Origin of the sequence: Pseudomonas oryzihabitans NBRC 102199 (assembly GCF_000730625.1) — a bacterium.
Classification (GTDB): Bacteria; Pseudomonadota; Gammaproteobacteria; order Pseudomonadales; family Pseudomonadaceae; genus Chryseomonas; species Chryseomonas oryzihabitans.
Genome location: NZ_BBIT01000014.1, coordinates 278939 through 335045, shown reverse-complemented (window position 1 = coordinate 335045; position 56107 = coordinate 278939). Strand labels below are relative to the sequence as shown.

Genomic DNA, 56107 nt, shown 5'->3' with positions numbered 1-56107 from the left:
GAGATCGCCCTCGGGGTGGTCGCCGTCACGCTGGTGGCGGCCTTCTCGGGTCTGGATCCCTTCAGCTGACAGCCGGGGCGAACGCTGTCGCCCCGGCCACGCCTCAGAAATAGACGTTCATGCCCAGGTAGATTTCCTTGCTGCTGTCGAGCTGGCTCGAACCCAGCTTGCTGCCGTCCTGATCGATTTCCGGCTTGGCATTGCTACGCAGGTAGCGATAGCCGGCTTCCAGGGAGGTGCGGTCGTTGACCTGCTGCAGGATGCCGGCCTGGACCCCGGCCACATAACCGAGGTCGCTGTCATGGCCGAAGCTGGAACCATCCTGGGTGACCCGGGCGACGCCCAGGGTGCCGCCGCCAAACAATTTGGTGCTGTCGCCCAGGGGATAGAAGGCATCGTAGCTGCCGGTCAGGTCCTGCTGCTTGAGTCTCAGGCCATCACTGCTGCCGCTGGCCTGGTCGAGGGTGGCGTAGTAGCGACCGGCATCGTTCTGCTGACCGAGGCGCAGCCCCCAGGTGTTGCTGCCATCGATGGCACCATCGGTATCGGGGCCGTTCAGGTTGCGGTCGAGGGCGTGGCTGTTGCTGAAGTTGTCGTAGCTCTTGCCATAGGTGAGGCCGGCGAAATTCTGGGGATCGGCGGCAAAGACCTGATGACTGGCCAGGGCCAGCAGGCCGAAGAGGACGACACGGGATTTCAGAGCGTTCATAGTGAAAGGCTCCTCACGCGATGCGAATACAGCCCGACCGGCTGCGCGGCCATCTTCGGCGGCGGCGGATTAGCGCAGGATTAAGGGGACTGAATCGGAGCTGAACGCTGAGGCAGGACACGAGCGGAGCAGCGGACCGCCCGTTGCAGGCGGCCCGGCTGGGAGGGATCAACGCTGACGGTGGTACTCGGTCACGCGCTGCACTTCTTCCTTGGAGCCCAGGAACACCGCCACCCGCTGGTGCAGGCCGTCCGGCTGGACGTCGAGGATGCGCTGGTGACCGTTGGTGGCGGCGCCACCGGCCTGCTCGACCAGCATGGACATGGGATTGGCCTCGTACATCAGGCGCAGCTTGCCGGGCTTTTCCGGCTCGCGGGCGTCGCGCGGGTACATGAAGATGCCGCCGCGGGTAAGGATGCGATGGACGTCGGCCACCATGGAGGCGATCCAGCGCATGTTGTAGTTCTTGCCCAGGGGACCTTCCTTGCCAGCCAGCAGCTCGTCCACATAACGCTTGACCGGGGCTTCCCAGTGGCGCTGGTTGGACATGTTGATGGCGAATTCGGCAGTGGTCTCGGGGATGGTGATGTCTTCGTGGGTCAGCACGAAGCTGCCCAGTTCGCGATCCAGGGTGAAGCCCTTGACGCCGTCGCCCAGGGTCAGCACCAGCATGGTCTGGGGACCGTAGATGGCGTAACCGGCAGCCACCTGCTCGGTGCCCTTCTGCATGAAGGCTTCTTCGGTCACGTCACCGGTGGTGCTGCTGACGAAGTCCTTGCGCAGGATGGAGAAGATGGTGCCGACGGAGACGTTGACGTCGATGTTGGACGAGCCGTCCAGGGGGTCGAACATCAACAGGTAGGCGCCCTTGGGATAGTGACCCGGAATCTGGTGTACCTGGTCCATTTCCTCGGAGGCCATACCGGCCAGGGTGCCGCCCCATTCGTTGGCTTCCAGCAGGATCTCGTTGGACAGGACGTCCAGCTTCTTCTGCACCTCGCCCTGGACGTTCTCGGTGCCCATGCTGCCAAGCACGCCACCCAGCGCCCCCTTGGACACCTCGTAGCTGATGCGCTTGCACGCCCGTGCCACGACTTCGATGAGGAAGCGCAGGTCGGCCGGGGTCTTGTGGCTGCGGGTCTGCTCGATGAGGTAACGACTGAGGGATATCCGGGACATCGCGGTGCTCCTTGTAATGATGGGCGCGAGTGTAGCGCCAAAGCTCAAGCTCCGTCTCAAGCAGAGCGGACCGTCAGGCCAGGTCTGCCAGCCAGTGCCGATTACGGACGCTGTCGCCGGGGCGACGAGGCGCCGGGCACCGGCGGCCGGCAGGGAACGCGCGTCTAGGGCGCGTTCGGGGTCTCCACGGCCAGCAGTACGCCTCGGCCAACACGGAGATTTTCGGCGCTGGGATAGACTGCCGAGTCGGGTTCCAGTTCAGGCTGACGGCTGTCCAGCTGTATCACCCAGTGATGTCCGTCACGTGACGGCGGCAGGCGCAGGTCGATTTCCTCCCGCCGCGGCTGGAAGGCCAGCCAGATCCGTGCGGCCTGGGGCTGATCCGCTCCGTCGAGGGGCTCCAGGGTGAGGACGAGCGGCAGGCTGCCCCCGGCCTGCCAGCGGCCGTCGTCCATCGGCGCACCGTCGGCGTCGAGCCATTCGATTCTGACCCAGCCACGGGGATCGGGGCGCCCGAGCAGCCGTTGCGCCTGCAGGGCCGGTAACTCCTGGCGCAGCGCCATGAGCCGACCGACGAAGGCGCTCTGCCGTTGCCCGGCCGGGCTGGCGGCCTGCTGCCAGTCCAGCCAGGACAGTTCATTGTCCTGCACATAGGCATTGTTGTTGCCCTGCTGGGTGCGGCCGAATTCGTCACCGGCGGTGAGCATGGGTTCGCCCCCGGCCAGGATCAGGGTCGCCAGCAGGGCGCGCTGGTCGGCGGCGCGGGCTTCCAGGACGGCGGGGTCGTCGCTCGGTCCTTCGACGCCATTGTTCCAGCTCTTGTTGTCGGTGGTGCCGTCGCGATTGCCTTCGCCATTGGCCTCGTTGTGCTTTTCGGCGTAGCTGACCAGGTCGGCCAGGGTGAAGCCGTCGTGGGCGGTGACGAAGTTGACGCTGGTGCGCAAGGAGCGATCACCCGCACCGAAGAGATCGGCGCTGCCGGCCAGACGGGTCGCCAGGGCGCCTCTCAGGCCGTCGTCGCCGCGCCAGAAGCGGCGCACGTCGTCGCGGAAGGCGTCGTTCCATTCCTGCCAGGGCGCGCGGAAGGCGCCGACCTGATGGCCGCCGGGGCCGATGTCCCAGGGTTCCGCCACCAGTCGCACCTGACGCAGTAGCGGATCCTGGGCCAGGGCCTGCAGCAGCGGCGCGTCGCGATCGAAGCCGCTTTCCAGGCGACCCAGCGCAGGCGCCAGGTCGAAGCGGAAGCCATCGACGCCGGCGGCGGTGACCCAGTGGCGCAGGCTGTCCAGGGTCAGGCGCAACGCCGGCGGGCTGTAGAGCGCCAGGCAGTTGCCGCAGCCCATGTCGTTGATATAGCGCGCCGGATCGTCCGGCTGCAGCCGGTAGTAGCCGGCGTTGTCCAGGCCGCGCAGATTGAAGGTGGGGCCGAGTTCGTCGCCTTCGCCGGTGTGGTTGAAGACCACGTCGAGCAGCACCTCGAAGCCGGCCGCCTGCAGGGTGGCCACCGTCTCGCGCAATTCGGCGAGGGCCTCGCGCCCGGCCAGGCGCGGATCGACCGCCGCCATGACCACCGGGTTGTAGCCCCAGTAGTTGGCCAGCCCCAGGGCGGGCAGATGGCGATCGTCGGCCCAGGCGGCGATGGGCAGCAGCTCCAGGGTAGTGACGCCAAGGCGCTGCCAGTGCTCGATCAGCGCCGGATGGCGCAGCGCCGCCAGGGTGCCGCGCTGGCGGGCGGGCACCTGCGGATGCAGCTGGGTCTGGCCGCGTACGTGCAATTCGTAGATCAGCCCCGCGTCGCGGCGCTTGGGCGCTGGCGTCAGGCTCTCGACCGGCGGCAGGACGATGGCCTTGGGGACATGGGCACCGCTGTCGCGCGCGTCCGGACGATTGGGATCTTCGGGATGGAAACCATAGGTGCTGGGATGCAGCTGGAAGGGCCGGTCCACCGCCAGGGCCCAGGGGTCCACCAGCAGTTTGTTGGCGTTGAATCTGAGGCGGTCCTGGGGACGGTAGGCACCCTGGGCGCGCAAACCGTATCTCAGACCCGCTTTGGCACCGGCCAGGAAACCATGCCAGACGCCGCCTTCGTGTTCGCGAAAGGCCAGACGCTGGGTCTCGGCTTCCCCCTTGGCATCGTAGAGGCAGAGTTCGACGGCTTCAGCCGCCGGCGACCAGACGGCGAAGTTGATGCCGCCCTCGACGAGGGTGGCACCGTAATGGGCAGGATTGCCCGCTTCGAGGCGGGTAGAGGTGCGGGGCATGGGGACTCCGGTGACGGGCTTGCGGGGCGGATGCTGCAAGGATGTAGACGGTGTGGAAGCCGCGGGTTCTCAATCGGGGGATAGCTGATCGTGGCCAGGGCCGGCCGCCGTAGGCTGGGTTGAGCGTAGCGAAGCCCAGCAAATCCTGCCTGGGCGCCGGCTCCGTTGTGGCCTTTATCGCGGCCATGGGCCGCTCCTACAGGATCGTGCCTTACCCGTAGGAGCGGCCGCAGCGGCGGACCGCCATGGCCGCGAAGCGTGCTCGACTACAGCGCCTTCCAGATTTCCGTGGCGTATTCGCGGATGGTGCGGTCGGAGGAGAACCAGCCCATGCTGGAGGTGTTGATCACCGCCGATTGCCACCACTTGTCCGGCTGCTGCCAGCGGGTCTCGACCTGGCGCTGGGCCTCCCAGTAGGCGTCGAAGTCGGCGCAGACGAGGAAGCGGTCGTGCCAGGTCAGGACGTCGAGCAGGCTGTTGTAGCGGGCCGGATCCTCGGGCGAGAACTGACCGGCGCGCAGACCCGCCAGCACCTGGGCCAGGCGTGGCGAATTCTCGATGATGTCCGAGGAGATGCCGCCGCTGCGCTGGCGCTCTTCCACCTCGGCCGCCTTGAGGCCAAAGATGAACATGTGCTCTTCCCCGATCAGTTCGCACATCTCCACGTTGGCGCCGTCCAGGGTGCCGATGGTGAGGGCGCCGTTGAGGCCGAACTTCATGTTGCTGGTGCCCGAGGCTTCCATGCCGGCGGTGGAGATCTGCTCGGAAAGATCCGCCGCCGGAATGATGACCTCGGCCAGGCTGACGTTGTAGTTGGGCAGGAAGACCACCTTGAGCAGATCACGGGTCAGGGGGTCGTTGTTGACCACCTTGGCCACGTCGTTGGCCAGCTTGATGATGAGCTTGGCCTGGTGATAGCTGGCGGCGGCCTTGCCGGCGAAGATCTTGACCCGCGGCGTCCAGTCGCCGTTGGGGTTGTCGCGGATGGCCTGGTACAGCGCGATGGTCTGCAGCAGATTCATCAGCTGCCGCTTGTACTCGTGGATGCGCTTGATCTGGACATCGAACAGCGCATTGGGATCGAGGTCGATCTCCAGCCGCTGCTTCACCAGGCTGGTGAAGGTGTCCTTGTTGCGCTGGCGCTGCAGGGCGAAGCGCTCGCGGAAATTGCTGTCGTTAGCATAGGGCTTGAGCTGCGGCAGGGTCTTTTCCGGATCGTGCAGCACGCCCTGGCCGAGGGTATCCACCAGCAGGTCGGTGAGCGCCGGATTGGCCTGGTGCAACCAGCGGCGGAAGGTGATGCCGTTGGTCTTGTTGTTGATGCGATCCGGATAGAGCCGGTGCAGCGAGCGGAAGACCGTCTTGCGCATCAGGTCGGTGTGCAGACCGGACACGCCATTGATGCTGTGCGAGCCAAGAAAGGCGAGATTGCCCATGCGCACGCGGCGCCCCTGGCTTTCGTCGATCAGGGAAACATAGGAAATCATGCCGCCATCGGTCTCGCCGCGGGCGCGCAGGGAGTCGAGGAACTGGGCGTTGATCAGGTAGATGATCTGCATGTGCCGCGGCAGCAGGCGTTCCATCAGCTGTACCGGCCAGGTCTCCAGGGCCTCGGGCAAGAGGGTGTGGTTGGTGTAGCTGAGGGTGCCGACGGTGGTGCTCCAGGCGGCGTCCCAGGGAATGCCGTGGACGTCCACCAGCAGCCGCATCAGCTCGGCCACGGCGATGGCCGGGTGGGTGTCGTTGAGCTGGATGGACACGTGCTCGGGCAGGCTGAGCAGGTCGCTGTGCTGCTTGAGATGACGACGGGTCAGGTCGGCCAGGGAGGCGGCGACGAAGAAGTATTCCTGGCGCAGGCGCAATTCCTGGCCGGCTTCGCTGCTGTCGGCCGGATAGAGTACCCGCGAGATGCTCTCGGCGCGGGCCTCGTTGGCCACGGCGCCGACGTGATCGCCGGCGTTGAAGGTTTCCAGGTGGAGGATCTCCAGCGGTCGCGCACGCCAGAGTCTCAGGGTGTTGGCGCCCTCCCCGCCCCAGCCGATCACCGGGGTGTCATAGGCCACCGCGCGGATGCGCTCGCCGGGCGTCCACACCTGGCGCCGCGGATCGCCTTCGCCGTAGGGGGCGACATGCCCGCCGAAGCCGATCTCGTACACCACCTCGGCGCGTTCGAATTCCCAAGGATTGCCGAAATCCAGCCAGTTTTCCGGCTGCTCCAGCTGGAAGCCGTCGGCGATCACCTGGCGGAACAGCCCGTGCTCGTAACGGATGCCATAGCCGTGGCTGGCAATGCCCAGGGTGGCCATGCTTTCCATGAAGCAGGCGGCCAGCCGGCCGAGGCCGCCGTTGCCCAGGGCGGCGTCCGGCTCCAGCCCGCGGATGCGTTCCAGGTCGACGCCGAGGTCGGCCAGGGCGCGACGGGTCTCTTCGAGGATGCCGAGGTTGGACAGGCTGTCGATCAGCAGGCGACCGATGAGGAATTCCAGGGAAAGGTAATAGACCCGTTTCTGGCCGGTGCGATAGGCGTCGCGGGTGCGACTCATCCAGCGATCAACGATGTAGTCCCGGGCGGCCAGGGCGGTGGCCTGGAACCAGTCGTGGTCGAGGGCGTTGTCGGGGTCCTTGCCGACGGCGTAGGTGAGCTTGGAGAGGATGTTGGTACGGAGCGCGGAAACTTCGTTGGGCGAGATGAAGCGGGGTCTCGTCATCAGGATTGACCTCTGCAAGCGCTTAGGAATCAGATCGCGAAGTGGCCGCGGATAATGCGGCGCGTGCCGTTCGCCTTACTTTTAGGCGAAACGACGGGGACGTCCAAGCTTTTTTCGCCACATCAGACGGTTAGCCGTTACCCCTACCCCCTCTAGCCCGAGGTTTTCATCATGCGCAAGACCCTGCTCATCACCGGCGCGAGTCGTGGCATCGGCCGCGCCACGGCCCTTGGCGCCGCCCGCCGCGGCTGGAACGTCGCCTTCAACTATCGCCAGGACGAGGCCGCGGCCCGGGCCACTCTGGCCGAGATCGAGGCGCTGGGCGTGGAAGGCCTGGCGCTGCGCGGCGACGTGGCCGACGAAGCCCAGGTGCTGGCGCTGTTCGAGCGCACGGTGGAGCGCTTCGGCGGCCTGGACGCCTTCGTCAACAATGCCGGGATCGTCGATCAGTCGCAGCCACTGGTGGACATGAGCGCCGAGCGATTGCGACGGATGTTCGAGGTCAACGTCTATGGCGCCTTTCTCTGTGCCCGCGAGGCGGCTCGCCATCTGTCGCGGGAGCGCGGCGGCCGCGGTGGTGCCATCGTCAATGTCTCTTCCATCGCGGCGCGCCTGGGCTCGCCCAACGAATACGTCGACTATGCCGCCAGCAAGGCGGCGCTGGACACCCTGACCCTGGGCCTCGCCAAGGAACTCGGCCCGCACGGGGTGCGGGTCAATGCGGTGAGACCCGGCGTGACCCTTACCGACATCCACGCCAGCGGCGGCCAGCCGGGCCGCGCCGAGCGCCTGGGCGTGACCACTCCGCTGGGGCGTGCAGGCGAGGCCGAGGAGATCGCCGCCGGCATCCTCTGGCTGCTGTCGGACGAAGCCTCCTACACCACCGGCGCCCTGCTGGATATCGGCGGCGGGCGCTAGGGCCTAGGCTCTGTACGAAAAGTCGCCAAGCGACGGTCAGGCGAGGCGAAAAACGCTGGAGGAAGCGGAGTTTACGAGTGGTAAATGAGCATTCCGAAGCGTTTTTCAACGAAGCATCACCGAGCGCAGGCATTTTTCGTACAGGGCCTAGTCGCGGCGGGGCGTCAGGGCGTTCAGCACCTGCTGCGACAGCGCATGGTAGAGCGGCACCGGCATCAGCCAGCCGGAGACGGCGGCGGCCAGCAGGCAGGCCGCCAGCACCGGCAGCGCCATGTCCGGGCTGTGGGCCAGCTCCAGGGTGATGACGGTGGCGGTCAGCGGGGTGCGGGTGACCCCGGCGAGGTACGCGGCCAAGCCCAGCAAGGCGCATTGCGGCAGACTGACGCCCGGCAGCCAGTCGACCAGCCAGGGGCCCAGGGCCGCCCCCACCGCCAGCGACGGCGAGAACAGGCCGCCCGGTACCCCGGCCAGGTAGGAGACGACGTTGGCGAGGAATTTCCACAGCAGGAAGTCGCCGCCGGTCATGGGTTCGCCAGCCAGGATGGCATGGGTCTCGGCATAGCCGGTGCCGAACACGTGCTGGCCGGAGAACAGCCCCAAAGCCGCCAGCACCAGGCCACAGCCGGCGGCGAAAGCCACCGGGCGGCGCCCGCGCAGGGCATTCAGGCGCCCCAGCCAGCCCCGGTCGGTGGGCAGCACCAGGCGGCCGTAGCAACCGCCGAGCAGTCCGCCGATGACGCCGATGACAGCGACGCCGACCCAGCCCAGGCCCCAGGTCAGGTGCAGGTCCAGGGCGCCGAGATAGCTGTAGGGGCCGACGATGCCCAGGGTGACGATGCCGCCGAGCAGCACGGCGGTCAGCACCAGGCCGCTGAAGCGCTGCTCGAAGGTATGGGTGAGTTCCTCGATGGCGAAGACCACCCCGCCCAGGGGCGTGTTGAAGGCAGCGGCGATCCCGGCAGCGCCCCCGGCGAGGATGAGTCCGGACAGGGTGCGGCGGCCATGCAGGCCGAGGCGCTTGCCGAAGCCGTAGAGCAAGGCGGCGCCGACATGCACGGTGGGTCCTTCCCGCCCTACCGAGCCACCCACCAGCAGGGCGCCGGCCGTGAGCAGCAGCTTGGCCAGGGCGATGGGGGGCGCCAGCAGCCGGGCGCGCAGGTCCGCCTCAGGTCGTTCGAGGGTGACGATGACCTGGGGGATGCCGCTGCCACGGGCATCGCGCAGCGCGCCCTGGGTCAGCCAGACCAGTCCGGCGAAGCCCAGGGGCGTCACCAGCCAGGGCCAGAGGGCGCTGTGCTGCAGCAGCTGCTGAAAGAGGCCGAAGGAGGCATCGGCCAGCCAGGCGAAGCCCAGACCGGCCAGGCCCACCAGCACCGCGCCGACCCAGAAGGCGACGCGCTGGCGCCACTCGCGCAGCCGACGGCGCCGGCGATGGCGCAGCAGATGCAGCCGACGCCGGGCGGCGACTTCGGGATCGGTATCGGGATAGACGGGATCGGACATGGAGAAGAGGCCACCAAGAGGCGAGAGCCTCCCAGTGTAACCTCTTGTTACAGCGGTATCGCCAGGGCCCGGATCAGGCCGCGGGGACCAGCTCGGTGGCGGCTTCGTTGCGCTTGAGCACCGCGTAGATGACCCCGGTCACCAGACTGCCGGCGGCGATGGCCGCCAGGTACAGCCAGGCGTGGCTGATGGCGTTGGGGATCAGCAGCACGAAGAGGCCGCCGTGGGGCGCCATCAGCTTGCAGTTGAACAGCATCACCAGGGCGCCGGTGAGGGCACCGCCGATCACGCTGGCCGGGATCACCCGCAGCGGATCCTTGGCGGCGAAGGGAATCGCGCCTTCGGAGATGAAGCACAGCCCCAGTACCGAAGCCGCCTTGCCCGCCTCGCGCTCGCTCTGGGCGAACTTGCGCCGGGCCAGCAGGGTGGCGATGCCCATGCCGATGGGCGGCACCATGCCGGCGGCCATGGTGGCGGCCATCGGCCCGTAGGTCTTGGACGCCAGCAGGCCGACGGTGAAGGCATAGGCGGCCTTGTTGATCGGGCCGCCGAAGTCGATGCACATCATGGCGCCGAGGATCAGGCCGAGCAGCACGGCGTTGCTGGTGCCCAGGTTGTTGAGGAAGTCGGTGAGTCGACTCAGGGCGCCGGCCACCGGGGTGCCGACCAGATAGATCATCACCAGGCCGACGATGAGGCTGGCGAACAGCGGGATGATCAGGATCGGCTTGAGCGCCTCGACACTGGCCGGCAGCTTGACGTGCTGGGCGATGGCCTTGGCCACGTAGCCGGCCAGGAAGCCGGCGATGATACCGCCGATGAAGCCGCTGCCCAGACTGGCCGCCAGCCAGCCGCCGATCATGCCGGGGGCGAGACCCGGACGGTCGGCGATGGAGTAGGCGATGTAGCCGGCCAGCACCGGGACCATCAGCTTGAAGGCCGATTCACCACCGATCTGCATCAGCGCCGCGGCCAGGGTGCCCTGCTCCTTGAAGGCCTCGATGCCGAAGACGAAGGACAGGGCGATCAGCAGACCGCCCGCCACCACCATCGGCAGCATGTAGGACACCCCGGTGAGCAGGTGCTTGTAGACGCCCGCGCCTTCCTTCTTGGCTGGCTTGGCGCCCTCGCCCGCCGCTGGCGCGGCGCTGCCGGCCAGGGTCTCGCCCTCGGCCAGGGCTTTCTTGATCGTCGCCTCGGGTTGCTTGAGGGCGACCCCGGTGCCGCAGCGATAGACGCGCTTGCCGGCGAAGCGCTCGACATTGACCTCGATGTCGGTGGCCAGCAGCACCACGTCGGCATCGCGGATGGCCTCGGCCGGCAGCGGATTGCGCGCCCCTACCGAGCCCTGGGTCTCCAGGTGCAGGCGATAGCCGAGCTTCTTGGCCGCATTCTGCAGCGCCTCGGCGGCCATGAAGGTGTGGGCGACCCCGGTCGGGCAGGCGGTGATGGCCACCAGCCGCGGGGTTTCGCTGGCACTGGCAGGAGCGCTGGGGGCAGCGCCACCCGCCGCCGGGGCCTGTTCCAGCACCTTGGCTTCGCTGGCCGCGCGCTGCAGGAAGGCGTCGACATCGCGCAGGGCTTCGGCCGGGGCGGCGCGGTAGACGCGCTTGCCGACGAAGCGCGACAGGTCGACCGCGCCGGTGTGGACCACCACGACCAGTTCGGCACGCGCCACCTGGTCGTCGGTCAGCAGGGTGGCCTCGGGGCCGTCGTGGATCTCGACGCTGGTGGTCCAGCCGCGGCGCTGGGCGGCGGCGTCCAGCAGGCGCGCACTGAGCACGCTGGTGACCATGCCGGTCGGGCAGGTCGTGACGATGGCGATGTTCATGGGTTTACCCCTGATTGTTGTTCTAGCGGAAAGTCGGGAAGGACACGCACCTGCACCTGGTCTTCGAAGACGGCGAGTTGCGCGGGATCGTTGATGCCGAAGCCGATCTGGCTCACGGCCAGGGCCGCGATGGCGGTGGCCGTGGTCAGGGTGCGCTCCGGCGCCTGGCCGGTGAGCAGGCCGTGCAGCATGCCGGCCAGCAGGGAATCCCCCGCGCCGACGGTGCTGGCCACGGTGACCTTGGGCGGCTGCGCCTCCAGGGTCTGGGCGCCATACCAGCGCACCCCATCGGCGCCCTGGGAGATCACCAGGTGCTCGATGCCCAGGGCCCGCAGCTGTTCGACCAGCAGCGCCTGCTCGGTCGCGGTCTCGGCCGGTGCGCCGCAGGCTTCGGCCAGTTCTTCGGTATTGGGCTTGATCAGCCAGGGACCGGCGGCCAGGGCGGCGCGCAGGGCGGCGCCACTGGTGTCCAGCGCCACCGGCAGGCCCAGCGACTTGAGGCGGCCGACCAGCGCGGCCAGCCACTCGGGGCTTACCCCTCGCGGCAGGCTGCCGGCCACCACCACGGCGTCATGGCCGGGCGCCAGGCGATCCAGGGTCTCGAGCAATTCCTGCTGGGCGGCGGCGGACACCTCCGGGCCAGGCCCGTTGATGTCGGTGATGCGGCCCGCGGCCTCGGCCAGCTTGAGGTTGCTGCGGGTCTCGCCGGCGACCCGGACGAAGGCGTCGGTAAAGCCGCGGCGGGCGAACAGGGCTTCGAAGGCGGCCGCGTTGTCGGCCCCGAGAAAGCCGCTCACCGTCAGTTCATGGCCGAGATCGGCCAGCACCTGGGCGACGTTGATGCCCTTGCCGGCGGCATGGACGATCACCGCCTCGCTGCGATTCACCGCGCCGGGCTTGAGCTCCGGCAACTGGACGGTGAGGTCCAGCGCCGGGTTGAGGGTCAGGGTGAGGATTCGGCTCATCGCAGGGCCTCCACGCTCTGCCGCACCTCGGCAGCGGTACCCAGCTCCAGGGCGCGCGCGGCGCAGGACTGCACCTGGCGCAACTCCAGCTCGCGCACCCGGGCCTTGACCAGGGGCACGCTGCGCGCCGAAACCGACAGCTCGTCCACGCCCAGGCCGACCAGCACCGGCACCGCCAGGGGATCGGCGGCCAGCTCGCCGCAGACGCCGACCCACTTGCCGTGGGCATGGGCGGCACGCACCGTCATGTCGATCAGGCGCAGCACGCTGGGGTGCAGGCCGTCGGCCTCGCCCGACAGCAGCGGATGCCCGCGGTCGATGGCCAGGGTGTATTGCGTCAGGTCATTGGTACCGACGCTGAAGAAGTCCACTTCCGGCGCCAGCACCGGGGACAGCAGCGCGGCCGAGGGGACCTCGATCATGATGCCGACCTGCAGATCGGTGGTGGGGATCTCCTGGCGCAGGCGCGCGAGGATGTCCCGTGCCTGACGCCACTCCTCGACCCGGCCGATCATGGGGAACATGATCCGCAGCGGCCGGCCATCGGCGGCCTTGAGCAGGGCGCGCAGCTGGGTTTCCAGCAGCTCCGGACGGCGCAGGGTCAGGCGGATGCCACGGATGCCGAGGAAGGGATTCTCTTCCGCCGGCAGCGGCAGATAGGGCAACGGCTTGTCGCCGCCGACGTCCAAGGTCCGCACCACCAGCGGCTTGCCGGCCAGGCCATCAAGGGCACGGCGGTATTCCTGCTCCTGGGCGGCCTCGTCGGGCGCGCTGTCATGGCTCATGAACACCAGTTCGGTGCGCAGCAGGCCGACGGCTTCGGCGCCCTGCTCCACCGCGGCGGCGGCCTGGGCGGTATCACCCAGGTTCACGGCGATCTCGACATGGTGGCCATCGCGGGTGGTGGCGCTTTCGAAACGCCGGGCCTCGGCAGCGCGGCGGCGCTCGGCCTGGACCTCGCGCTCACGCTGCACGGCCTCGATGCGGCTGGCGTCCGGGGCGATTTCCAGGGTGCCCTTGTCGCCATCCAGCAGCAGCACGCTGCGCGGCGCCAGGTCCAGCACCCGGCGACCGGCGCCGACGATGGCCGGGATGCCCAGGGCGCGGGCGACGATGGCGCTGTGGGAGCTGGCGCCACCACGGGCGGTCAGGATGCCGCAGACGCGCTCGCGGTCCAGCCGCGCCACATCGCCCGGGCCGACCTCGTCCATCACCAGCACATAGGGTTCCTCGGGTTCGCGGGCGGATTCGACGCCGCACAGCTGGGCCAGTACCCGACGACCGACGTCGCGCAGGTCGGCGGCGCGCTCGGCGAGCAGCTTGTCGTGCAGGGCTTCCTGCTGGCTGGCCGCCTCCTCGATCTGGGCGTCCCAGGCCGCGGCGGCGCTGGCGTTGGCCTTGAGCCGGGTGGCGATGCCCTGCTGCAGATCCGGGTCTTCCAGCATCTCCAGGTGGGTCAGGAAGATCTCGCGCAGGGCGCTGGCCTCGCTGCGCGCGATGAGCGCCTCGATGTCGGCGCGTACCGCGGCCAGGGCCGCGTCCAGGCGCTGGCGCTCGGCGGCGGCGCCTTCACCGGTGGCGGGATAGTCGAAGTGCTGGGGCGCCACCACATGGGCCGGGCCCACGGCCAGGCCGGGGGCGGCGGCCACGGCCTGGGCGCGATCGCCCGGGGCCAGCGGCAGTTGCTCGGACGGGTCCACCAGGCTGATGGCGGTGACCCGGGCGGCACCGGCCGGAGCCGGGGCGCTGGCGGTGACCGGTTCCACCTCTTCGCCGAGACCGGCCTGTACGGCGCCGATCAGATCGTTCAGTGCGGCCTCGGCCGGGGTGCCGGGCTCGACCAGGAATTCCAGGGTCTGGCCGCGCCGGGCGCCCAGCGCCAGCAGCCGCGACAGACTCTTGGCCGAGACCGGGGCGCCGTGGTCGACGCGCACGCGGATCTCGCCGTCATAGGCCTTGGCCAGCCGCGCCAGCTCCTTGGCCGGACGGGCGTGCAGGCCATGGGCATTGGCCAGCACCACCTGGGCACTGGGCCAGTCCGGGGCGACTTCGCCGCCCAGGGCTTCTAGCACGGCGCGGCGGGAGGTGGCCTGGGCCAGCTCCTGGCCACGGCCGGCGACGAGCAGATCGCAGAGGCGTTCGAGCAGGGCGCGATGGCCCTCGCCCAGGCTGGCCAGGCAGAACAGGCCACGTACCGGCTGCTCCTGCACCTGCAGGGTCTGCAGTGGGGTGACGAAGGCCAGGCCGGGACGTTTCACCGCGGTCTCGCTGTTCAGCCACCAGAGGCCGTCGCCCAGGGGCAGCGGCTGGCTGGCCTGCAGGGCACCGGCGAAACCGGCCCCCACGCATTCCATGTGCTTGAGCATACGCGCACCCTGCCAGGCCAGGTCTTCCAGGTCCTCGGCATCGATGGCCAGCTGCACCAGTTCTTCGTCCAGCGCCAGGGCCTGGGGCGCCCCCTGCAGCAGGTCGAGGATCTGCTGGGATTCGCGGGCGTCGCGCAGCGCCTGTTGCAGATCGCTCTCGCCCAGGGCGCGGGTCAGCAGCTGCAGGATGCGCAGGTGTTCGTCGGATTTGGCGGCGATGGCGATGGCCAGGTAGGTCAGCTGACCGTCGCCCCAGTCCACGCCATGCGGGAATTGCATCATCCGCACGCCGGTGACGAACACCTGGTCGCGGGTCTGCGGCGTACCATGGGGAATGGCGATACCCTGGCCGAGGTAGGTGGAGCCCTGGGCCTCGCGGGCCTTGAGCCCGTCGAGATAACCCGGGGCGACCAGGCCATCGGTCACCAGGGACTCGGCGAGCATGGCCAGGGCGGTCGCCTTGTCCGGCGCCTGCTGGGCCATGCGGATATGCTGGGCATTGAGTTCGAACATGGAAGGATACCTCCGGCGCCGCGCGCCTGATCCTGGCGCCGTGCCTTTCTTGTAATAGATGCTTGCCGGCTCGCTCAGCCCTGCAACCGCGTCGGGAGAGGCGTGACAGGGCCCTTGGCAGATTCGTGCCAGCCCTCGGACAACAGAAAGCTGAAACGTTTCACCCAATGGGACTGGAACGTTACTCGATAATCGCCGATCCTTGAAGCACAACACACAATAAAGACCGTCTCGCCAGCGCCGTACAGCGCCAGGCCATTCAGGTCCCACGAGGAACAGGCGTGAAACTCAGCGACATCGCCCAATTGGCCGGCGTATCCCTCACCACCGCCAGCTACGTCATCAACGGCAAGGCGGCGCAAAGGCGCATCAGCGCGGCCACCGTGGCGCGGGTCATGGCCGTGGTCGAAGCCCACGGCTACCAGCCCGACCAGCGCGCCGCCGGCCTGCGCCGCGGGGCCACCCACACCCTGGGCTTCCTGCTGCCGGATCTGGAAAACCCCAGCTACGCACGTCTGGCCAAGCAGCTGGAACGCCGGGCACGGGCGCGTGGCTATCAGTTGCTGATCGCCTGCACCGACGACAATCCCGACAGCGAACGCCAGCTCATCGCGCTGTTTCGCGCCCGCCGCTGCGACGGCCTGTTCACCGCCAGCAGCCTGGCCGAGGACGACGCCCCCTACCGCCAGCTGCAGGAACACAACATCCCGATCATCGCCATCGATCGCCAGCTCGATCCGGCCCAATTCTGCTCGGTGGTCAGCGACGACCACACCGCCGGCCGGCAACTGGCCGCCACGCTGCTGACGCCGGACACCCACAGCATCGCCCTGATCGGCGCCCGCCCCGACCTCGCCATCAGCCGCGCCCGCGCCGCCGGCTTCGCCGCCGCCCTCGCCGATCACCCGGCGCGCCACTGGGAGCGGCATGCGCCCCACTACAGCCGGGAAGGCGGTCGCGCCCAGGCACTGGCCATGATCGAGGAACTCGGCCACTGGCCCGAGGCGCTGCTGACCACCTCCTACGTCCTGTTGCAGGGCGTGCTGGACGTGCTGCGCGATCATCCGCTGGCCGAGGGCGATACCCTGCGCCTGGCCACCTTTGGCGATACCCAGTTGCTGGACTATCTGCCGTTCAAGGTCAACGCCATCTCCCAGCAGCACGAGGTCATCACCGAGCGCGCCCTGGAACTGATGCTGGACGCACTGGAAAACGACCACTATCTGCCCGGTGTCCAAGCCATCCCGAGGGTTCTCAAACGCCGCCTGTCATGAGCCTGCTGATCGACACCCACAATCACCTGGACTATCCGGACTTCGACGCCGCGCGACCGGCGCTACTGGCCGAGTGCGCGCGCCTCGGGGTGGTCCGCCAGGTGCTGATCGGCGTCGAGCGCAGCCAATGGCCGCAACTCTGGCGGGTCGCCACGGCCAATGCCGGCCTCCATGCGGCGCCCGGCCTGCATCCCCTGTACCTGCAGCGTCATCAGGAAGCCGATATCGAAGCGCTCCGGGCCTTCTGCCTGGAGCGCCGGAGCGATCCCCGCCTCTGCGCCCTGGGCGAGATCGGCCTGGACTATTTCGTCGAGGCGCCGGACAAGGCGCGCCAGGCCTGGTTCTTCGAACAGCAGGTGCGCCTGGCCATGGAGCTGGAGTTGCCGGTGCTGCTGCACGTGCGCCGCGCCCATGCCGATGTAGCCAGGATCCTGAAGCGTCTCAAGCCACCCCGGGCCGGCATCGCCCATGCCTTTTCCGGCAGCTTCGAGGAAGCCCGCGAATACCTGCGCCTGGGTTTCAAGATCGGCCTGGGCGGCGCACCCACCTGGCCGCAGGCGAAGAGACTGCAGCGGGTACTGCCACAGTTGCCGCTGGAGGGCATCGTGCTGGAGACCGATGCGCCCGACATGCCGCCCGCCATGCATCCGGACGTGCGCAACAGCCCCACCCATCTGCCGGCCATCTGCGCGGCCCTGGCGCCGCTCTGGCAGGTCTCGCCCGAGACCTTGGCCACCGTCACCACCCGCAATGCCTGCGCGGTGTTCGGCTGGGACGCCGCCGGCCTCGCCTAGTTCTCCTCGACCGCCAATTCGCCTTGCAGCCGCGCCCAGTCGAAGGCCGGACCGGGATCGGTCTTGCGCCCCGGGGCGATGTCGCTGTGGCCCTGGATACGTTCCGCGGTGATCGCCGGATAGGCGCGCTGCAGCGCCCGCGTCAGCCGCCCCAGGGCGCGGTACTGGGCGTCGGTGTAGGCCAGGTCGTCCGTGCCTTCCAGCTCGATACCCAGGGAGAAGTCGTTGCAGTTCTCGCGGCCGTCGAAGGACGAGACGCCGGCATGCCAGGCGCGCTGGGCGCAGGAGACGAACTGGGTCACCGTCCCGTCGCGCTCGATGAGAAAGTGCGCCGCCACCTTCAGCTCGGCGATCTCCGCGAAGAAGGGATGGGCCGAATGATCCAGGCAATTCTGGAAGAAGGCCTGGACGCAGCCGGTGCCGAATTGCCCGGGCGGCAAGCTGATGTTGTGGATCACCAGCAGGGACACTTCCGTCCCTGCCGGACGTTCGTTGTGGTTGGGCGAAGGACACAGCCGCGCCTCGCGATACCAGCCATCGACGAACACCCCGTCCATCAGCGGGCCTTGGCCTTGAGCGCGTCGCGCAGCGCGCTGGCGTCGCTGAATTCCCGCTGACCGACGAAACGGCCATGGTCGAGGGTCACCCACAGCACCTTGTCGGCCGCGCCGGGAAAGCGCGGCACGATGCGCGATTCGCGGTCGAGCAGGACCCGGTAGCCATACTTGCGCATGGCCGGCACGGCGAACATCCGGGTGATGGCCGCCGGCATGCTGCTGATGTCGGCGATGTAGGCCACCCGGGTGCCGTCGATATAGCCTGCCGGCTGATCGCGCATGGCTTCCTTGACCAGCCCCGAGCCGCTCATGCTGCGCGCCAGCAGCAGGACCTGCAGCTGGTCGTCGAAGGTATAGGGCTGGTCACGCTGATCGAGCAGGGTGAAGGGCGCCACCCGCTCACCCGGTTCGAGCGCCAGAGCGGTCAGGGGCAGCAGCAGACACGACAGCAACAACGCCAGAACTCCAGCGCGCATGGCATCCTCTCTTGAACGGTCTATCGAGGCCGCTATCCTGCCCTACCGCTCGGATTGGCACCACCATCGCGTCGAGGAGCCCCATGATCCCTCTCAAAGAACTGCTGGCCCAGGTTCCCCAGTCGGGCGAGGTGCGCTGGATCGGCGTGCGACCCAGTGCGCGCGCACCCATGGTCGAAATCGACGCGGTGGAGGCCCGGCGTGACGCCGGCCTGACCGGCGATCACGCCCGGCCCACCCCGCGCAACCAGCGCCAGGTCACCCTGATCCAGTGGGAACACCTGCCGGTGGTGGCCGCGCTGATCGGCAAGGCCGTCGCACCCGCCGACCTGCGCCGCAATCTGGTCATCGCCGGGATCAATCTGTTCAGCCTGAAGAACCGGCGCTTTCGCATCGGCCAGGCGGTGCTGGAGACCACCGGCTGGTGCCAGCCCTGCGCGCGCCTGGAGGAGCGCCTCGGACCAGGGACCTTCCAGGCCATGCGCGGCCACGGCGGCCTCACGGCCCGGGTCCTGGAAAGCGGCATCATCCGCCTGGGCGATCGGCTGGAGGTCCTGGATTGACCCCAGTTTCCCTAGGGTCGAATGGCCGGGCCAGCCCGGTTAAACTAGCGCTACCTCTCGTCGCCGCAGACGTCCCTGCCAGAGCAGATGCAGGCCGCTTCCCTTGAATTTGACGACTTTTCGCCCATCTTCCTTGCTAGATGTCTCGATTCGCGCGCTTCGACGACCCCAGATTTTCACCAGCCCGGGACTGCGCCCGCACGCGGCGACGCGCCCGGTCCGGCTCACGCTTTCCTTCTCTATGAGTGCTCTCCATGACCCATCGCATCGTTATCGTCGGCGGCGGCGCCGGCGGCCTGGAACTGGCTACCCGCCTGGGCCGTAGCCTGGGCAAGCGCGACCAGGCGCAGATCGTGCTGATCGACGCCAATGCCACCCACCTGTGGAAACCGCTGCTGCACGAGGTGGCCGCCGGCTCGCTCAACTCCACCGAAGACGAACTGAGCTATGTCGCCCAGGCCAAGTGGAATCACTTCGAATTCCAGCTCGGACGCATGACCGGCCTGGATCGCGAGCGCCGCAAGGTGCAACTGGCCGCCATCGAGGACGACGGCGCCGTCCTGGTCCCGGAACGGGAGATCGGCTATGACTCCCTGGTACTGGCCATCGGCAGCACCACCAACGATTTCGGCACGCCGGGCGCCGCGGAAAACTGCATCTTCCTCGACACCCGGGCCCAGGCCGAGCGCTTCCACCGCAAGCTGCTGACCCACTACCTGCGCGCCCATGTCAGCGAACAGCCGGGTGAATTCATCGAGGTGGCCATCGTCGGCGCCGGTGCCACCGGCGTGGAACTGGCGGCCGAACTGCGCAACGCCGCCGAAGAGCTGCAGGCCTACGGCATGGATCGCATCCGCCCCGAAGACCTGCGCATCACCCTGGTCGAAGCCGGTCCGCGCATCCTCCCGGCCCTGCCCGAGCGGATCGCCGGCCAGGCGCATCGCACCCTGGAAAAACTCGGCGTGCGGGTGCTGACCGGTTCGGCGGTCAAGGAAGTCCGCGCCGACGGCCTGCAGACCGCGGGTGAATTCGTCCCGGCCAGCCTCAAGGTCTGGGCCGCCGGCATCCGCGCACCGGCCTTTCTCAAGGACCTGGCGGGTCTCGAGACCAACCGCATCAACCAGCTGGTGGTCAACTCGACGCTGCAGACCACCCGCGACCCGAATGTCTTCGCCCTGGGCGACTGCGCGGCCTGCCCGCTGACCCCCGGCGATACCCGTACCGTGCCGCCGCGTGCCCAGTCCGCCCACCAGCAGGCCTCCCTGCTGGTGAAGACCTTCAAGGCACGCCTGGAAGGCAAGCCGCTACCCGACTACGTCTACAAGGACTACGGCTCGCTGATCTCGCTGTCGCGCTTCAGCGCGGTCGGCAATCTCATGGGCGGCGCCCTGGGCAGTCTGACCCTGGAAGGCTGGCTGGCGCGGACCTTCTATGTCTCGCTCTACCGGATGCACCAGGTGGCCCTCTATGGCCCGCTGCGCGCCCTGGCGCTGTTTGCCGGCGATCACCTGAGACGCAAGACCGAGCCGCGCCTCAAACTGCACTAGGCCCCTGGCCCAGGCATGAAAAAAGCCGTCCCGAGGGACGGCTTTTTTGTGTCGCAGCGATCTCAGGAAGGCGACTGGCCCCGCAGGTTGCCGATCACCGAGGTCATGGCCCGGTCGAACAGCAAGGCATCGTCCAGCAGCCGTACCCGGTCTTCCTGGTAATCCAGCGCCAGCTCCTCACGGGTGCGATCCAGCACCTTCATGCCGGTCCGATTGACGAACACCAGGCGGCCCATGGGCCGGATGACCGCGGCCAGCTTGCAGCGCAGCTTTTGCTCGACGTCCTGGATCTCCAGCCAGGCGCCTACCGAAAGGGCATCCACCCACTCCAGGGAGTCGCTGGTCAGCCCGGTGATCCGTTCGCCTGCGCGTGGCAGCTCGAAGGGTTCCTCGGCGGGAGGCGAGGCAGGTGCCACGCTCGCGGTGTCCGCTGCCGCATCCGCCAGCTCGGGACGGGTCTGCTGAAAGGTCTGGACGTGCAGGGATTCCAGTTCGGTGAAGAATTCGGAGGTGGAGAAGGGATCGAAGGCCGCGCTGGCCAGGCCTTCCCGCAACGCCTTGAGCAAGCCGGGCACCATCTCCAGCAGACGCTGGCGGGACGCCACGTCGTGGTGCGGCTGGATGCTCCAGATCAGATCGTCCATGGTCTTGAGGGCTGCGCGCCATTCGCTGGAGTCGTAGCCCTGCTTCAGGCAGGTCAGCAGCAGCACCTGGCTCCAGGCCTCGCGCAGGACACGCTGTACTGCGGCCGGCAGAGAGTGTTCCTGCAGACGCTGACTCAGGACGTGCTCGACCTGCAAGCGGGCGATCTCGGCGCGCGCCCGGCCTTCCTCGGCATCGCGGGTGCGCTGCTCGAGCAATTCGCTGCGCCGCTGTTCGTCGCTGACATAGGCCATGAAGTCGGCCAGCAGCTCGGCGAAGATCTCTGGATCGTCGACGAAGTCGGACAGCAGGCGCTGCACGATCTGCTCGATCTTCTGATACAGGCCGTCGCGCTGCAGATCGCTCTGCTCGCCCCAGCCCAGGGAGGCGGCGGCGATCTCGTTGAGCAGCCGCCGGGCCGGATGGCTGCCACGGCTGAAAAAGGTCTTGTCGAGGACCGCGACCTTGAGCATGGGAATCTGCAGGCGAGCGATCAGCGCCTTGAGCGAATCCGGCAGGGTAAGGTCGTCGAGAATGAATTCGAACAGCATCGCCACCAGGTTGATGACGTCTTCGTCGACCTGCCCCACCACGCGCTTTCGACCCGAGCGCTCGCTGATGCGGCCCAGGGCCACCCCCAGTTGCGCCTTGAGGTCATAGCCCTCCAGGGACTGGCCGGAAATCTGCTGCTGCAGGTGCGACAGCAGCCGCATGAGGTCGTAGCTGGTGATGGCCTGGCCATCACCGGTCGCGGCACCCTCATCGACCGCCATGCCGCCACCCAGGGTGGCGCTGCCCGGCGTGCGCAGCTGGGCCAGGAGGCCCTGCAGGGTACCAAAGAGCTCCTGACCGTCGTCTTCGCTGTTGACGTGGGCCGGGGTGCGCCCGCTGTAGCCCTTGGCCGAGCGGCTCGGCACCTGCTGGGGGATGGCCTTGAGTTGGGGCAGTACGCCGGCGTCGACCAGCTGCCGATTGGATTCCGCGTACAGCTGACCCAGACCATTGAGCACGAAACGCTCGAACAGCTTGTAGATGATCAGCTTGACCTTGATGTCGGTGTCGAGATCGCGACAGGCTTCGACGAAGGCCTCGCACAGCCGGCGCGGGCCCAGCGGATGGGTCGAGTCGTCCAGCTTGCTCGACAGCTGGGTATTGAATCTGATGGTCAGGTGGCTGATGGCCATGGCGTTGTTGCTGAGCGCCTTGGCCACCATGGTGTCCACGGCGACGCTCTCTTCCAGCGCATCGTTCTGCACCAGGCTGAGGTCTTCATAGGAGACGCTGTCCAGGCGCATCTCCGGCTTGCTGCCGACCAGGTTGTTCAGCGCGGCGAAACGCTCGAAATACTGCTGAAGAAAGCTGCGCTCGATACTCTTGCGGCGCAGACGCAGGTCGCGCATCGCTTCGAAATAGAGGCTCTGTTCCTGGTTGCTGCCGGCGCGATCGGCCATTTCAAACAGCGCATCGTCGGCGTTGTCGAACAGCTGCTGCAAGGAGGCATTGAGTCGCTGAGCGGCGCGATCCCTGACCGGTAAAAGCACTGCAGGCAATCGGGAAGAGGACTCCCCGAGCGCCTTGAAATGAACTACGTTTACGTCGTTCTGCACCACCGCCTCCCACAACCGTTCTTGCGTTCGGCTGAATCGCGTTCCACTACAGGAGCATTGAACAACGTTGGCCGCCCTGGCCGCGAGGTGAAACGTTGTCGATGTGCCATTATTTGCTCTGCTAAGGCATCGACCAATCGGCATCTGCACAGTACATGACAGGGTTCACAAGGCACCTGTCTGTCAGCGCCTGCCCTTAGAATAACTCAACGTTGTCTATCTCAGATCGTCAACCTCCCCTAAAGTTGCCCGCGCGTCCGCCGCTACCCCTACCGGAGTCCGTTCATGTCCAGCGCCACCTCTGCCGATCTCGCCCAGGTCATCACCGAAAACGTCGCCGCTGCACTGCGCGAAGACGTCGGCAGTGGTGATCTCACGGCGGGTCTGATCCCCGCTCACCAGCAGGCCCGGGCGCGGATCATCACCCGCGAGGCCGCGGTAGTGGCGGGCACGGCCTGGGTCGACGAGGTGTTCCGGGTGCTGGATCCCGCAGTCGAGGTCCGCTGGCAGGTGGCCGACGGCGAGCGGGTCGCGCCCGACCAGGTGCTGTTCGAACTCCAGGGTCCCGCGCGCGCCCTGCTCACCGGCGAGCGCAGCGCCCTGAATTTCCTGCAGTTGCTGTCCGGCACCGCCACCCGCTGCCGCCACTATGCCGATCTGGTGCAGGACACCGCCGTCCGCTTGCTGGACACCCGCAAGACCCTGCCCGGCCTGCGCCGCGCCCAGAAATACGCGGTCACCTGCGGCGGCTGCTACAACCACCGCATCGGCCTGTTCGACGCCTTCCTGATCAAGGAAAACCACATTGCCGCCTGTGGCGGTATCGCCCAGGCCGTGGCCACCGCCCGGCAACTGGCGCCGGGGCGTCCGGTGGAGGTCGAGGTGGAAAATTTGCAGGAGCTGGAACAGGCCCTGAGCGCCGGCGCGGACATCGTCATGCTGGACGAGCTGAGCCTGGCCGACATGCGTACGGCGGTGGCCCTGACCGCCGGCCGGGCCAAGCTGGAAGCCTCGGGTGGCGTCAACCAGGACACCCTGCTCGGCATCGCCCAGACCGGTGTCGACTACATCTCCATCGGCACCCTGACCAAGGACGTCAAGGCCATCGACCTGTCCATGCGCGTCCTGGATCGAGTGGGATAGGCAAAGGACCTCGCGGCGGCTAGACTCCGCAGCCGCGCCCTTTGCGCAACGGCTTCGAGCGGTCCTGACGACCGCTCGCCTCTCGCGACACTCGAACAAGATCGAACCCGTGACCAAAGATCAACTTCGCGCTGAACTGGAACGCCAGGCCCAGCGCTATCAGGATGTCTACGGTGGCGAAATCGTCACCTACGCCGCTCAACCCAAGCCCGACCGCAAGCCCTGGAAGAAACGGCCGACCGTGCAGGACGAGGTGTTCGCCTCCGAGGTACGCAAGATCGCCGATCTCAAGGCCAAGACCAGCGCCGAGGCCACCGCTCAAGACGCCTGAGTCGAGTCCGTATCCCTGCTGTCCGGGGCGTCCTCTGCGACGTCCTCGTGCTCTTGCCGTGCCTGCAGTTGCTGCCAGAGCGCGGCAGCGGCACTGAAGTCGGCGCCGCCCTCTTCCATCATGGCCTGCAGGTCATAGCGCGCCAGGCAGCCCTCGCCCAGGCGCGGTGGCGGCGCCGCGGTACCGGGCGCCGCCGCTGGCCGTTCGTGGTCAGTCGAAGATGACGGTCTTGTTGCCATGAACCATGACCCGCTCTTGCAGGTGGTATCTCAGGCCGCGCGACAGCACCATCTTCTCGACGTCCTTGCCCAGGCGCACCATGTCTTCGACGTTGTCCCGGTGGCTGACGCGTTCCACGTCCTGCTCAATGATTGGCCCGGCATCCAGCTCTTCGGTCACGTAGTGGCAGGTGGCGCCGATCAGCTTGACGCCGCGCTGTGCCGCCTGGTGATAGGGCTTGGCCCCGACAAAGGACGGCAGGAAGCTGTGGTGGATGTTGATCACCTGGTGGGCATAGCGCGCGCAGAGATCCGGCGGCAGGATCTGCATGTAGCGCGCCAGGACCACGGTATCGGCCTGGTGCAGATCGATCAGCCGCGAGACCTCGTCGAAGGCCGGCTGCTTGTTGGCGGGATCGACCGGCACATGGAAGAAGGGAATGCCGTGCCATTCGACCATGCTGCGCAGGGTGTCGTGGTTGGAGATGACGCAGGGGATCTCGCAATCCAGCTCGCCGCTGTGCCAGCGGTGCAACAGGTCGGCCAGGCAGTGGGATTCGCGACTGGCCATGAGCACCACGCGCTTGCGCTGGGCCGAATCGGTGATCCGCCATTGCATGGAGAATTCCCGTGCGATGGGTGCGAAGGCCTGACTGAAGCCGGCCAGATCGAAGGGCAGTGAATCGGCGCGGATCTCATGGCGCATGAAGAACCAGCCACTCTCCGTATCCGAATGGTGACTCGCTTCGGTAATCCAGCCGTTATAGGTCGCCAGGAAGTTGCTGACCTTGGCCACGATACCTACCCCGTCCGGACAGGCGATCACCAGACGAAACGTTTGCATAGCACAACCTCGAACGAAAAGGGGCTGCATTCTAGGCGCAGTCGCCGGCAGCGTCGAGCGGCGCAGGGCGCCATAGCGCGCGACTGTAGAGCCAGGGTAAAGACTTTGCAAAGGACAAGTAAGAACCGATAAGTTCCGCCAATGCCCTGTCGAAAGTTACGCGTATTCGACAACTTCGCTGTTGCGACGAAACGAGCTGCAACTATCGACCTGTCAGGCGGACAGTTTACTTATCCCGATAGCCAATCTATGATCGATGCAGACTTTCATCTCTGCATCACTCAGAACAAAGGCCGTTTATGTCGCTCATCAATGAATACCGCCAGACCGAAGAAGCCATCAAGGAACTGCAGGAGCGCCTGAAGTCGCTGCAAGAGGACGACAAACTGCAGCGCGAACTGGAATTCGAAAAGAAACTCCGCGCGTTGATGGGTGAGTATCAGAAGTCCCTGCGCGACATCATCGGCATTCTCGATACCGAAGCCAAGCCTGCCCGCCAGGCGCGCACTCCCAAGGCCAGCAGTGGCAGTACGCCCAAGCGCGCGCGCAAAGTTAAGCAATACAAGAATCCGCACAATGGTGAAGTGATCGAAACCAAGGGTGGCAATCACAAGACGCTGAAAGAGTGGAAAGCAAAATGGGGTTCGGACGACGTCGAATCCTGGGCAACGCTGCTGGATTGATCAAAAGAACGCCGGCCGGCCGGCGTTCTTTTTTGCCCGCCTGGCAGACGTTTACCGCAGCCTGCCAGGCGCGGACCCAGGTTAGGCCTGGTGACCGCTCGCCGTTATCGATACCCCGCACCACAGCGCCCGAAGCGCTTTCATCTCCGGCGCGGTACTTCCCTATCACTTGTCCCTTGCTTCAACCGCGGTCGGATAGCGTCCGTCCGAATTTGCTGCTTGCCACTCTTTTTTTGGTTAACAAACGTCTCGGATCGGTATCCGGTTTTTGCGACTTCAGGCAACCGCCCGATCCAATCGCTGCATCACCGCTCGAACATGAGCGGACCAGGCCTCGAGAATCGGCACCTGATCAACCGGGACTTCTCGCCGCAATTGTTCGGTCAGGGTGAGGAACTGCGTGCAGGTCATATGACCTTGTTGCTCTTCACCCAGCAGACGCTGCCGACAGAATTGTCGCCAACGAGCCTCTTCTTCCGCCGTCAGCAACTCAGGAAAGTTGCGCGCTCGATAGCGAAAGAACAGCTCTGGATGTCGCTCATCCCGAAAGGGCCAGGCGCGGCTGCCAAGTTGCTCCGCCGGACATTGATGAACTTGGTCGCAGAGTTGCCGTTCTTCGGCGGCAATGAAGCCGTCGTACAGTCTTGCTTCGGCCTCCTGTTCCTGGGCGGCCAATCCGGATGCCTCGGCATAGAGGGCCTGCACCTTGGGTTGCCAGGTCGCACGCTGGTCGAGCAGTTGGCGGACGCGGCGCCAGACGGCCGCCAGATCGAATTGCAGCCGTTCCATGTCCGCCGGACGCAAGACGCTGAAGGGCGCCAGAATCGGACACTTGTTGATCTGTACCAGCTTGAGCGGCACCGGCAGGTCACCCTCGGCCAGCGCATCCCGCCGGGTATAGAGGCGTTCGCGCAGGGTCTCGACGTCCAGGTCCAGCAGCGGCTCCGGCGCCAGGCCGAGGTCGCAGACGATCAACGCATTGCGATTGACCGGATGCCAGGCCAGCGGCAGGACAGGGGCGAGAAAGTGCCGCTCGGCGCTGAAGCGTCCCGAGACATGCAGCAGGGGTTCGAGCAGACGAATGCGCGCCAGCGCCGCCTTCTTCTGGCGCTGCGTCCAGAGATAGTCATAGAGCCTTGGCTGCCGCTGCCTGACCAGGCGCGCCAGGGCCAGGGTCGCGCGGACATCCGCCAGGGCGTCATGGGCCTGGGCGTGTTCGATGCCATTGGCGACGGTCAGGCGATCCAGGCGCAGGGAAACGCGCTGCTCGTCCTGCGGCCAGTCCAGGCTTTCCGGGCGAAAGGCATAGAGCGCCCGGACCAGGCCAAGCACATCCCAGCGACTGTTGCCCTGCTGCCACTCGCGGGCATAGGGGTCGTGAAAGTTGCGGTACAGGCTGTGCCGTACCATTTCGTCGTCGAATCTGAGGTTGTTGTAGCCGACGCTGCAGGTATTGGGACGCCGCAACTCCTCATGCAGACGCTGGACGAAGTCCCGCTCGCGCAGCCCCAGGCGCTGCAGGGTGGCGGGCAGGATACCGGTGACCAGGCAGGCTGCCGGATGGGGCAGGACGTCCTCGCTCAGCTGGCAATGCAGATTGAGCGGCGCTTCGATTTCGTTGAGGTCCAGATCGGTACGCACCCCGGCCACCTGCAGCGGACGATCCCGCCGTGGATCGATGCCCGTGGTCTCGAAGTCGTACCAGAAGATACTTTGCGTCACACCGCCCTCCCCTAGAATCGGCGCAGTCTAGCATCGTCGCGCGCCTTGCTCCCTGGCGCCCGCACCCGCTAGGCTCTGGCGTCCGTCTTCCGCGTATCCTCCCTTCCCATGCGTTCAGTCGATCGGCTCTCCGTTCGCTCCAGGTGCCGAGGTATCGGCGTACGCCTGGGCGCCGCCGTCTGGGCACTGACCCTGTCGCTGGCCTGCCTCGCGCAGCAGGAGCCGCTGTCCTGCCCTCTGCCGCCACAGACCGACAGTGGCCCGGCCAGCCTGCGCCTGACCCATCAGGGACTCGACAGCCGGACCGCACGCCAACTCGCCACCCAACTCGCCGCGACCACCCGCAGCACCGATCCCCAGGCGCTGGCGGCGGCTTATCTGCAGCACTTCGGCAGCCGGGTGCAGCGCGGCCAACCCGAGCAGCTCGCCGAACTACCGCCCCAGGACGTCAGGTTCTGGCTGGCCGGCAACCCGCCCCTGGCGGAGGCTCAGGCCCAGGCGCTGCTGGACTGGGTCGAGGCGGGCGGCCGGCTGGTGGCCGTCGCCGATGACAGCACCCTGGCGCTCAGCGCGACCCTGGGCGTGCGTCCCATGGCGACCCGCGAACTGGGCGGCGCCGCCCCGCCGATCATGGCGCTGCCGCTGTGGCCCAACCTGACCCAACTCTATCTCGCCGAGGACGATGCTCCCGCCTATCTTGGCTTCGACGACAGTCGCCATCTGTTCGATGTCGGCGATCAGGCGGTGGCCTGGGCCAGCAGCGCCAGCGCCACCCATATGCTGATGCTGCCCTGGGGCGATGGCAGCGTGACCCTGCTGTCGGACAGCGATCTCTGGAGCAACGCCCATCTCGCCCAGTACGACAATGCCTGGCTGCTGTGGTACCTCACCCAGGGCGCGCCGGTGACCCTGATCGCCCCGGCGCCACCGCTCCCCCTGTGGCTGGACGCCTTGCAACGCTATGGCCTGGCCCTTGGGCTGCTGACGCTGGCGGCAGGAATCTGGCTGAGACGTCGTCGGCAGAATCCGGCGCCACGGCGTGATGCCCAACGCTGGCCCGAATTGATCGCCACCCTGCAGCGCGATATCCAGCGCGAGGTGCACCGCCGCCGCCCCGAACTCGCCGACCAGGGCGTGGCCGAGCGCTGGCAATATCTTGCGCGTCTGAGCGGCTTGAGCACCCGCGCGGTGGGCGAGGCGATGCGCCCAAGCCCGGCGCGCCTCTCCGCTCGCGACTTCACCCGCCGCATCGTCCAGCTGCGCCTGTTGCACCTGGCCGTGCGTCCCCCGCTCCCGAGGACTTCCGATGACCGACAGTTCCCCTCCTGACGCCACTCCGGTGGACGCTGGCGATACCGGCGTCAAGGCCCGCGCCCTGACCCGCCTGCAGGCCCTGCGGCAGGCCCTGCTCAAGGTGCTGCCACAGCAGGACGCCGCCGTGGACGGACTGCTCGCCACCCTGCTGGCCGGCGGTCACCTGTTGCTGGAAGGTCCCACCGGCTCCGGCAAGACGCTGCTGACCCGCGCCCTGGCGGCCAGCCTTGATGCCGGTTTCGCCCGGCTGCACTGCCATCCGGCCCTGACCCCTGCCGAGGTGGCCGGCGAAATCGTCACGGACCTCGGCAGCGACAGTGCCCGTCTGCGCCGGGGTCCGCTGTTCAATTCCCTGGTCCTGCTCGAAGACCTGCATCGGGCGCCGCCGGTGGTCCTCCAGCTGCTGGACGACGCCCTGCAGGGCCGCCAGCTGAGTCTGGGCGGTCGCCAGGTGCCCCTGCCGGCGCCCTTCATGGTGATCGCCACCCGCCCACTGGGCAGCGAGCTGCCACTGGCGCTGCGGGATCGCTTCCTGGTGCAACTGCGTCTGGAGTGGCCGGCAGAAGGCCAGGAACTGGCCGCCCTGCGCCAGGCCGTGCAGCAGGGCCAGGGCGACCCCTTGGAAGCGGCGGCGCTGCGCCCCCTGCTGCAGGCGCGGGATCTGCCGGCGCTGCAGCGACTGGTGGCCGGCCTGCCGGTTGCGGAGCCGGTCTTGGAGCATGCCGTGCGCCTGATCCGTCTCACCCGGGAATGGCCGGCCTTCGAACAGGGCGCCGGACCGCGCGCCGGTCAGGCCCTGCTGCGCCTGGCCCAGGCACAGGCCTTTCTGCGCGGTGGCGACAGCGTGACGCCCGAGGATGTGCGCACCCTGCTGCCCGCCGTGCTGCGGCCGCGGCTGCGGCTGACGCCAGAACGCGAATTCGAGGGTGACAGCCTGGACGGCCAGATCCTCAAGCTGCTGGGACAGTGTCCGGCACCGCGCCCATGATCCAGCGCTGCCTGCCCCTGGCACTGGTCGCCCTGGCGCTGCTCAGCCTGATCCTGGGCGGACTGGCGCCCCTGCGCTGGCAGGGCCTGCCGGCGGCGGGTGCCCTGCTGCTGCTGGGACTGAGCGTTATGGGGCGGCTGAACGCCCGCCGGCGCCGGCGAGCGAGTGGTGAGCATCCGCCGCTCGCCGCACCGGCCTCCAGGGCACGCCTGCGCGCGGATACCCCCCTGCACCTGCTGATCGCCAGCCCGGCCGAGCAGGGACGAGGACAGGCCGAGCGGTCAGGCGACCACCAGCAGATGCTGGGTTTCGGGCAGGCCCTGGCGGCCAGCGGCAATGAGCTGTGGCTCTATGGTCTCGATCCCGAGCTGCGCCTGCTGGCGGCAGGCACGGCTGCTTGCCGCCTGACGCCAGCCGAACTGCCGGTGCGGCTGCCAGGTGCGACGAGCGATCTCAGGGCAGCGCTGGCACGGCTCTGCCGTCAGGCGCGCCCGGGCAGTGTGCTGGTGGTGGCGGCACCGCTGGATGAAGAGCTGGCGGTCTGGCTCGGCCGTCTGGACCTGGTCCGACGCGGCCTGCAGCTCTGGCTGGTCGACACCGCACGGCAGCAGGTGGCGGAACCCGACGACATCCGCAGCTGGCGCGATGCGCGCCGCTATGCCGACGCCTGGCAGGCCCGGATCCAGGGCGAGCGGCTGGCCGCGCGGCTGGAGCGAAGGCCCGTCCGCCGGCTGGCGGCCAGCGCCACGGCGGATCTGCAGACCCGCCTGCTGCAGCTATGGAATGCCGGTGACCCGGATCAGGCCGCCGACTGAGAGAGGCGGCCGAAGGTGAAGTAGTGCTGCAGCACGTCGATCAATTCGGCGAATTCGGCCGGCGGCTCGGCGACGCTGAAGCCCGAATCGTAGTTGCCCGGGGTCACGTCTTCATGACTCCACTGGCAGCGGGCGTCGAAGTCGACGAAATGCAGCTGACCGTCCTGCCCCGGAATCTTCAGCCGAAGTTCGAAGCGCGCATTCACCAGCATGGGCAGCTGGCTGATCATCAGCAGCCCCTCGCGGGAAATGTTGCCGATGTAGCCCATGGGCTTGTCGGTAAAGCGGTTGAACACCTTCAAATAGTAGGGCAGCTGGTGGCGCTCGATACGACGATTCTGAGTCATGGTGCGATTCATCCTGCACACGGTAAAGCCAGTTTACCGACAACGTCCTGGAAAGCTCAGCGCTGCGGTAGTTTTCGCACCGGTTGGGGCGTCGCAACGGCCGTTCCGCCATCTAGCCCCAATTGGCGCAGGGTGTCCAGTCGGGCCTGGGCCCGATAGGCGTATTCGCTGGCCGGAAACCGGACCTGGATGAAACGATAGGTCTGGACCGCGTCGGCGTACAGTTGCTGCTGCTCCAGACACTGGCCGCGCAGCATGGAAAATTCCGGTTGCAGCCAGGGCCGTGCCCGACCCTTGCGTTCAGCCTGGGAGATCTGCAGCAAGGCATTGTTGCAGTCGCCTTCGCTATAGGATTTATAGGCGGCATCCAGATAGGAATTCATCGAGACGCTGGTACAGCCGGTGAGACCGAGCAGCAGGAACAGGCAGAGATAAGGGCGCATGGAAAGTCCTCCTGCTCGCTAGATCGGCGCCGGGGCCCGCTTCTTGAGGGCAAACGACCATTGGTGTGACCAAGCTGCGAAAAGCCGTCATGTGCTGGCCACGCGACAGCGCTACAATGAGGTGCGCTCCGTGTTCTACGTCGACTCGGCGCTGAGGCGCCGACTCATGGTTGCAATCCGCTAAAGGAAAGACTGCATGATTTATCGCCGTACCAAGATCGTCGCCACCCTGGGCCCGGCCAGCAATTCTCCGGACGTCCTCGAGCAGCTCATCATCGCCGGCATCGACGTCGCCCGCCTGAACTTCTCGCATGGAACGCCCGACGAGCACCGGGCTCGTGGTCAGCTGGTACGGGATCTCGCCGCCAAGCACGGTCGCCATGTCGCCCTGCTCGGCGATCTCCAGGGTCCGAAGATCCGCATCGCCAAGTTCGTCAACAAGCGCATCGAACTCAAGGTCGGCGATCCCTTCCGCCTGTCCATCGCTCATCCGCGCACCGAAGGCACCGAAGAAGTGGTCGGCATCGACTACCCGGGCCTGGTCACCGACTGCCGCGTGGGTGACGAACTGCTGCTGGACGATGGCCGCGTGGTCCTGCGCGTGGAAGGCATGACCGCCACCGAACTGCATTGCACCACCCTGATCGGCGGCCCGCTTTCGGACCACAAGGGCATCAACCGTCGCGGCGGTGGCCTCACCGCTCCGGCGCTGACCGACAAGGACCGCGAAGACATCAAGCTGGCCGCCTCCATGGAGGTCGACTATCTGGCCGTGTCCTTCCCGCGTGATGCCGAAGACATGCACGAAGCCCGTCGCCTGATGGAAGCCGCCGGTGGCAAGTCCTGGCTGGTGGCCAAGATCGAGCGCGCCGAAGCCGTGGCGGACGACGAAGCCCTGGACGGCCTGATCCATGCCAGCGACGCCGTGATGGTGGCCCGGGGCGACCTGGGCGTGGAAATCGGCGACGCCGAGCTGGTGGGCATCCAGAAGCGCATCATTTCCCACGCCCGGCGCCTCAACAAGGCGGTGATCACCGCGACCCAGATGATGGAGTCGATGATCAGCAGCCCCATGCCGACCCGCGCGGAAGTCTCCGACGTGGCCAACGCCGTGCTGGACAACACCGACGCCGTGATGCTCTCCGCCGAGAGCGCCGCCGGCCAGTATCCAGTGGAAGCGGTCAAGGCCATGGCGCGCGTCTGCGTCGGTGCCGAGAAGCAGCCCACCAGCAAGCTGTCCAGCCACCGCCTGGGTCATACCTTCACCCGTTGGGACGAGAGCATCGCCCTGGCCTCCATCTACGTGGCCAACCACTTCCCCGGCGTGAAGGCCATCATCAGCCTGACCGACACCGGCTACACCCCGCTGATCATGTCGCGCCTGCGTTCCTCGGTGCCGATCTTCTCCTTCGCGTCCAGCCGTGCCACCCAGGCCCGCACCGCGCTGTTCCGCAACGTGCACACCATCCCCTTCGACCCGACCACCATGCCGGCGAACAAGGTGAGCCAGGCCGCGGTGGACGAACTGCTCAAGCGCGGTATCGTCGAGCACGGCGACTGGGTCATCCTGACCAAGGGCGACAGCTACACCAAGCGTGACGGCACCAACACCATGAAGATGTACCGCGTGGGCGACCTGCTGGTCTGACCCCGCCGCCGGTCTCCGACCGGTGCTGAAGACATAGCCCCGCACAGGTCCCTGTGCGGGGCTTTTTTCTGGACGGATCGGGGCCAGGCAGCCCTAGCGACCGCCGGCGGCCAAGTAGGCCAGGTGCAGGGCCGCAGCTCCCAGGACACCCAGGCTGCAACTGATGAGGATGCCGCGCTGCAGCGCGCGCAAGCGCCCTTCTCGCCGTGCTTCCAGGCGACTGGCATCGATCAGGGCTACGCTGGTCAACGGCTGTTCACGCATCGTCTCGCTCCCTACCCATTTAAATGCACTATATTCTCATTCTCACATAGGTCAAGGGAGTCCGGCGGGCGCCTGGCGGACTGTGGCAGAATAGCCGGTTTGGTACGAACAGCCTGGGTGAACGATGGCGTTACGTTTCGAACGGCTCAAGTGGCAGGACTGGAAAGGCGCCTTCACGGAGCGCAACTACGAGCGCGGCCGGCGGCTGGCGCTCGACGGCCTGGTGCAGCTGCGCTCGGCCGCCAAGGGTCAGCTCTATGCCGAGTGCCACAGCCCGGCCGGACCGGCCTATCGGCAGGCGATCAGCCTGCGCGCGGGCGAGACCGCCTGGCGGGTCGACGCCCGCTGCACCTGCCCGGTCGGCCGCAACTGCAAGCATGCCGCCGCCGCCCTCATCGAACTCGAGCGGCTGCAACGCAGCGAGGCCGCCCTGCCGGCCACGCCGGTCGCCCATCCGGAGCTGCCTCGCCCGGTCCTGACCCTTGGCAGCCATACCCAGATCGATTACGACCGCCACATCGGCAAGATGAGACCCACGGTACGCCATCGCGCCGCCCTGGCCTTCGCCTATGGCTCGCGGCGCCTGTTCGGCGCGCCGCCGCGCACCCCGGAAGCCGACTATCCCGCGCGCCAGCTGCCGGCCGAACAACGCTGGCGGCAGACGCTGCTCGACCACGGTCTGCGCCTGGCGACCCGGCGCAGCGCCGCGCTGCCCGACGACAGTGGCGAGATGTTCGAGCTGCCGGACGACCCCGCCTGGCTCAGATTCGTACAGCAGGTCATCCCCGGTCTGCGCGAAGCCGGCTGGCAGATCGAGGCCCATCCCGAATTCACCTTCGACCTGACACCGGTGGAAGGCTGGTACGGTCACCTCGAAGAGGTGCAGGACGCGACCGCCGCGAGCGGCCAGTTCGACGTCGAACTGGGCATCCGCCTGGGCCAGCGCCGCGTCAGCCTGATCCCGCTGCTGATCGACGCCATACGGCGCGAGCCCTCCCAGTACGAACCGGCGATGCTGGCCAAGCGCGCCGACGACGAACCCGTGCTCTTGCGTATCGAGCCGCCGCGCCTGGCCGGCCAGCAGGGCCGGGTGCAACGGGTCGCCGTGCCTCTGGGGCGGCTCAAGCCGATCCTGCAGATCCTCGGTGAACTCTATGCCACCGATCGCCTCACCCAGGATCGTGCGCTGCGCCTGCCGCGCCTGGACGCCGCGCGCCTGGCCGAGCTGGACGAACGCCTGCCGCTGGAGTGGGAAGGCGGCGAGCGCCTACGCAACTTTGCCGAACGCCTGCGCAGCTATGCCGCCGAGCCGGTGGTCCTGCCGGACACCCTGCACGCCGAATTGCGGCCCTATCAGCGCGACGGCGTGGCCTGGCTGCAGGCGCTGCGGGAACTGGACGTGGGCGGCATCCTGGCCGACGACATGGGCCTGGGCAAGACGCTGCAGACCCTGGCGCACATCCTCGTCGAGCAGGCGGCCGGTCGCCTGACCGCGCCGGCGCTGATCGTCATGCCCACCAGCCTGATCCCTAACTGGCAGGACGAGATCGCCCGCTTCGCTCCCGGCCTGCGCGTGCTGACCCTGCAGGGCAGCGCCCGCAGCAGTCGCTTCGAGCGGATTCCGGAACACGATGTGGTGCTCACCACCTATGCCCTGCTGCCCCGTGACGCCGAGCGCCTGGCCGGCTACGACTTCCACCTGCAGGTGCTCGACGAAGCCCAGTCGATCAAGAATGCCGCCACCAAGGCCGCCCAGGCGGCGCGCCACCTGCGCGCCCGCCATCGCCTCTGCCTGACCGGCACGCCGCTGGAAAATCACCTGGGCGAACTCTGGTCGCAATTCCACTTCCTGATGCCCGGCTGGCTGGGCGACGAGAAAGGCTTCAAGCAGGCCTATCGCATCCCCGTGGAGCGCGAAGGCGATGTGCAGCGCCTGGCGGCGCTCAAGGCACGGGTCCGCCCCTTCATGCTGCGCCGCACCAAGCAGCGGGTCGCCAGCGAATTGCCGCCCAAGACCGAGATCGTCCAGCTGGTCGAACTCAGCGCGGCGCAACGCGAACGCTACGAAGACCTGCGCCTGCTGCTGGACGAGCGCGTCCGCGCCGAGATCGCCCGTCAGGGCATCGGTCGCAGCCAGCTGCTGATCCTGGATGCCCTGCTGCGTCTGCGCCAGGTCTGCTGCGACCTGCGCCTGGTACCCAACGAAGACGCCAGCGTGGCCAAGCCCTCGGCGAAACTGGCGGCGCTGAACGAGCGCCTCGACGCCCTGCTCCCTGGCGGCAGCCGGGTCCTGGTGTTCTCCCAGTTCACCAGCATGCTCGATCTCATCGCCGCCGATCTCGATCAGCGTGGTATCCCGTACGTCACCCTGACCGGCGAAACCCGGGATCGGCGCACCCCGGTGCAGCGTTTCCAGAACGGCGAGGTGCCGGTGTTCCTGCTCAGCCTCAAGGCCGGCGGCAGCGGTCTCAACCTGACGGCGGCCGACACCGTGATCCACTTCGATCCCTGGTGGAATCCGGCCGCCGAGCAGCAGGCCAGCGATCGCGCCTATCGCATCGGCCAGGATCGCCCGGTGTTCGTCTACAAGCTGATCGCCCGCGGCACCCTGGAAGAACGCATCCAGCAGCTGCAGCAGGAAAAGGCGCGCCTGAGCGCCGGCATTCTCAGCGAGAACAGCGGCGACTGGCGCCTGACCGAAAGCGACCTGGCCCAGTTGCTGGCGCCGCTGGACCGCTAGGCACCCGCCAGCGGGTCATCCCGGCAGCGCCTGGCCTGGCCAGCTGCGCTGCCGGGAACGCAGCGGATAGCGGTGCCGCGGGCTACTTGTCGCCCGCGCCCTCGCCCACCACATCACCCGCCGCATCCAGCGCCCTGCTGGAAGGAAACCTGTTCGAGGCGACGCGGACCGCCAGCACCGCAAGCGATAGCAGGAAGATCCCGCCGCAGAGATACAGCAGCCCGACATCCGGCGGCCGATGATGAGAGACGTCACCGATCAGGTAGCGGGTCAGGGCGGTGATGGCGATATAAAGCAGGAAGCGGATCGGCAGGTGGTTGGTCTTGAAGTAGATGCCGACCATGGCACCCAGCTCCAGGTAGATGAAGAGCAGCAGGATGTCATCGATGCTCGCCTGGCCCTTGTCGAGCATGCCGAGGAAGGCCAGCACCGAGGCCCAGGCCGTGGCCGCGCCAATGGCGAACAGGCCGAAGTAGTGGAAGCCTTCCACCAGCAGGTTGCCGAGGGAGTTCGCCCCGTCGTGCATGCGTTTGCGACCGTTGTCTGCCCATTTCATGGCGTGCTGCTCCCTCCGCAAGAGTGAAGACCTCCACTCGAAGATAGATCCATGCCGGAATCCCGTTCTCGAGGTTGCCCTGGCGTCAGTCGCTCTTATAGCGAGAAGCCGGACCGTCGGCCAGTGCGCAACTGTCGCAGACTGGACGGCCCGGCGCTGGCAGGCTAAAACCTGAGGAAAAGCCCGCGAGGGCTCTGGAGTCTACCGTGGACGCGCGTCTTTCCTGCCTCGCCTGCCTGGACCGGCCCGATCCCCGGCTGCTGGAAGCCGCTCTGTGGATCGCGGCCGAACACCACGAACAGATCAATCCCCCGGCCCTGTTGCACTCGCTAGACGACCTGGCACTGCGCCTGGTCGCCAGCCTGGATAACGATGCCAGTCACGCCGAGCGGGCCCAGGCCTTGTTGCGGCAGCTGTGCGATGCCGGTTTTCGCGCGGCCGAGTGGCCCCTGAACCCTACGGCTGCCCTGCTCGACGAGGTCCTGGCGCGGCGACGCGGCCAGCCGCTGTCGATCGCCCTGGTGGCTCTGGAACTGGCCCGGCGCCTGGAGATCGACCTCCAGGGCATCGGCTTTCCCGGACATTTCCTCTTGCGCGTGCCGGGCGCGGATCATCTGCTCGAACCCTTCGGCGGTCGTCGCCTGTACATGAACGACTGCCGCCAACTGCTGGTGGATCAGTTCGGGCCCAACGCGCAACTGCAGGCCAGCTATCTGGCGCCCCTCGGTCCGCGGCAGATGATGCAGCGACTCTCGCGCAATCTGCGGGAATTGCATCGCCAGGGCGACCAGCCGCTGGCCGCGCTCAAGGATGCCCAGCGGGTCATCGAGCTGGGCACGGTCGGAGTCATCGATCACCTGGCGCGCGCCGATCTGTACCGCCAGCTCGACTGCCCCCAGGCCGAGCGCTACGACCTGCAGCACGCCCTGCTGATCAGCGAAGACGATGCCGAACGCGAGCAGGTGCGGCGGAGGCTGGCGCAACTGGGCGCGCCGTCCGCCACCCTGCACTAGCGGTGCAGCAGCCAGAGGACCAGCTGGGCGCCGAGCAGATTGCTCAGGCCGGCCAGCACCATGACCAGGCCAGCCACGGTGCCCTCCTCCAGGCCGACCTCGTAGGCCTTGCTGGTCCCTACGCCGTGGGCGCCCATGCCGAACAGGGCACCGCGGGCCAGGGCAGACTTGAGCGGCAGCAGCTTGATCAGCAGACTGCCGAGGATGGCGCCCCCCAGGCCGGTGATCATCACGAAAGCCGCGGTCAGCTCGGGGACGCCCCCCACGGTGGCGGACATCGGCATGGCAAAGGGAGTACTGATGGAGCGCGGCAGCATGGACAGCAGCACCCGGTCATCGAGCAGCAGCAGCCGGGCCAGCAACCAGGAACTGCCAATGGCCACGCCACTGCCGACGCAGAGGCCGGCCAGCAACGCCTGCCAGTAGCGCGCCAGCAGGCGTCTCTGCTGCCAGATCGGCACGGCGAAGGCCACCGTCGCCGGCCCCAGCAGGGTGATCAGCCAGTGGCTGTAGTGGGCGTACTCGGCATAGCTCACCTGCTGCCAGAGGGTGGCGGCATAGAGCAGCACCGTGACGAAGATGATCGGACTGACCACATACCAGCGCAGCCGGGCATAGAGCAGCCGACTCACCCCATAGCCCGCCACCGTCAGCAGCAGCCAGAAGAGTCCGGGCAGATCAAGCATCGCGACGCCCTCGCCGGCGAAACATCCAGTCCACGGTAAGGGCGGTCGCGACCATGGTCAGCACGGTGCTGAGCAGGATGGCCAGCAGGATGCGCACACCCTCTTGCCGCAGCAACGGACCGTAGTCGAGCAGACTCAGCAGCGCGGGAATGAAGAACAGCAGCATTTCTCCCAGCAGCAGGCGCACACCGCCCTGCAACCACTCGGGCTCGACGATGCGCGCGGCCAGCAGCACCAGCAGCATGGCCAGCCCCACCACCCCGCCTGGTACCGGCAAGGCGAAATAGGTGGCCAGCCAGGTACCCACACCCCACAGCGCGCCCAATCCGCACAGCTCCAGAGCCAGGCGCAGATATCTATTCACCCAGGGCTCCTTCTCAAATCCTCGACAGGCGCCAAGGATACCGAGGCTGAGGGGGCGAGGACAGCGAACCGGGCCCGGCGGCGCGCTCCGCGCGGGTAAAGCAGCGTTGCTGCCGGGGCAAGATCAGCCCAGGGCGGCGATGACCTCGGCGACCCAGCGCTCGGCGTCTTCGTCCGGCGTGACCGTTTCACTGGCATCGATGCGCAGCATGGGCAGCACTTCGCGCAGCCCCAGTTCGGCGAACAATTCCTGCATCAGCTCGCCGCCGCCGCAATAGGTGTCGCCATAGCTGGAATCACCCAGGGCCAGCACGGCGCCGGGTCGTCCGGACCAGGGCGGCAGCCGATCGCGCAGCTGGAAATACAGGGATTCCAGGTTGGCCGGCAATTCGCCCATGCCGGTGGTGGAGGTGATAGCCAGCAGGGCCTCGGGCGCGAAGGCCTCCAGGCTGGCGAGATCGGCATTGGGCTGGTGCCAGACCTCATGGCCTGCCGCGCTCAGGCGCGCCTTCACCTGACGGGCGATATCTTCGGCAGTGCCATAGACCGAGCCATTCAACAGTGCGACTTTCATACGGACCTCTTGCGTGGAATCCCGCCCAGTATGCCTGGCGCGGCCCGGCTTGGCGCTCCGTCAGCAAGACGACTCCGCTGGCAACCCCGGCTGCAGCCAAGGGTCTCAAGGCTTGTTATGCTAGCGCCGCCTGCTACCCCAGGCGTCTTCGCCACCTGTCCGCCTACCCGGCGGCGTGACGGCATCCGGCCTATCCGGCCCGATCGCCCGGAGTTAGAGCATGAATCAGCCTGTTACCCTCATGGTCGCGCGGCGCGTCGCGGCTGGCCAATACGACGCCTTTCTGGTCTGGCTGCGCGAAGGCGAAGCCCTGGCCACCGGGCATCCCGGCTATCTCGGTTCGGGGGTTCTGACCCCGCCTCCAGGCGACAACCTGGTGCAGATCGTCTTTCGCTTCGCCTGCCCCCAGACCCTCGACGCCTGGGAACACTCTGACACGCGGCGCCTCTGGCTGGAGCGTGGCCAGGGCCTGTTCGAAGCGCCCCTGGCACGGCGCGCCCAAGGCATGGACGACTGGTTCGGCGCCGGCCTGCAGCCGCCACCGCGCTGGAAGCAGAGCATCGCGGTCTGGCTGGCGTTCTTTCCCATTTCGCTGCTGTTCAATGCCGCCTTCGGCGATTACCTGGCCCATCTGCCGTTGCTGCCACGCATCCTGCTGAGCACCCTGATCCTTACCCCGGTGATGGTCTGCGTCTTCATCCCGCTGATCACCCGGGTGCTGAAGGGCTGGCTGCACAACGCCTCGCGGGCCAACGACTGGCGAGGCAGCGCCCGCTAGGCCCGCACGGATCGGCCTGCATCCTGACGCGTCGAATGCGTACAATAGCGGCGGCCAGCCCTCTGGCCGCCTCGTTCATCAGGATCGGGTACCCTCATGTCCGCAACCCTTCCCCTTCTGGTCACCGGCGCCAATCGCCGTGTCGGTCTCGCCTTGACCCGCCGGCTGCTGGCGGAGGGCCAACCCGTCATCGCCGTCTATCGCGACGATCCCGGTCCCTTGCGTGAGCTGGAGATCGAGGCCTATCAGGTCGATCTGGCGGAAGAGGCGCAGCGCGACATCCTGCTGCAGCAGCTGCATGAACGCCATCCGGCGCTACGCGGCATCGTGCACAACGCCTCGGTCTGGGCCGAAGACGGCCTGGATAATCTGCGGCTGCTCTATCGCCTGCACCTGGAAGCGCCCTACCACCTCAACCTGGGCCTGCAGGACCTGCTGCTGGCCGCGCCCCGGGCCGACATCATCCATATCGGCGACGACAGCGCCACCCGCGGCAGCCGCAACCACATCGGTTACGCCGCCACCAAGGCCGCCCTGCACAACCTGACCCTGTCCTTTGCCGAGGCCCTGGCGCCCACCGTCCGGGTCAACACCATCGCGCCGGGCCTGCTGATCTTCAAGGAGGGCGCCGACGAGGCCTATCGCCAGGCGACCCTGGAAAAGGCGCTGCTGGATTTCGAACCCGGCGCCGATCCCATCGTCGATACCGTGCTCTATCTGCTGTCGACCCAGTACGCCACCGGCAGCACCTTTACCGTCAACGGCGGGCGCCACCTGCGCCACGGCCGCCGCTAGCAAGAGGAATCAGCCATGACCGAACAAGACCGCCTGGAACTGGAGGCCGCCGCCTTCCGCACCCTGGTCGAGCACCTGCGCAAGCGCACCGACGTGCAGAACATCGACCTGATGAACCTGTCCGGCTTCTGCCGCAACTGCCTGTCCAAGTGGTACAAGGCCGCGGCCGACGACAAGGGCCTGGCGCTGAGCCTGGATGATGCCCGCGAGGCCGTCTACGGCATGCCCTACGCCGACTGGAAAGCCCAGTACCAAACCGAGGCCTCGCCGGCCCAGGCCGCGGCCTTCCAGGAGCAGCAGAACAAATGAGCGATCTCGCCAGCTTCCGCGCCCGCCTGGCCCAGGGCGACCATGCCTTCGCCGACACCCTGGCCTTTGTCGCCGAGCACTACCACTACCAGCCCACCGCCTTTCGCAACGGCGCGGTGGACAATGCCGCAGGCCAGAACGAAGGCTCCTGCAAGACCCTGGGCCTGGCCAAGCTCGAAGGTCTGAGCGATCAGGAAGCCCTGCTGGCCTTCGGCGAGCACTATCGCAGCGTCTTGCAAACCCCCGAGGGCAGCGACCACGCCAACATCCGTGCCCTTATCGCCCACGGCCTGGCCGGAGTGAGCTTCCAGGGCGAGCCCCTGGCGCGTCGCTAGGCCTTTTCAGCGGCCATAAAAAAAGCCCTGCGGATGCAGGGCTTTTTCTTGGACCGGACTCAGACGGCAGCCGCAGGTCTCATGTAGGAAATCGGCGCCAGACCGGAATCTTCGAAGGTCACCACTTCCCAGGCATCACGATCGGCCAGCAGCGCGCGCAGCAGGCGATTGTTCATGGCATGACCGGACTTGTAGCCGCGGAATTCGCCGATGAGGCTCTTGCCGAGCAGGTAAAGGTCGCCGATGGCGTCGAGGATCTTGTGCTTGACGAATTCGTCTTCGTAACGAAGACCGTCTTCGTTGATCACACCCTTCTCGTCCACCACGATGGCGTTGTCGACGCTGCCGCCCAGGGCCAGGTTGTGCGAACGCAAGAATTCCAGGTCGCGCATGAAACCGAAGGTACGGGCACGGCTGACTTCCTTGAGGAAGGAGGTGCTCGAGAAGTCCACCGAGGCCTTCTGGGTACGGTTGTTGACCACCGGGTGATCGAAATCTATTTCGAAGGTCACCTTGAAGCCGTCGAAGGGCACGAAGGTGGCGCGCTTGTCACCGTCGACGACAGTCACTTCACGCTTGATACGGATGAACTGCTTGGCCGCTTCCTGTTCCTGCAGACCGGCGGACTGGATCAGGAACACGAAGGGACCGGCACTGCCGTCCATGATCGGCACTTCGACCGCGGACAGCTCGACGTAGGCATTGTCGATACCCAGACCGGCCATGGCAGACAGCAGATGCTCAACGGTACCGACCTTGACGCCGGTGTCGCTGAACAGGTTGGTCGACATGGTGGTTTCACCCACGTTCTCGGCCCAGGCCGGGATTTCCACGACCGGATCGAGATCGGTGCGACGGAACACGATCCCCGTGTCGACCGGCGCCGGCTTCAGGGTCAGGTAAACCTTTTCCCCGGAATGCAGGCCAACGCCAGTGGCGCGAATGGTGTTCTTGAGGGTGCGTTGTCTAATCATGCCAGGGCCGCTCGGTCGCAGGGTGCGAATGGTGTTCAACGAAGTCGCGATGATAGCAGAAGCGAAAATCGATGCCCACTAATCACACCCTGGCTTGTGATATACCCGATCAATCAGCCTGACGACGCAGGAAGGCCGGGATGTCTAGGTAATCCAGGTCGTCGTTGGGATTGACCTTGGTCGCCGCTGCCGAGCCGCCATGATTCTGGCTGCCACGACCGGAGCGCATCGAGGTCGGGTACTTGAGGTCGTCGTAGTTGACCGGAGCGGTTTCCTGACGGGCCGCGGCCAGGGTCTGGGCAGTGTTGTCCACCACCTTGACCGGCTTCTCGATGCGCGCACCCAGGCCGGTGGCGACCACGGTGACGTGCAGCTCGTCGCGCATTTCCGGATCGATCACGGCGCCGACCTTGACGGTGGCGTGCTCGGACGCGAAGTCCTCGATGATCTCGCCGACGGCGGCGTATTCACCCAGGGACAGATCCAGGCCGGCGGTGATGTTGACCAGGATGCCGCGGGCGCCGTGCAGGTTGACGTCTTCCAGCAGCGGGTTGCGGATGGCGGCTTCGGTGGCTTCGCGCGCACGGTTCGGACCGCTGGCGTGGCCGGTACCCATCATGGCCATGCCCATCTCGCCCATCACGGTCTTGACGTCAGCGAAGTCGACGTTCATCAGGCCGGGACGCTGCATGATGTCGGAGATACCGCGGACGGCGCCAGCGAGGACGTCGTCAGCCTTGGCGAAGGCGGCCAGCAGGCTGGCGTCCTTGCCCAGAATGGTCAGCAGCTTCTCGTTGGGGATGGTGATCAGCGAGTCGACGCATTCGGACAGGGAGCGAATGCCTTCGTCGGCGACCTGCATGCGCTTGCGGCCTTCGAAGGGGAACGGACGGGTGACCACGGCAACGGTCAGGATACCCATTTCCTTGGCCACTTCAGCGATGATCGGCGCCGCACCGGTACCGGTGCCACCGCCCATGCCGGTGGTGATGAAGACCATGTCGGCGCCTTCGAGGACTTCGGCGATGCGCTCACGATCTTCCATGGCCGCCTGGCGGCCGATTTCCGGGTTAGTGCCGGCACCAAGACCCTTGGTGACGCCCGGGCCGAGTTGCAGCACGGTACGGGATGTGACGTTCTTCAGGGCCTGGGCGTCGGTATTTGCACAGATGAATTCGACGCCTTCAACACCGCTTTTGACCATGTGGTTGACGGCGTTGCCACCGCCACCGCCCACGCCGATGACTTTGATCACGGCGCTTTGTGGAATGTTGTCTACGAGTTCGAACATGGTCCCCTCTCTTCCTTTCGGATCTTCGCCTACTGCCGCGGTTTAATTGTGAATTACAAGTTGCCCTGGACCCAACGCTTCATGCGTTCCAGGACTGTGGATTTGGTTTCGCTGCTATATCCGCCAGAAACAACCGGCAAGGGATCGGTCTGCTTTTGCAGGCCATAGAGCAACAGGCCGACGCCTGTGGAATAGATCGGGTTGCTGATCACGTCAGTCAGACCCTTGACCGTCTGGGGCACACCCAGGCGTACCGGCATATGGAAAATCTCTTCCGCCAGCTCGACCGCGCCTTCCATCTTCGCGGTACCACCGGTGAGTACGATCCCAGCGGGGATCAGATCCTCGTAACCACTGCGGCGCAGTTCCGCTTGCACCAGTGTGAATAGCTCATCGTAACGGGGCTCGACCACTTCCGCGAGGGCCTGACGCGACAATTCTCGCGGCGGACGGTCACCCACGCTGGGCACCTTGATGGTTTCGCCCGGTCCAGCCAGTTTCGCCAAGGCACAAGCATACCGAATCTTGATTTCTTCGGCATATTGCGTTGGGGTTCTCAAGGCCATGGCAATGTCATTTGTGACTTGGTCGCCAGCAATAGGTATCACCGCCGTATGGCGGATGGCGCCTTCGGTAAAGATGGCTATATCGGTGGTGCCGCCGCCGATGTCGACCAGGCAGACGCCCAGTTCCTTTTCATCGTCGGTCAGCACCGAATAGGCCGACGCCAGTTGTTCAAGGATGATGTCGTCGACTTCCAGGCCGCAACGACGAACACATTTCTCGATGTTCTGCGCGGCGTTGACGGCGCAGGTCACGACGTGAACCTTGGCTTCCAGGCGGACGCCGGACATGCCCAGGGGTTCGCGCACCCCTTCCTGGTTGTCGATCACATAGTCCTGGGCCAGGGTGTGCAGCACGCGCTGGTCGGCGGGGATGGCCACCGCCTGGGCGGCATCGAGCACCCGCTCGATGTCCGCAGGGCTCACTTCACGATCGCGGATCGCCACGATGCCGTGGGAATTCAGGCTGCGAATGTGATTGCCGGCAATGCCGACGAAGGCCGAATGGATCCGGCAACCGGCCATCAGCTGGGCTTCTTCGATGGCCCGCTGGATGGAGGCGACGGTGGATTCGATGTTGACCACCACGCCCTTCTTGAGCCCGCGCGACGGATGGGTGCCGATCCCGACGATCTCGATCTGACCATCGGAAGACACCTCGCCGACCAGAGCCACGACCTTGGAAGTGCCGATGTCGAGGCCGACGATCATCTTGCCGCTTTGCACGCTTGCCATAGTAAAAAACTTCTCCTCAATGCTTGGCCGGTTCGGTCACGGGGGTGGCGGCGACAGCGGGATCACGCCAGGCCACGGCCAGACCGTTCGGATAACGCAGATCGATCCGCGCGATATTGTCCATCTGTGCCTTGAGCACCTGATCGTACAGGCGCATGAAGCGCCGCATCTTTTCCACCAGCTGGTCGCGGCCGAACACCAGTTCCAGGCCCTGACCGGTGGTGAGGTACCAGCTGCCGCGCTCGTGCATTTCCAGGCGCGACACGGTGTAACCGAGCGGCCGGAGCATCTGGCTGAACATCTGGTACTGCTGCATTACCTGCTGCTGGGCCCGCTTGGGGCCGTACAGCCGCGGTAGATTGTCATAGTTGGCCAGATCCTGCGGGGCAAAAGCCTCACCCTGGTTATTCAGCAGCGCCTCGTCGCCCCAGCGGGCGATGGGCATCTGCTCTTCCAGGCGGATACTGATCTCGTCCGGCCAGACGCGGCGCACCTCGGCGTGGGCGATCCACGGCATGGTTTCCAGTTCGTGGCGCATGTCGGCCAGGTCGACCTGGAAGAAGGTGGTGCCGACGAAGGGCGCGATACGCTGCTGCACCGCCCCCTGGCTGATGTAGGACAGGTCGCCCTTGACGCTGACCTTGGCGATCGGCCGGTCGGCATAGGGCAGCAGGCGCTGGGCACCTTCGTAGGTACCGAAGCCCAGCCCCAGCAGCAGGAACGGCCAGAGGATGCGCTTGAGCAGCCCCAGGCTCGGGCGTGGCAGGCGTGTCGACAGCGGCTCTTCGGCGACCAGGCGACTGGCGCCCCGCTGCTCGGCGTTGCGCGACCGGCCGAAGCCGGGCTGGTTGTGACGTAGGGTGGCGACCAAGGTTCAGCCCTCCACGTGCGCGCCGGCAACAGCGGTTGCCGGCAAGGGGTTGTACGGATGAAGGCTCATGCCGAACTCCCGGCGGTCGCGGCAGTGGCGAACAGCGGGTGCTTGAGCAGTTGCGGCGCCAGCGCGCCGATGTCGCCCGCGCCCTGGCAGAGCAGGATGTCGCCCGGGCGCAGCAGCGGCTTGACCAGCGGGGCGATGTTGCTGCCGCGCTCCACATAGATGGGATCGAGCTGGCCGCGCTGGCGGATGCTGTGGCAGAGCTGACGGCTGTCGGCGCCGGGAATGGGTTCTTCGCCGGCCGGATAGACTTCCATCAGCAGCAGGACGTTGGCATCGGCCAGCACCTGGACGAAGTCTTCGTAGAGATCGCGGGTACGGCTGAAACGGTGCGGCTGATAGACCATCACCAGTCGGCGCTCGGGCCAGCCGCCACGCACGGCCTTGATCACCGCGGCGACCTCGCGCGGATGGTGGCCGTAGTCGTCCACCAGCATGACGCTGCCACCGGCGACCGGCAGTTCGCCGTACACCTGGAAGCGCCGCCCTACCCCCTGGAAGCCGGACAGGCCATTGAGGATGGCCTCGTCGCTGACGCCTTCGTCGGTGGCGATGGCGATGGTGGCCAGGGCGTTGAGCACGTTGTGCACGCCCGGCATGTTGACCGAGACCGCCAGGGGCGCGCGGCCCTCGCGCAGCACGGTGAAATGGGTACGCATGCCTTCCTGGCGGATGTCCACGGCGCGCACGTCGGCGTCTTCGGCGGTGCCGTAGGTGACGGTGGGCCGGGCGACCTGGGGAATGATCTCGCGCACCACCGGATCGTCGACGCAGAGCACGGCCAGGCCATAGAACGGCAGGTTGTGCAGGAAGTCGACGAAGGTGCGCTTGAGCCGGTTGAAGTCACCCTCGTAGGTGCTCATGTGGTCGGCGTCGATGTTGGTGACCACGGCGACCATGGGCTGCAGGTGCAGGAAGCTGGCGTCGCTCTCGTCAGCCTCGGCGATCAGGTAGCGGCTGGTGCCGAGCTGGGCATTGGTGCCGGCGGCGTTGAGGCGGCCACCGATGACGAAGGTCGGGTCCAGGCCTTCGGCCGCGAACACCGAGGCGATCAGACTGGTGGTGGTGGTCTTGCCATGGGTACCGGCGACGGCGATGCCGTGGCGATAGCGCATCAGCTCGGAGAGCATCTCGGCGCGGGGCACCACGGGAATGCGCTGCTCGAGGGCGGCGGAGACCTCCGGATTGGATCTGTTGATGGCGCTGGACACCACCAGCACATCGACCTGATCCAGGTTCTCGGCGCGATGGCCGATGTAGATGCGCGCGCCGAATTGCTGCAGGCGCGCGGTCACCGCGGACTCCTTGAGGTCCGAACCCGAGACTTCGTAACCCAGGTTCAGCAGCACCTCGGCGATGCCGCACATGCCGACGCCGCCGATCCCGACGAAGTGGATGCGTCGAATGCTGCGCATGCGCCGAACTTCGGCCTGAATGGCACTTTGCGACTTAACCACGGGCAACCTCCAGACAGGCGTCGACGACTGCACGGGTGGCATCGGGTTTGGCCAGGGCTCGGCTGCGAGCGGCCATGCCGGCAAGACGTTCGGGATGCATCAGGACCTCGGTAAGCTGCGCGGCGAGATCCGCCGGGCGGGTGGAATGTTGCGGCAGCACCACACCGGCACCGGCGCGCTCCAGGAAGCGCGCATTGCTGGTCTGGTGGTCGTCGATGGCGTGCGGCAGGGGAATCAGCAGCGCCGGCAGACCGGTGGCGGTCAGCTCGGCGACGGTCAGGGCACCGGCCCGGCAGATCACCAGGTCGGCCCAGGCATAGGCGGCGGCCATGTCGGCGATGAAGGGCTGGACATCGGCCTCCACGGCGACGTTGGCATAGCGCTCGGCGGTGACCTCGGCGTGCTGGCGACCGGCCTGGTGGCGGACCTGCGGGCGAAGTCCGGCTGGCAGTTGCGCCAGGGCCTCGGGCAAGAGCTTGTTGAGCGGCTCGGCGCCCAGGCTGCCGCCCAGCACCAGCAGGTTGGCTGCGCGCTCTTCCAGCGGTGCCCGGGTCACCGGGGCGAAGAGCTCGGCGCGCACCGGATTGCCGGTGGACAGGCGCTTGGCGGACGCCGGGAAGGTATCGGCAAAGCCTTCGCAGACGCGCGCGGCCATGGGCACCAGCAGGCGATTGGCGGTGCCGGCGTGGGCATTCTGTTCGTGGATCACCAGCGGGATGTTGCACAGCTTGGCGGCCAGGCCACCCGGACCGGTGACGAAGCCACCCAGACCCAGCACGCAGACCGGCTTGAGCCGGCGCATGAGGCCGATGGCCTGCATGAGCGCGCCACTGAGCTGCAACGGCGCCTTCACCAGGGAGCGCACGCCCTTGCCCCGCAACCCGGTGACCGGAATGTGGTGCAGGGTGATGCCGGCCTTGGGCACCACGTCGTTCTCGATGCCGCGCGGGGTACCCAGCCAGTGCACGGTATAGCCGCGGGCTTCGAATTCACGAGCGCAGGCCAGGGCCGGGAAGACGTGCCCGCCGGTACCGCCGGCCATGATGAGGACGTTAGCGGACATCGGCGAAATCCTCTTCGGTGAATTCCACATCCTCGGTATCCACCAGGGTGCGTCTCTCCCATTCGATGCGCAGCAGCAGGCCCATGCTCACGCAGCAGATCACCAGGGAGCTGCCGCCGTAGCTGAGGAACGGTAGGGTCAGGCCCTTGGTCGGCAGCAGGCCGACGTTCACGCCGATGTTGATCAGGAACTGGCCGATCCAAAGCATCGACAGGCCATAGGCCACGTAGGCCGAGAAGAACTGCTTGGACTGCTCGGCCCAGTGACCGATGAACAGGCCGCGCACACAGACGAAGAGGAACAGGCCGACGGTGGCCATGGCGCCGATCAGCCCCAGCTCTTCGGCCAGTACGGCAAAGAGGAAGTCGGTATGGGCTTCGGGCAGATAGAACTGCTTCTGGATGCTGTTGCCCAGCCCGAGGCCGGTCCAGCCGCCGCGACCGAAGGCGATCAGCGCCTGGGTCAGCTGGTAGCCGGAACCGAACTGATCGGCCCAGGGATCGGTGAAGGTGATCAGGCGCTGCATCCGGTAGGACTGGGTCTGCACCAGCACGAACACCGCCAGCACCGCCAGGGCGACCATCAGCAGGAAGCGGAACAGGCCGACGCCGCCGAGGAACAGCATGGCGCCGGCAGCGCCCATCATCACCACGGTGGCGCCGAAGTCGGGTTCGCGCAGCAGCAGCATGGCCATCGGCAGGAGCACGATGAAGGGCTTGAAGAAGCCGGCCCAGGTGTGGCGCACCTCATGCTGGCGACGGACCAGGTAGCCGGCCAGATAGAGCACCACGAAGACCTTGGCGATCTCCGAAGGCTGCACGTTGAAGATGCCGAAGCCGATCCAGCGCAGGGAGCCGTTCACTTCGCGACCGATGCCGGGCACCAGCACCGCTACCAGCAGCAGGAAGGCGATGATCAGCAGCGGAAAGCCGAAGCGCTGCCAGGTGGCCATGGGGATCAGCATCACCACGCCGCAGGAGACGAAGCCGATCGCCAGGTAGATCAGGTGGCGGTACATGAAGTACAGCGGATTGCCGGACTGGGCGGCGGCCACCTCGGAAGACGCCGAGGTCACCATCACCAGACCGAGGCCGAGCAGCAACAGACAGCCGGCCAGCAGCGGGAAGTCCAGGTCGATGCCATGGCGGCTCGCCAGCGGCGAGGGATAGGGACGCAGCAGGCTGAGGATCATGCCAATGCCTCCACGGCCTGGGCGAACAGCCGTCCGCGTTCTTCGAAGTTGCGGAACATGTCGAGACTGGCGCAGGCCGGCGACAGCAGCACGGCGTCGCCCGGCTGGGCCAGACGACGGCTCTCGGCCACGGCCTCTTCCAGGGTGGCGACGCGCAGCTGCTGCACGGTGGCCGGCAGGATCTCGGCGATCCGCGCGGCATCACGCCCCAGCAGCACCACGGCGCGGCAGTGACGGGCGATGGGTTCGCGCAGGGCGCTGAAATCGGCACCCTTGCCGTCGCCGCCGGCGATCAGCACCAGTTGACCGGTGATGTCGTCGCCCAGGCCTTCCACGGCGGCCAGCGCCGCACCGACATTGGTTGCCTTGGAATCGTTGTAGTAGTTGACGCCCGCGACCTCGCCCACCCACTGGCAGCGGTGCTCCAGCCCCGGGAAGGCGCGCAGGGCCTCCAGCATGGGCGCCATGGGCAGACCGGCGGCCTGGCCGAGTGCCAGCGCAGCCAGGGCATTGCTGTGGTTGTGGGTACCGCGGATCCTGAGTTCCTCGACATCCAGCAGGTTGTCGAAGGCCAGCGCCAGATAGCGGCGGCCCTCCTCCTCGCGAATGCCAAAGGCACGGAAATCCGGACGTCCCAGGCCAAAGGTCAGGCAGGGCACGCCCTCGCCGATCAGCGGCCGCGACAGCGCATCGTCGCGATTGACCACCACCTGGCGGGCGCCGCGGAAGATGCGGTGCTTGGCCTGGTGATAGGCCGGCATGCCGGTGTAGCGATCCATGTGGTCTTCGCTGAGGTTGAGCACCGTGGCGACCTCGGCGTTGAGCCGCTCGCAGGTTTCCAGTTGGAAGCTCGACAGCTCCAGCACATAGAGCTCGACGTCATCGGCCAGCAGATCCAGTGCCGGGGTGCCCAGGTTGCCCCCCACGGCCACGCGCTTGCCGGCGCGCAGTGCCATTTCGCCCACCAGGGTGGTGACGGTGCTCTTGGCGTTGGAACCGGTGATGGCGACGATGGGTGCCTGGGCATGGCGCGCGAACAGGTCGATGTCGCCGGACAGCCGCACGCCGCGGGCGGCTGCTTCCTGCAGCGCTGGTGTTTCCAGGGCCAGGCCGGGACTCACGTAGAGTTCGGCGGCGCGGGCCAGGAAGTCGGCATCCAGCTCGCCGCAGCGCACCTCGACCTGGGGATACTGGGTTCTCAGGGTCGCGAGTTCCGGCGGCTGTTCCCGCGTATCGGCCACGGCAAAGGGCACGCCCCGGCGCGCGAGAAAGCGCACCAGCGACATGCCACTCTTGCCGAGGCCGACGACGATACGGAACTGGTCGGAAGCGATGAGCACTGCGATTACCTCAGCTTCAGGGTGGCGAGACCGAACAGCACCAGGATCACGGTGATGATCCAGAAGCGCACGATGACCCGCGGTTCGGGCCAGCCCTTCAATTCGAAATGGTGGTGAATCGGCGCCATGCGGAAGACGCGCTTGCCGGTCAGCTTGAAGGAAGCGACCTGGATGACCACCGAGAGGGTCTCCATGACGAAGACGCCACCCATGATGAACAGCACCACTTCCTGGCGGACGATCACGGCGATGGTGCCGAGGGCGGCGCCCAGCGCCAGGGCGCCGACGTCACCCATGAAGACCATGGCCGGATAGGTGTTGAACCAGAGGAACCCCAGGCCCGCGCCGATCAGGGCGCCGCAGAAGACGATCAGCTCGCCGGAACCCTCCACATAGGGAATCAGCAGGTAGTCGGCGAATTTCACGTTGCCCGACAGGTAGCAGAAGATGCCCAGGGCGCCGCCGACCATCACGGTGGGCATGATCGCCAGGCCGTCGAGGCCGTCGGTGAGGTTGACCGCGTTGCTGGAGCCGACGATGACGAAGTAGGTCAACACAACGAAGAAAATCCCCAGCGGGATTTCGATGTTCTTCAGCAGCGGCAGGATCAGCGTGGTTTCGATGGGCGCCTTGGCCGTGACATAGAGGAAGATCGCCGCCCCCAGGCCGAATACCGATTGCCAGAAGTACTTCCAGCGACTGGGCAGGCCCCGGGAGTTCTTCTCGATCACCTTGCGATAGTCATCGACCCAACCGATGGCGCCGAACAGGAAGGTCACCGCCAGCACGGTCCAGACGTAACGGTTGTGCAGATCGGCCCACAGCAGGGTGCTGATGCCGATGGTGGTCAGGATCAGGGCGCCGCCCATGGTGGGGGTGCCGGACTTGGACAGGTGCGACTGGGGGCCATCGTTGCGCACGGCCTGGCCGATCTGGCGGATCTGCAGGGTGCGGATCATCCAGGGGCCGAGCCACAACGACAGCAACAGGGCGGTCAGGACGCCCAGAATGCCGCGCAGGCTGAGGTATTGGAAGACGGCGAAGCCCTTGTAGAACTGTTGCAGGAACTCCGCCAACAGCAGCAGCATCAGTGTTTCTCCTCGGTGTTGAGAGCGCAGAGCGCGGCGACGACCTTGTCCATCGCGGCGCTGCGGGATCCCTTGATCAGCAGGGTGGTTCCGGCCCGGTCCTCGTCCGCCAGGGCCTCGATCAGCTCTTCGCGATCGGTGAAATGCCGGGCCGCGGCGCCGTAGGCGCGGGCCGCATGGGCCATGGCGGGACCGACGCTGTAGAAGGCGTCCACCTTGCCGCGGGCATGCTCGCCCACGTCGCGATGGCCCTCTTCGGTCCACTCGCCCAGCTCAGCGATGTCGCCCAGTACCACCACCCGGCGGCCCGGCAGGGCCGCCAGCAGGTCGATCCCGGCTTTCACCGACGCAGGGTTGGCGTTGTAGCTGTCGTCGATGACCTGGGCACCGCGCTGGCTGGTGCGGGTCAGGGTGCGGCCCTGGACCGGTGCCGCGGTGGCGAGGCCACGGGCGACGGTGGCCAGCTCCAGGCCCAGGCTGAGGGAGGCGGCGGCCGCGGCCAGGGCGTTGCCGACGTTGTGGGCACCCAGCAGTCGCAGGGTGACCGGCGCCTCGCCCTGGGCGGTGTGCAAGAGAAAGCTCGGGCGGCCCTGGGCGTCCAGGGTGACCGCGCTGGCGCGGACATCGGCGCGGGCATCCAGGCCGAAGGCGACGACCTTGCGACCTGCCGCGCGGCGCTGCCAGGTCTCGAAGGCCGCGTCGTCGCGATTGAGCACCACGGTGCCACCCTCGCCCACGCCTTCGATGATCTCGCCCTTGGCCTCGACGATACGATCGACGCCGCCGAATTCGCCCACATGGGCCTGGCCGGCGTTGGTAATGATAACGACATCCGGGCGTGTCAGGCTCACGGTGTAGGCAATGTCACCGACATGGGAAGCACCCAGCTCGATGACGCCATAGGCATGCTCGGCGGCCAGTTGCAGCAGGGTCAGGGGCGCGCCCAGGTCGTTGTTCAGATTGCCTTGGGTAGCCAGGGTGGCGCCCTGCTGACGCAGGATGGCGGCGAGCAGCTCCTTGACCGTGGTCTTGCCACTGGAGCCGGTCACGGCGGCGAGCCGGCCCTGGAACAGGTCACGATTGAAGGCGCCCAGGCGACCCAGCGCCAGGCGGGTATCGGCCACCACCAGCTGGGGCAGGTGCACTTCGGGGACGGCACGCTCGACCAGGGCCGCTGCGGCGCCCTGGGCAGCCACGTCGGCCAGATAGGCATGACCATCGAAGCGCGGCCCGGTCAGGGCGACGAAGAGCTGTCCGGCCACGGCCTTGCGGCTGTCGGTGCCGACGCCGTCGAACAGGGCATCGGCGCCCAGCAGGTTGCCGGTCAGGGCCTCGGCCACTTCGGTGAGGGTGAAGGATCTAAGCATGCTGTCGCTCCCAGGCGGTCAGGGCCCGCTCGGCCTGGTCGAGATCGGAAAAGGGATGGCGGACACCGGCGATCTCCTGGTAGGGCTCGTGGCCCTTGCCAGCCAGCACCACGATGTCCTGGGCGGTCGCCGCGGCCACGGCCTGGGCGATCGCCACCTCGCGCCGGCCGGCGAAGCTCACCTGCTCGGGCTGTGCGAAGCCGGCGCGGATGTCGGCGACGATGGCGGCCGGATCCTCGGTACGGGGGTTGTCGTCGGTCACCACCACCTGATCGGCCAGGCGCTCGGCCACCGCGGCCATCTCCGGTCGCTTGCCGCGATCGCGATCGCCGCCACAGCCGAACACGCAGACCAGACGACCCTCGGCACCCACATGGGGCCGCAGGGCGGTGAGCACCTTGTCCAGGGCGTCGGGGGTGTGAGCGTAGTCCACCACCACCAGCGGCCGCCCAGCGCCGCCCAGGCGCTGCATGCGTCCGGCCGGGCCCTGCAGCTGCGGGAGGATGGCGAGGATGTCGGCCAGTGCATGACCGAGACCCAGCAGGGCACCGATGGCGGCCAGCAAATTGCTCAGGTTGAAGCGCCCGATCAGCTGGCTGCGCAGCTCGCCGGTGCCCTGGGCGGTGACCAGCTGGGCGCGCACGCCGTGGTCGTCGAACTGGACGGCCTGGCAATGGAGGCTGGCGGCCGGATCGCTCAGGCTGTAGGTCAGGGTCGCGGCCGGGCTGGGGCGAGCCGCCAGCTCGCGGCCAAAGGCGTCATCCAGATTGAGGACGCGGGTGCCGAGCCCGGGCCAGGCGAACAGCTGGGCCTTGGCTTCGCCATAGGCGACCATGGTCCCGTGATAATCGAGGTGGTCGCGGGAGAGATTGGTGAAGACCGCGACCTTGAAGGCCAGCGCCGCCACCCGGCCCTGGGCCAGGCCATGGGAAGAGACTTCCATGGCCACGGTGGCGGCGCCACCCTCGGCCAGTTCGGCCAGGGTCGCCTGCAGCTTGAGGGCATCCGGCGTGGTATGGCGGCCTTCGGCCAGGGCGCCATAAAAGCCGCTACCCAGGGTGCCGACGATGCCGCAACGCTGACCGAGCAGGTCGCAGGCCTGGGCGATCAGCTGGCTGACACTGGTCTTGCCATTGGTACCGGTGACGCCGACTAGCGCCAGGCGCCGGCTGGGCTCGTTGTGAAAACGCCCGGCGATGGCGGAAAGCTGGGCGGCCAGACCCTCGACGGCAATCAGGGGAATGTCCAGGGTCGGCAGCGCGGGGGCGTCCTTCGCTTCGTAGGCGATGGCCGCGGCTCCGCGCTCGGCGGCAGCGGCGATATGGGCGCGGCCGTCGCTGTGCAGACCGGGAATGGCGAGGAACAGGAAACCCGGCTGAACTTCGCGGCTGTCCAGCGCCAGACCGCCGATATCGACGGCGGCGGTGGCTTCAGGCAGGAGGTCGGTCAGCAGACGGCTCATCGATCACGCTCCCCGACCAGCAGCGGTTTGGCGGCAGCCTGGGCCTGGGCCTGCTGCACGGGCAGCGGCTGCAGGTTGTCCGGCTGGATGTTCATCAGGCGCAGGGCACCGGACATCACGCGGCTGAACACCGGCGCCGAGACCACGCCGCCGTAGTAGCCGCCCTTGCTGGGACGATCGATCACCACCACCGCGGCCAGGCGCGGATTGCTGGTGGGGCCGAAGCCGGCGAACAGCGAGCGATAGGAATTCTCGGCATAGCCACGGGTACCGGTGCTGGTCTTGCGCGCGGTACCACTCTTGCCGGCGACGTGGTAGCCCGGCACCTGGGCGCGGAAGGCGCCGCCGGGGGCTTCCACGACCTGTTGCAACATGCCCTGCAGAGTCTTGGCAACGCGTTCTTCCACTGCCTGATCGCTGGGCGGGGCCTTGTCCAGGCGCACCATGGACAGCGGCACCGAGCGACCGTCGTTGGCCAGCACCGAATAGGCGTGGGCCAGTTGCACGGCGGTCACCGCCAGGCCGTAGCCATAGGACAGGGTCGCGGTCTCGGCCGGGCGCCAGTTGCGATGATTGGGCAGATTGCCGACGCGCTCGCCGGGAAAGCCCAGACCGGTGTCCTGGCCGAGGCCGACGGCGCGCATGGCGTTGTAGATATTCTCGCCACCGACGTCGAAGGCGATCTTGCTCATGCCGACGTTGCTGGACTTGATGAGGATGCCGGTCAGGTCCAGGGCGCCGTCGCTGTGGGAGACGTCCTTGATGGTGTAGCGACCGATCTGCAGCGAACCGGGATAGACGTTGACCTTGTCGGTGGGCTTCCAGCGACCGCTGGCGAGCGCGGCGGTCATGGAGATCGGCTTCATCACCGAACCGGGCTCCATGACGTCGATCATCGCCCGGTTGCGCATGGCGGCCGGTTCCAGACTGCGGCGATTGTTGGGGTTGTAGGTGGGCATGTTGACCATCGCCAGGACCTCGCCGGTCTTGACGTCGACGATGGTCAGGCTGCCGGCCTCGGCTTCGAACTGGGTCAGGGCGTTGCGCAGTTCGCGCGCGGCGAGATACTGCAGACGCAGGTCGATGGACAGCGCCAGGGTATTGCCCGGCTTGGCGTTCTTGGCGACCTGGACATCGCGGATCAACCGGCCGCGGCGGTCCTTGACCACCTGCCGACGACCCGGCACGCCGGACAGCCACTCGTTGAACGCCAGTTCGATGCCTTCGCGCCCGTGGTCATCGATGTCGGTGAAGCCGACCACATGGGCCGCCACCTCACCCGCCGGATAGAAACGTCGAAATTCCTCGATGTCGTA

At 67.0% G+C, this 56107-nt stretch carries 52 protein-coding genes (2 of these 52 cut by a window edge); 19 read left to right on the top strand and 33 right to left on the bottom strand.

Annotation, left to right across the window (positions count from 1 at the left end; genetic code table 11):
• Positions 1–69 carry the 3' portion of a copper homeostasis membrane protein CopD gene (gene copD, locus POR01S_RS17255; RefSeq protein ID WP_052382673.1) on the top strand. 828 nt of this gene lie to the left of the window's left edge, so 69 of the gene's 897 nt are visible here — the last part of the coding sequence; its start codon lies off the left edge, out of view; it ends in the stop codon at positions 67–69.
• Positions 70–103: 34 nt separating this feature from the next.
• Here the strand turns inward: copD and POR01S_RS17250 are convergent, their stop codons facing one another.
• The 4 genes from POR01S_RS17250 to POR01S_RS17235 all read right to left on the bottom strand — a co-directional run bounded on the left by POR01S_RS17250 (position 104) and on the right by POR01S_RS17235 (position 6857).
• A complete protein-coding gene (locus POR01S_RS17250; protein WP_042137243.1) occupies positions 104–709 on the bottom strand; it encodes an outer membrane protein in 606 nt (201 codons plus the stop codon).
• Between the two features lie 168 nt (positions 710–877).
• Positions 878–1888: a class 1 fructose-bisphosphatase gene (locus POR01S_RS17245; RefSeq protein ID WP_007162011.1), complete on the bottom strand. Its 1011-nt coding sequence runs from the start codon at positions 1886–1888 to the stop codon at positions 878–880.
• A gap of 164 nt (positions 1889–2052) precedes the next feature.
• Complete coding sequence (glgX, locus tag POR01S_RS17240; RefSeq protein WP_042137241.1) at positions 2053–4149, bottom strand: glycogen debranching protein GlgX; 2097 nt, start codon at positions 4147–4149, stop codon at positions 2053–2055.
• Positions 4150–4415: 266 nt separating this feature from the next.
• A complete protein-coding gene (locus tag POR01S_RS17235) occupies positions 4416–6857 on the bottom strand; it encodes a glycogen/starch/alpha-glucan phosphorylase (protein ID WP_042137240.1) in 2442 nt (813 codons plus the stop codon).
• A 171-nt stretch (positions 6858–7028) separates the two neighbouring features.
• Between POR01S_RS17235 and POR01S_RS17230 the strand changes: the two genes are divergently transcribed.
• Complete coding sequence (locus POR01S_RS17230; protein WP_042137238.1) at positions 7029–7775, top strand: SDR family oxidoreductase; 747 nt, start codon at positions 7029–7031, stop codon at positions 7773–7775.
• 147 nt (positions 7776–7922) lie between these two features.
• On the opposite strand, the gene POR01S_RS17225 is transcribed toward POR01S_RS17230, so the two are convergent.
• The 4 genes from POR01S_RS17225 to ptsP form a co-directional block, all read right to left on the bottom strand.
• Positions 7923–9278 carry a chloride channel protein gene (locus POR01S_RS17225; RefSeq protein WP_042137236.1) on the bottom strand — a complete coding sequence of 452 codons (1356 nt, stop codon included), beginning with the start codon at positions 9276–9278 and terminating at the stop codon, positions 7923–7925.
• Between the two features lie 73 nt (positions 9279–9351).
• Positions 9352–11109, bottom strand: a complete 1758-nt coding sequence (locus tag POR01S_RS17220) for a PTS fructose-like transporter subunit IIB (protein ID WP_007162016.1) — start codon at positions 11107–11109, stop codon at positions 9352–9354.
• Positions 11106–12074: a 1-phosphofructokinase gene (pfkB, locus tag POR01S_RS17215; protein ID WP_042137234.1), complete on the bottom strand. Its 969-nt coding sequence runs from the start codon at positions 12072–12074 to the stop codon at positions 11106–11108. Before pfkB ends, POR01S_RS17220 begins: the two co-directional genes overlap by 4 nt.
• Positions 12071–14953: a phosphoenolpyruvate--protein phosphotransferase gene (gene ptsP / locus POR01S_RS17210; RefSeq protein ID WP_042137232.1), complete on the bottom strand. Its 2883-nt coding sequence runs from the start codon at positions 14951–14953 to the stop codon at positions 12071–12073. The genes pfkB and ptsP overlap by 4 nt, the downstream gene beginning before the upstream one ends.
• Positions 14954–15234: 281 nt before the next feature.
• Here ptsP and cra point away from each other — a divergent pair, with 281 nt between their 5' ends.
• Both cra and POR01S_RS17200 read left to right on the top strand, forming a co-directional pair.
• Positions 15235–16227: a catabolite repressor/activator gene (gene cra, locus POR01S_RS17205; RefSeq protein WP_007162019.1), complete on the top strand. Its 993-nt coding sequence runs from the start codon at positions 15235–15237 to the stop codon at positions 16225–16227.
• Positions 16224–17021, top strand: coding sequence for a TatD family hydrolase (locus POR01S_RS17200; RefSeq protein WP_027600769.1), 798 nt, complete (start codon positions 16224–16226; stop codon positions 17019–17021). Before cra ends, POR01S_RS17200 begins: the two co-directional genes overlap by 4 nt.
• Here the strand turns inward: POR01S_RS17200 and ampD are convergent.
• Together ampD and POR01S_RS17190 are read right to left on the bottom strand one after the other, a co-directional pair.
• Positions 17018–17578 carry a 1,6-anhydro-N-acetylmuramyl-L-alanine amidase AmpD gene (gene ampD / locus POR01S_RS17195; RefSeq protein ID WP_007162021.1) on the bottom strand — a complete coding sequence of 187 codons (561 nt, stop codon included), beginning with the start codon at positions 17576–17578 and terminating at the stop codon, positions 17018–17020. The genes POR01S_RS17200 and ampD overlap by 4 nt on opposite strands.
• Positions 17578–18054, bottom strand: coding sequence for a hypothetical protein (locus POR01S_RS17190; protein WP_027600770.1), 477 nt, complete (start codon positions 18052–18054; stop codon positions 17578–17580). The genes ampD and POR01S_RS17190 overlap by 1 nt, the downstream gene beginning before the upstream one ends.
• Positions 18055–18137: 83 nt before the next feature.
• On the opposite strand from POR01S_RS17190, the gene POR01S_RS17185 reads away from it, so the two are divergent.
• Both POR01S_RS17185 and POR01S_RS17180 read left to right on the top strand, forming a co-directional pair.
• Complete coding sequence (locus tag POR01S_RS17185; protein WP_042137229.1) at positions 18138–18617, top strand: MOSC domain-containing protein; 480 nt, start codon at positions 18138–18140, stop codon at positions 18615–18617.
• A 254-nt stretch (positions 18618–18871) separates the two neighbouring features.
• Positions 18872–20164, top strand: a complete 1293-nt coding sequence (locus tag POR01S_RS17180; RefSeq protein WP_027600290.1) for an NAD(P)/FAD-dependent oxidoreductase — start codon at positions 18872–18874, stop codon at positions 20162–20164.
• A gap of 62 nt (positions 20165–20226) precedes the next feature.
• Here POR01S_RS17180 and POR01S_RS17175 read toward each other — a convergent pair whose 3' ends face one another.
• Positions 20227–22413, bottom strand: a complete 2187-nt coding sequence (locus POR01S_RS17175; protein ID WP_042137268.1) for a DUF1631 domain-containing protein — start codon at positions 22411–22413, stop codon at positions 20227–20229.
• Between the two features lie 285 nt (positions 22414–22698).
• Here POR01S_RS17175 and nadC point away from each other — a divergent pair, with 285 nt between their 5' ends.
• Together nadC and POR01S_RS17165 are read left to right on the top strand one after the other, a co-directional pair.
• Positions 22699–23556: a carboxylating nicotinate-nucleotide diphosphorylase gene (nadC, locus tag POR01S_RS17170; protein ID WP_027600288.1), complete on the top strand. Its 858-nt coding sequence runs from the start codon at positions 22699–22701 to the stop codon at positions 23554–23556.
• A 109-nt stretch (positions 23557–23665) separates the two neighbouring features.
• Positions 23666–23887 carry a hypothetical protein gene (locus tag POR01S_RS17165; RefSeq protein WP_027600287.1) on the top strand — a complete coding sequence of 74 codons (222 nt, stop codon included), beginning with the start codon at positions 23666–23668 and terminating at the stop codon, positions 23885–23887.
• Here the strand turns inward: POR01S_RS17165 and POR01S_RS23480 are convergent.
• Positions 23875–24126, bottom strand: coding sequence for a hypothetical protein (locus POR01S_RS23480; protein WP_074583902.1), 252 nt, complete (start codon positions 24124–24126; stop codon positions 23875–23877). The two genes, POR01S_RS17165 and POR01S_RS23480, sit on opposite strands and share 13 nt — an antisense overlap.
• Positions 24098–24949, bottom strand: coding sequence for a formyltetrahydrofolate deformylase (gene purU, locus POR01S_RS17160; protein ID WP_007162029.1), 852 nt, complete (start codon positions 24947–24949; stop codon positions 24098–24100). The genes POR01S_RS23480 and purU overlap by 29 nt, the downstream gene beginning before the upstream one ends.
• A 299-nt stretch (positions 24950–25248) precedes the next feature.
• Here purU and mvaT point away from each other — a divergent pair, with 299 nt between their 5' ends.
• The gene (gene mvaT / locus POR01S_RS17155; RefSeq protein WP_042137226.1) at positions 25249–25632 is read left to right on the top strand and encodes a histone-like nucleoid-structuring protein MvaT; all 384 of its coding nucleotides are present in this window, start codon (positions 25249–25251) and stop codon (positions 25630–25632) included.
• A gap of 276 nt (positions 25633–25908) precedes the next feature.
• Here the strand turns inward: mvaT and sbcB are convergent, their stop codons facing one another.
• A complete protein-coding gene (gene sbcB, locus POR01S_RS17150) occupies positions 25909–27354 on the bottom strand; it encodes an exodeoxyribonuclease I (RefSeq protein ID WP_042137223.1) in 1446 nt (481 codons plus the stop codon).
• 108 nt (positions 27355–27462) lie between these two features.
• Here sbcB and POR01S_RS17145 point away from each other — a divergent pair, with 108 nt between their 5' ends.
• The 3 genes from POR01S_RS17145 to POR01S_RS17135 are packed head-to-tail and all read left to right on the top strand — an operon-like array spanning position 27463 to position 30471.
• Positions 27463–28683, top strand: coding sequence for a DUF4350 domain-containing protein (locus POR01S_RS17145; protein ID WP_042137221.1), 1221 nt, complete (start codon positions 27463–27465; stop codon positions 28681–28683).
• Positions 28661–29656: an AAA family ATPase gene (locus POR01S_RS17140; protein ID WP_042137219.1), complete on the top strand. Its 996-nt coding sequence runs from the start codon at positions 28661–28663 to the stop codon at positions 29654–29656. The genes POR01S_RS17145 and POR01S_RS17140 overlap by 23 nt, the downstream gene beginning before the upstream one ends.
• Positions 29653–30471 (top strand): hypothetical protein, encoded by an 819-nt coding sequence (locus POR01S_RS17135; protein ID WP_042137266.1) that lies wholly within the window; start codon positions 29653–29655, stop codon positions 30469–30471. Before POR01S_RS17140 ends, POR01S_RS17135 begins: the two co-directional genes overlap by 4 nt.
• Here POR01S_RS17135 and POR01S_RS17130 read toward each other — a convergent pair.
• The gene (locus tag POR01S_RS17130) at positions 30456–30818 is read right to left on the bottom strand and encodes a PilZ domain-containing protein (protein WP_007162035.1); all 363 of its coding nucleotides are present in this window, start codon (positions 30816–30818) and stop codon (positions 30456–30458) included. The genes POR01S_RS17135 and POR01S_RS17130 overlap by 16 nt on opposite strands.
• A gap of 56 nt (positions 30819–30874) precedes the next feature.
• Complete coding sequence (locus POR01S_RS17125) at positions 30875–31261, bottom strand: tetratricopeptide repeat protein (RefSeq protein WP_007162036.1); 387 nt, start codon at positions 31259–31261, stop codon at positions 30875–30877.
• A gap of 196 nt (positions 31262–31457) precedes the next feature.
• Between POR01S_RS17125 and pyk the strand changes: the two genes are divergently transcribed.
• Positions 31458–32909, top strand: a complete 1452-nt coding sequence (gene pyk, locus POR01S_RS17120; protein ID WP_042137217.1) for a pyruvate kinase — start codon at positions 31458–31460, stop codon at positions 32907–32909.
• Between the two features lie 93 nt (positions 32910–33002).
• Here pyk and POR01S_RS23860 read toward each other — a convergent pair whose 3' ends face one another.
• Positions 33003–33173, bottom strand: a complete 171-nt coding sequence (locus POR01S_RS23860) for a hypothetical protein (protein WP_007162038.1) — start codon at positions 33171–33173, stop codon at positions 33003–33005.
• Between the two features lie 124 nt (positions 33174–33297).
• Between POR01S_RS23860 and POR01S_RS17115 the strand changes: the two genes are divergently transcribed.
• Positions 33298–35913: a DEAD/DEAH box helicase gene (locus tag POR01S_RS17115; RefSeq protein ID WP_042137215.1), complete on the top strand. Its 2616-nt coding sequence runs from the start codon at positions 33298–33300 to the stop codon at positions 35911–35913.
• 82 nt (positions 35914–35995) lie between these two features.
• Here the strand turns inward: POR01S_RS17115 and POR01S_RS17110 are convergent, their stop codons facing one another.
• Positions 35996–36469 (bottom strand): phosphate-starvation-inducible protein PsiE, encoded by a 474-nt coding sequence (locus POR01S_RS17110; protein ID WP_007162040.1) that lies wholly within the window; start codon positions 36467–36469, stop codon positions 35996–35998.
• Positions 36470–36675: 206 nt separating this feature from the next.
• Here POR01S_RS17110 and POR01S_RS17105 point away from each other — a divergent pair, with 206 nt between their 5' ends.
• On the top strand, positions 36676–37482 hold the full coding sequence (locus POR01S_RS17105; protein WP_042137213.1) for a SirB1 family protein: 807 nt from the start codon (positions 36676–36678) through the stop codon (positions 37480–37482).
• On the opposite strand, the gene POR01S_RS17100 is transcribed toward POR01S_RS17105, so the two are convergent.
• From POR01S_RS17100 to POR01S_RS17090, 3 genes are all read right to left on the bottom strand, one after another.
• The gene (locus tag POR01S_RS17100) at positions 37479–38168 is read right to left on the bottom strand and encodes an LrgB family protein (protein WP_042137211.1); all 690 of its coding nucleotides are present in this window, start codon (positions 38166–38168) and stop codon (positions 37479–37481) included. The two genes, POR01S_RS17105 and POR01S_RS17100, sit on opposite strands and share 4 nt — an antisense overlap.
• On the bottom strand, positions 38161–38532 hold the full coding sequence (locus tag POR01S_RS17095) for a CidA/LrgA family protein (protein ID WP_007162043.1): 372 nt from the start codon (positions 38530–38532) through the stop codon (positions 38161–38163). Before POR01S_RS17095 ends, POR01S_RS17100 begins: the two co-directional genes overlap by 8 nt.
• Positions 38533–38655: 123 nt before the next feature.
• Positions 38656–39105, bottom strand: a complete 450-nt coding sequence (locus tag POR01S_RS17090) for a flavodoxin (protein ID WP_027600278.1) — start codon at positions 39103–39105, stop codon at positions 38656–38658.
• 220 nt (positions 39106–39325) lie between these two features.
• Here POR01S_RS17090 and POR01S_RS17085 point away from each other — a divergent pair, with 220 nt between their 5' ends.
• The 4 genes from POR01S_RS17085 to POR01S_RS17070 all read left to right on the top strand — a co-directional run bounded on the left by POR01S_RS17085 (position 39326) and on the right by POR01S_RS17070 (position 41322).
• On the top strand, positions 39326–39883 hold the full coding sequence (locus tag POR01S_RS17085) for a putative antibiotic biosynthesis monooxygenase (RefSeq protein WP_007162045.1): 558 nt from the start codon (positions 39326–39328) through the stop codon (positions 39881–39883).
• 96 nt (positions 39884–39979) lie between these two features.
• Positions 39980–40678: a dihydromonapterin reductase gene (gene folM / locus POR01S_RS17080; protein WP_042137209.1), complete on the top strand. Its 699-nt coding sequence runs from the start codon at positions 39980–39982 to the stop codon at positions 40676–40678.
• A 15-nt stretch (positions 40679–40693) separates the two neighbouring features.
• Positions 40694–40987 carry a DUF1244 domain-containing protein gene (locus tag POR01S_RS17075; protein ID WP_007162047.1) on the top strand — a complete coding sequence of 98 codons (294 nt, stop codon included), beginning with the start codon at positions 40694–40696 and terminating at the stop codon, positions 40985–40987.
• Complete coding sequence (locus tag POR01S_RS17070; protein ID WP_027600275.1) at positions 40984–41322, top strand: HopJ type III effector protein; 339 nt, start codon at positions 40984–40986, stop codon at positions 41320–41322. Before POR01S_RS17075 ends, POR01S_RS17070 begins: the two co-directional genes overlap by 4 nt.
• 59 nt (positions 41323–41381) lie before the next feature.
• Here POR01S_RS17070 and lpxC read toward each other — a convergent pair whose 3' ends face one another.
• From lpxC to POR01S_RS17010, 12 genes are all read right to left on the bottom strand, one after another.
• Entirely contained in the window at positions 41382–42296 is a 915-nt protein-coding gene (lpxC, locus tag POR01S_RS17065; RefSeq protein ID WP_007162049.1) for a UDP-3-O-acyl-N-acetylglucosamine deacetylase, read from the bottom strand.
• Between the two features lie 109 nt (positions 42297–42405).
• Positions 42406–43587: a cell division protein FtsZ gene (gene ftsZ / locus POR01S_RS17060; protein WP_007162050.1), complete on the bottom strand. Its 1182-nt coding sequence runs from the start codon at positions 43585–43587 to the stop codon at positions 42406–42408.
• A 53-nt stretch (positions 43588–43640) separates the two neighbouring features.
• Positions 43641–44885 (bottom strand): cell division protein FtsA, encoded by a 1245-nt coding sequence (ftsA, locus tag POR01S_RS17055; RefSeq protein WP_007162051.1) that lies wholly within the window; start codon positions 44883–44885, stop codon positions 43641–43643.
• Positions 44886–44901: 16 nt separating this feature from the next.
• Positions 44902–45756, bottom strand: coding sequence for a cell division protein FtsQ/DivIB (locus POR01S_RS17050; RefSeq protein WP_007162052.1), 855 nt, complete (start codon positions 45754–45756; stop codon positions 44902–44904).
• A gap of 65 nt (positions 45757–45821) precedes the next feature.
• A complete protein-coding gene (gene murC, locus POR01S_RS17045; protein WP_007162053.1) occupies positions 45822–47237 on the bottom strand; it encodes a UDP-N-acetylmuramate--L-alanine ligase in 1416 nt (471 codons plus the stop codon).
• 34 nt (positions 47238–47271) lie between these two features.
• Positions 47272–48342, bottom strand: a complete 1071-nt coding sequence (murG, locus tag POR01S_RS17040) for an undecaprenyldiphospho-muramoylpentapeptide beta-N-acetylglucosaminyltransferase (protein ID WP_007162054.1) — start codon at positions 48340–48342, stop codon at positions 47272–47274.
• Positions 48332–49531, bottom strand: a complete 1200-nt coding sequence (gene ftsW / locus POR01S_RS17035) for a putative lipid II flippase FtsW (RefSeq protein WP_027600273.1) — start codon at positions 49529–49531, stop codon at positions 48332–48334. Before ftsW ends, murG begins: the two co-directional genes overlap by 11 nt.
• Positions 49531–50874: a UDP-N-acetylmuramoyl-L-alanine--D-glutamate ligase gene (gene murD, locus POR01S_RS17030; protein WP_081875234.1), complete on the bottom strand. Its 1344-nt coding sequence runs from the start codon at positions 50872–50874 to the stop codon at positions 49531–49533. The genes ftsW and murD overlap by 1 nt, the downstream gene beginning before the upstream one ends.
• 5 nt (positions 50875–50879) lie before the next feature.
• Positions 50880–51962, bottom strand: a complete 1083-nt coding sequence (gene mraY, locus POR01S_RS17025; RefSeq protein WP_007162057.1) for a phospho-N-acetylmuramoyl-pentapeptide-transferase — start codon at positions 51960–51962, stop codon at positions 50880–50882.
• Positions 51962–53329: a UDP-N-acetylmuramoyl-tripeptide--D-alanyl-D-alanine ligase gene (locus POR01S_RS17020; protein ID WP_042137205.1), complete on the bottom strand. Its 1368-nt coding sequence runs from the start codon at positions 53327–53329 to the stop codon at positions 51962–51964. The genes mraY and POR01S_RS17020 overlap by 1 nt, the downstream gene beginning before the upstream one ends.
• Complete coding sequence (locus POR01S_RS17015; RefSeq protein ID WP_042137203.1) at positions 53322–54791, bottom strand: UDP-N-acetylmuramoyl-L-alanyl-D-glutamate--2,6-diaminopimelate ligase; 1470 nt, start codon at positions 54789–54791, stop codon at positions 53322–53324. Before POR01S_RS17015 ends, POR01S_RS17020 begins: the two co-directional genes overlap by 8 nt.
• Positions 54788–56107, bottom strand: partial view of a peptidoglycan D,D-transpeptidase FtsI family protein gene (locus tag POR01S_RS17010; protein WP_371099671.1) — the 3' portion only. The gene runs 375 nt beyond the window's last position; only the last 1320 of its 1695 coding nucleotides appear in the window; its start codon lies beyond the right edge, outside the window — the gene reads right to left on this strand; it ends in the stop codon at positions 54788–54790. Before POR01S_RS17010 ends, POR01S_RS17015 begins: the two co-directional genes overlap by 4 nt.

Bases quoted from the DNA above. Each gene is read 5' to 3' on its own strand.
- POR01S_RS17250 (WP_042137243.1), bottom strand. From the start codon at position 709: ATGAACGCTCTGAAATCCCGTGTCGTCCTCTTCGGCCTGCTGGCCCTG.
- POR01S_RS17245 (WP_007162011.1), bottom strand. From the start codon at position 1,888: ATGTCCCGGATATCCCTCAGTCGTTACCTCATCGAGCAGACCCGCAGC.
- glgX (WP_042137241.1), bottom strand. From the start codon at position 4,149: ATGCCCCGCACCTCTACCCGCCTCGAAGCGGGCAATCCTGCCCATTAC.
- POR01S_RS17235 (WP_042137240.1), bottom strand. From the start codon at position 6,857: ATGACGAGACCCCGCTTCATCTCGCCCAACGAAGTTTCCGCGCTCCGT.
- POR01S_RS17230 (WP_042137238.1), top strand. From the start codon at position 7,029: ATGCGCAAGACCCTGCTCATCACCGGCGCGAGTCGTGGCATCGGCCGC.
- POR01S_RS17225 (WP_042137236.1), bottom strand. From the start codon at position 9,278: ATGTCCGATCCCGTCTATCCCGATACCGATCCCGAAGTCGCCGCCCGG.
- POR01S_RS17220 (WP_007162016.1), bottom strand. From the start codon at position 11,109: ATGAACATCGCCATCGTCACGACCTGCCCGACCGGCATGGTCACCAGC.
- pfkB (WP_042137234.1), bottom strand. From the start codon at position 12,074: ATGAGCCGAATCCTCACCCTGACCCTCAACCCGGCGCTGGACCTCACC.
- ptsP (WP_042137232.1), bottom strand. From the start codon at position 14,953: ATGTTCGAACTCAATGCCCAGCATATCCGCATGGCCCAGCAGGCGCCG.
- POR01S_RS17200 (WP_027600769.1), top strand. From the start codon at position 16,224: ATGAGCCTGCTGATCGACACCCACAATCACCTGGACTATCCGGACTTC.
- ampD (WP_007162021.1), bottom strand. From the start codon at position 17,578: ATGGACGGGGTGTTCGTCGATGGCTGGTATCGCGAGGCGCGGCTGTGT.
- POR01S_RS17190 (WP_027600770.1), bottom strand. From the start codon at position 18,054: ATGCGCGCTGGAGTTCTGGCGTTGTTGCTGTCGTGTCTGCTGCTGCCC.
- POR01S_RS17185 (WP_042137229.1), top strand. From the start codon at position 18,138: ATGATCCCTCTCAAAGAACTGCTGGCCCAGGTTCCCCAGTCGGGCGAG.
- POR01S_RS17180 (WP_027600290.1), top strand. From the start codon at position 18,872: ATGACCCATCGCATCGTTATCGTCGGCGGCGGCGCCGGCGGCCTGGAA.
- nadC (WP_027600288.1), top strand. From the start codon at position 22,699: ATGTCCAGCGCCACCTCTGCCGATCTCGCCCAGGTCATCACCGAAAAC.
- POR01S_RS23480 (WP_074583902.1), bottom strand. From the start codon at position 24,126: ATGGCAACAAGACCGTCATCTTCGACTGACCACGAACGGCCAGCGGCG.
- purU (WP_007162029.1), bottom strand. From the start codon at position 24,949: ATGCAAACGTTTCGTCTGGTGATCGCCTGTCCGGACGGGGTAGGTATC.
- mvaT (WP_042137226.1), top strand. From the start codon at position 25,249: ATGTCGCTCATCAATGAATACCGCCAGACCGAAGAAGCCATCAAGGAA.
- POR01S_RS17145 (WP_042137221.1), top strand. From the start codon at position 27,463: ATGCGTTCAGTCGATCGGCTCTCCGTTCGCTCCAGGTGCCGAGGTATC.
- POR01S_RS17140 (WP_042137219.1), top strand. From the start codon at position 28,661: ATGACCGACAGTTCCCCTCCTGACGCCACTCCGGTGGACGCTGGCGAT.
- POR01S_RS17135 (WP_042137266.1), top strand. From the start codon at position 29,653: ATGATCCAGCGCTGCCTGCCCCTGGCACTGGTCGCCCTGGCGCTGCTC.
- POR01S_RS17130 (WP_007162035.1), bottom strand. From the start codon at position 30,818: ATGACTCAGAATCGTCGTATCGAGCGCCACCAGCTGCCCTACTATTTG.
- POR01S_RS17125 (WP_007162036.1), bottom strand. From the start codon at position 31,261: ATGCGCCCTTATCTCTGCCTGTTCCTGCTGCTCGGTCTCACCGGCTGT.
- pyk (WP_042137217.1), top strand. From the start codon at position 31,458: ATGATTTATCGCCGTACCAAGATCGTCGCCACCCTGGGCCCGGCCAGC.
- POR01S_RS23860 (WP_007162038.1), bottom strand. From the start codon at position 33,173: ATGCGTGAACAGCCGTTGACCAGCGTAGCCCTGATCGATGCCAGTCGC.
- POR01S_RS17115 (WP_042137215.1), top strand. From the start codon at position 33,298: ATGGCGTTACGTTTCGAACGGCTCAAGTGGCAGGACTGGAAAGGCGCC.
- POR01S_RS17110 (WP_007162040.1), bottom strand. From the start codon at position 36,469: ATGAAATGGGCAGACAACGGTCGCAAACGCATGCACGACGGGGCGAAC.
- POR01S_RS17100 (WP_042137211.1), bottom strand. From the start codon at position 38,168: ATGCTTGATCTGCCCGGACTCTTCTGGCTGCTGCTGACGGTGGCGGGC.
- POR01S_RS17090 (WP_027600278.1), bottom strand. From the start codon at position 39,105: ATGAAAGTCGCACTGTTGAATGGCTCGGTCTATGGCACTGCCGAAGAT.
- POR01S_RS17085 (WP_007162045.1), top strand. From the start codon at position 39,326: ATGAATCAGCCTGTTACCCTCATGGTCGCGCGGCGCGTCGCGGCTGGC.
- folM (WP_042137209.1), top strand. From the start codon at position 39,980: ATGTCCGCAACCCTTCCCCTTCTGGTCACCGGCGCCAATCGCCGTGTC.
- POR01S_RS17075 (WP_007162047.1), top strand. From the start codon at position 40,694: ATGACCGAACAAGACCGCCTGGAACTGGAGGCCGCCGCCTTCCGCACC.
- POR01S_RS17070 (WP_027600275.1), top strand. From the start codon at position 40,984: ATGAGCGATCTCGCCAGCTTCCGCGCCCGCCTGGCCCAGGGCGACCAT.
- lpxC (WP_007162049.1), bottom strand. From the start codon at position 42,296: ATGATTAGACAACGCACCCTCAAGAACACCATTCGCGCCACTGGCGTT.
- ftsZ (WP_007162050.1), bottom strand. From the start codon at position 43,587: ATGTTCGAACTCGTAGACAACATTCCACAAAGCGCCGTGATCAAAGTC.
- ftsA (WP_007162051.1), bottom strand. From the start codon at position 44,885: ATGGCAAGCGTGCAAAGCGGCAAGATGATCGTCGGCCTCGACATCGGC.
- murC (WP_007162053.1), bottom strand. From the start codon at position 47,237: ATGCGCAGCATTCGACGCATCCACTTCGTCGGGATCGGCGGCGTCGGC.
- murG (WP_007162054.1), bottom strand. From the start codon at position 48,342: ATGTCCGCTAACGTCCTCATCATGGCCGGCGGTACCGGCGGGCACGTC.
- mraY (WP_007162057.1), bottom strand. From the start codon at position 51,962: ATGCTGCTGCTGTTGGCGGAGTTCCTGCAACAGTTCTACAAGGGCTTC.
- POR01S_RS17020 (WP_042137205.1), bottom strand. From the start codon at position 53,329: ATGCTTAGATCCTTCACCCTCACCGAAGTGGCCGAGGCCCTGACCGGC.
- POR01S_RS17015 (WP_042137203.1), bottom strand. From the start codon at position 54,791: ATGAGCCGTCTGCTGACCGACCTCCTGCCTGAAGCCACCGCCGCCGTC.